The 48,341-nt window shown below is 44.6% G+C and carries 40 protein-coding genes and 9 pseudogenes (1 of these 49 only partly in view); 28 read left to right on the top strand and 21 right to left on the bottom strand.

Going from position 1 to position 48,341, the window contains the following annotated elements:
- Positions 1-72: 72 nt before the first annotated feature.
- The 4 genes and pseudogenes from ACHZCY_RS08795 to ACHZCY_RS08775 form a co-directional block, all read right to left on the bottom strand.
- On the bottom strand, positions 73-1,668 hold the full coding sequence (locus tag ACHZCY_RS08795) for an IS1634 family transposase (RefSeq protein ID WP_319548618.1): 1,596 nt from the start codon (positions 1,666-1,668) through the stop codon (positions 73-75).
- Positions 1,669-1,837: 169 nt separating this feature from the next.
- A pseudogene (locus tag ACHZCY_RS23600) lies at positions 1,838-2,709 on the bottom strand (IS3 family transposase); the annotation flags it as partial.
- A gap of 336 nt (positions 2,710-3,045) precedes the next feature.
- The gene (gene istB, locus ACHZCY_RS08780) at positions 3,046-3,774 is read right to left on the bottom strand and encodes an IS21-like element helper ATPase IstB (protein WP_319548616.1); all 729 of its coding nucleotides are present in this window, start codon (positions 3,772-3,774) and stop codon (positions 3,046-3,048) included.
- Positions 3,767-4,066: a hypothetical protein gene (locus ACHZCY_RS08775; protein WP_319548615.1), complete on the bottom strand. Its 300-nt coding sequence runs from the start codon at positions 4,064-4,066 to the stop codon at positions 3,767-3,769. Before ACHZCY_RS08775 ends, istB (ACHZCY_RS08780) begins: the two co-directional genes overlap by 8 nt.
- Before the next feature lie 422 nt (positions 4,067-4,488).
- On the opposite strand from ACHZCY_RS08775, the gene tnpA (ACHZCY_RS08770) reads away from it, so the two are divergent.
- From tnpA (ACHZCY_RS08770) to ACHZCY_RS08750, 5 genes are read left to right on the top strand one after another with little or no spacing between them, the layout of a single operon-like run.
- Entirely contained in the window at positions 4,489-4,812 is a 324-nt protein-coding gene (gene tnpA / locus ACHZCY_RS08770; RefSeq protein WP_319548614.1) for an IS66 family insertion sequence element accessory protein TnpA, read from the top strand.
- Positions 4,813-4,826: 14 nt separating this feature from the next.
- Positions 4,827-5,162, top strand: a complete 336-nt coding sequence (tnpB, locus tag ACHZCY_RS08765) for an IS66 family insertion sequence element accessory protein TnpB (RefSeq protein WP_319548613.1) — start codon at positions 4,827-4,829, stop codon at positions 5,160-5,162.
- Between the two features lie 58 nt (positions 5,163-5,220).
- A complete protein-coding gene (tnpC, locus tag ACHZCY_RS08760; RefSeq protein ID WP_319548612.1) occupies positions 5,221-6,747 on the top strand; it encodes an IS66 family transposase in 1,527 nt (508 codons plus the stop codon).
- A gap of 48 nt (positions 6,748-6,795) precedes the next feature.
- Positions 6,796-7,110 carry a transposase gene (locus tag ACHZCY_RS08755; protein WP_319548583.1) on the top strand — a complete coding sequence of 105 codons (315 nt, stop codon included), beginning with the start codon at positions 6,796-6,798 and terminating at the stop codon, positions 7,108-7,110.
- On the top strand, positions 7,068-7,928 hold the full coding sequence (locus ACHZCY_RS08750; RefSeq protein ID WP_319548584.1) for an IS3 family transposase: 861 nt from the start codon (positions 7,068-7,070) through the stop codon (positions 7,926-7,928). Before ACHZCY_RS08755 ends, ACHZCY_RS08750 begins: the two co-directional genes overlap by 43 nt.
- Positions 7,929-8,434: 506 nt before the next feature.
- Here the strand turns inward: ACHZCY_RS08750 and ACHZCY_RS08745 are convergent.
- The 3 genes from ACHZCY_RS08745 to ACHZCY_RS08735 form a co-directional block, all read right to left on the bottom strand.
- Positions 8,435-9,478, bottom strand: coding sequence for a FemAB family XrtA/PEP-CTERM system-associated protein (locus ACHZCY_RS08745; protein ID WP_319548611.1), 1,044 nt, complete (start codon positions 9,476-9,478; stop codon positions 8,435-8,437).
- Position 9,479: 1 nt separating this feature from the next.
- The gene (locus tag ACHZCY_RS08740) at positions 9,480-10,580 is read right to left on the bottom strand and encodes a glycosyltransferase (RefSeq protein WP_319548610.1); all 1,101 of its coding nucleotides are present in this window, start codon (positions 10,578-10,580) and stop codon (positions 9,480-9,482) included.
- A 62-nt stretch (positions 10,581-10,642) separates the two neighbouring features.
- A complete protein-coding gene (locus ACHZCY_RS08735; protein ID WP_319548609.1) occupies positions 10,643-11,458 on the bottom strand; it encodes a class I SAM-dependent methyltransferase in 816 nt (271 codons plus the stop codon).
- Between the two features lie 266 nt (positions 11,459-11,724).
- Between ACHZCY_RS08735 and ACHZCY_RS08730 the strand changes: the two genes are divergently transcribed.
- The 10 genes and pseudogenes from ACHZCY_RS08730 (at position 11,725) to ACHZCY_RS08685 (ending at position 21,265) form a co-directional block, all read left to right on the top strand.
- Positions 11,725-12,936: an ISL3 family transposase gene (locus tag ACHZCY_RS08730; RefSeq protein WP_319548608.1), complete on the top strand. Its 1,212-nt coding sequence runs from the start codon at positions 11,725-11,727 to the stop codon at positions 12,934-12,936.
- A 31-nt stretch (positions 12,937-12,967) separates the two neighbouring features.
- Positions 12,968-13,060, top strand: a pseudogene (locus ACHZCY_RS08725) (transposase); the annotation flags it as partial.
- Between the two features lie 71 nt (positions 13,061-13,131).
- Entirely contained in the window at positions 13,132-13,338 is a 207-nt protein-coding gene (tnpA, locus tag ACHZCY_RS08720) for an IS66 family insertion sequence element accessory protein TnpA (RefSeq protein ID WP_394713381.1), read from the top strand.
- An 89-nt stretch (positions 13,339-13,427) separates the two neighbouring features.
- Positions 13,428-14,900, top strand: coding sequence for an ISKra4 family transposase (locus ACHZCY_RS08715; RefSeq protein WP_319548607.1), 1,473 nt, complete (start codon positions 13,428-13,430; stop codon positions 14,898-14,900).
- Entirely contained in the window at positions 14,845-15,390 is a 546-nt protein-coding gene (locus ACHZCY_RS08710) for a transposase (protein WP_319548606.1), read from the top strand. The genes ACHZCY_RS08715 and ACHZCY_RS08710 overlap by 56 nt, the downstream gene beginning before the upstream one ends.
- Before the next feature lie 342 nt (positions 15,391-15,732).
- Positions 15,733-16,023 (top strand): hypothetical protein, encoded by a 291-nt coding sequence (locus ACHZCY_RS08705; protein WP_319548605.1) that lies wholly within the window; start codon positions 15,733-15,735, stop codon positions 16,021-16,023.
- Positions 16,024-16,026: 3 nt separating this feature from the next.
- A complete protein-coding gene (locus ACHZCY_RS08700; protein ID WP_319548604.1) occupies positions 16,027-16,836 on the top strand; it encodes a reverse transcriptase domain-containing protein in 810 nt (269 codons plus the stop codon).
- An 821-nt stretch (positions 16,837-17,657) separates the two neighbouring features.
- Positions 17,658-18,973, top strand: a pseudogene (gene ltrA, locus ACHZCY_RS08695) (group II intron reverse transcriptase/maturase).
- Positions 18,957-19,646: an RNA-dependent RNA polymerase family protein gene (locus tag ACHZCY_RS08690; protein ID WP_319548601.1), complete on the top strand. Its 690-nt coding sequence runs from the start codon at positions 18,957-18,959 to the stop codon at positions 19,644-19,646. Before ltrA ends, ACHZCY_RS08690 begins: the two are co-directional and overlap by 17 nt.
- 80 nt (positions 19,647-19,726) lie before the next feature.
- Positions 19,727-21,265, top strand: a complete 1,539-nt coding sequence (locus ACHZCY_RS08685; protein ID WP_319548600.1) for an oligosaccharide flippase family protein — start codon at positions 19,727-19,729, stop codon at positions 21,263-21,265.
- A 52-nt stretch (positions 21,266-21,317) separates the two neighbouring features.
- Here ACHZCY_RS08685 and ACHZCY_RS08680 read toward each other — a convergent pair whose 3' ends face one another.
- Entirely contained in the window at positions 21,318-21,722 is a 405-nt protein-coding gene (locus tag ACHZCY_RS08680) for a putative transposase (RefSeq protein ID WP_394713393.1), read from the bottom strand.
- Between the two features lie 72 nt (positions 21,723-21,794).
- Between ACHZCY_RS08680 and tnpA (ACHZCY_RS08675) the strand changes: the two genes are divergently transcribed.
- From tnpA (ACHZCY_RS08675) to ACHZCY_RS08655, 5 genes and pseudogenes are all read left to right on the top strand, one after another.
- On the top strand, positions 21,795-21,911 hold the full coding sequence (gene tnpA, locus ACHZCY_RS08675) for an IS66 family insertion sequence element accessory protein TnpA (protein WP_394713380.1): 117 nt from the start codon (positions 21,795-21,797) through the stop codon (positions 21,909-21,911).
- Positions 21,912-22,195: 284 nt separating this feature from the next.
- Positions 22,196-23,770: an IS21 family transposase gene (gene istA / locus ACHZCY_RS08670; protein ID WP_319548599.1), complete on the top strand. Its 1,575-nt coding sequence runs from the start codon at positions 22,196-22,198 to the stop codon at positions 23,768-23,770.
- Positions 23,764-24,471: an IS21-like element helper ATPase IstB gene (istB, locus tag ACHZCY_RS08665; protein ID WP_319548598.1), complete on the top strand. Its 708-nt coding sequence runs from the start codon at positions 23,764-23,766 to the stop codon at positions 24,469-24,471. The genes istA and istB (ACHZCY_RS08665) overlap by 7 nt, the downstream gene beginning before the upstream one ends.
- Before the next feature lie 46 nt (positions 24,472-24,517).
- Positions 24,518-24,790: pseudogene (locus ACHZCY_RS08660) on the top strand (transposase); the annotation flags it as partial.
- A 512-nt stretch (positions 24,791-25,302) separates the two neighbouring features.
- Entirely contained in the window at positions 25,303-25,977 is a 675-nt protein-coding gene (locus ACHZCY_RS08655; RefSeq protein ID WP_319548596.1) for a reverse transcriptase domain-containing protein, read from the top strand.
- Positions 25,978-25,999: 22 nt separating this feature from the next.
- Here ACHZCY_RS08655 and ACHZCY_RS08650 read toward each other — a convergent pair whose 3' ends face one another.
- The 3 genes from ACHZCY_RS08650 to ACHZCY_RS08640 are packed head-to-tail and all read right to left on the bottom strand — an operon-like array spanning position 26,000 to position 29,212.
- The gene (locus ACHZCY_RS08650; protein ID WP_394713392.1) at positions 26,000-27,013 is read right to left on the bottom strand and encodes a site-specific integrase; all 1,014 of its coding nucleotides are present in this window, start codon (positions 27,011-27,013) and stop codon (positions 26,000-26,002) included.
- The gene (locus ACHZCY_RS08645; protein WP_319548594.1) at positions 27,000-27,986 is read right to left on the bottom strand and encodes a tyrosine-type recombinase/integrase; all 987 of its coding nucleotides are present in this window, start codon (positions 27,984-27,986) and stop codon (positions 27,000-27,002) included. Before ACHZCY_RS08645 ends, ACHZCY_RS08650 begins: the two co-directional genes overlap by 14 nt.
- Positions 27,983-29,212: a site-specific integrase gene (locus tag ACHZCY_RS08640; protein WP_319548593.1), complete on the bottom strand. Its 1,230-nt coding sequence runs from the start codon at positions 29,210-29,212 to the stop codon at positions 27,983-27,985. Before ACHZCY_RS08640 ends, ACHZCY_RS08645 begins: the two co-directional genes overlap by 4 nt.
- A gap of 149 nt (positions 29,213-29,361) precedes the next feature.
- Here ACHZCY_RS08640 and ACHZCY_RS08635 point away from each other — a divergent pair, with 149 nt between their 5' ends.
- The 4 genes and pseudogenes from ACHZCY_RS08635 to ACHZCY_RS08620 all read left to right on the top strand — a co-directional run.
- Positions 29,362-30,027: a reverse transcriptase domain-containing protein gene (locus tag ACHZCY_RS08635; RefSeq protein WP_319548625.1), complete on the top strand. Its 666-nt coding sequence runs from the start codon at positions 29,362-29,364 to the stop codon at positions 30,025-30,027.
- 93 nt (positions 30,028-30,120) lie between these two features.
- Positions 30,121-30,792, top strand: a pseudogene (locus ACHZCY_RS08630) (IS3 family transposase); the annotation flags it as partial.
- Between the two features lie 219 nt (positions 30,793-31,011).
- On the top strand, positions 31,012-32,070 hold the full coding sequence (locus tag ACHZCY_RS08625; RefSeq protein ID WP_319548592.1) for an IS110 family RNA-guided transposase: 1,059 nt from the start codon (positions 31,012-31,014) through the stop codon (positions 32,068-32,070).
- Positions 32,071-32,082: 12 nt separating this feature from the next.
- A pseudogene (locus ACHZCY_RS08620) lies at positions 32,083-32,283 on the top strand (IS3 family transposase); the annotation flags it as partial.
- Between the two features lie 178 nt (positions 32,284-32,461).
- On the opposite strand, the gene ACHZCY_RS08615 reads toward ACHZCY_RS08620, so the two are convergent.
- Positions 32,462-34,168 (bottom strand): IS1634 family transposase, encoded by a 1,707-nt coding sequence (locus ACHZCY_RS08615; RefSeq protein ID WP_319548591.1) that lies wholly within the window; start codon positions 34,166-34,168, stop codon positions 32,462-32,464.
- Between the two features lie 424 nt (positions 34,169-34,592).
- Between ACHZCY_RS08615 and tnpB (ACHZCY_RS08610) the strand changes: the two genes are divergently transcribed.
- The 4 genes and pseudogenes from tnpB (ACHZCY_RS08610) to ACHZCY_RS23595 form a co-directional block, all read left to right on the top strand.
- Positions 34,593-34,928: an IS66 family insertion sequence element accessory protein TnpB gene (gene tnpB, locus ACHZCY_RS08610; protein WP_319548590.1), complete on the top strand. Its 336-nt coding sequence runs from the start codon at positions 34,593-34,595 to the stop codon at positions 34,926-34,928.
- A gap of 57 nt (positions 34,929-34,985) precedes the next feature.
- Positions 34,986-36,568 (top strand): annotated as a pseudogene (gene tnpC / locus ACHZCY_RS08605) (IS66 family transposase).
- A gap of 205 nt (positions 36,569-36,773) precedes the next feature.
- Complete coding sequence (gene tnpC / locus ACHZCY_RS08600; protein ID WP_394713379.1) at positions 36,774-37,358, top strand: IS66 family transposase; 585 nt, start codon at positions 36,774-36,776, stop codon at positions 37,356-37,358.
- A 45-nt stretch (positions 37,359-37,403) separates the two neighbouring features.
- A pseudogene (locus ACHZCY_RS23595) lies at positions 37,404-37,703 on the top strand (IS1634 family transposase); the annotation flags it as partial.
- 124 nt (positions 37,704-37,827) lie between these two features.
- Here ACHZCY_RS23595 and ACHZCY_RS08590 read toward each other — a convergent pair.
- The 9 genes and pseudogenes from ACHZCY_RS08590 to ACHZCY_RS08550 all read right to left on the bottom strand — a co-directional run.
- Complete coding sequence (locus ACHZCY_RS08590; RefSeq protein ID WP_319548587.1) at positions 37,828-38,964, bottom strand: glycosyltransferase; 1,137 nt, start codon at positions 38,962-38,964, stop codon at positions 37,828-37,830.
- Positions 38,965-39,352: 388 nt separating this feature from the next.
- Entirely contained in the window at positions 39,353-40,732 is a 1,380-nt protein-coding gene (locus ACHZCY_RS08585; RefSeq protein ID WP_319548586.1) for a transposase, read from the bottom strand.
- 158 nt (positions 40,733-40,890) lie between these two features.
- Entirely contained in the window at positions 40,891-41,085 is a 195-nt protein-coding gene (locus ACHZCY_RS08580; protein WP_319548585.1) for a transposase, read from the bottom strand.
- A 254-nt stretch (positions 41,086-41,339) separates the two neighbouring features.
- Positions 41,340-42,754: pseudogene (locus ACHZCY_RS08575) on the bottom strand (IS1380 family transposase).
- Positions 42,755-43,289: 535 nt separating this feature from the next.
- The gene (locus ACHZCY_RS08570) at positions 43,290-44,201 is read right to left on the bottom strand and encodes an IS110 family RNA-guided transposase (protein ID WP_319548623.1); all 912 of its coding nucleotides are present in this window, start codon (positions 44,199-44,201) and stop codon (positions 43,290-43,292) included.
- Between the two features lie 199 nt (positions 44,202-44,400).
- A complete protein-coding gene (locus tag ACHZCY_RS08565) occupies positions 44,401-45,261 on the bottom strand; it encodes an IS3 family transposase (RefSeq protein WP_319548584.1) in 861 nt (286 codons plus the stop codon).
- Positions 45,219-45,533, bottom strand: coding sequence for a transposase (locus tag ACHZCY_RS08560; protein WP_319548583.1), 315 nt, complete (start codon positions 45,531-45,533; stop codon positions 45,219-45,221). The genes ACHZCY_RS08565 and ACHZCY_RS08560 overlap by 43 nt, the downstream gene beginning before the upstream one ends.
- 232 nt (positions 45,534-45,765) lie before the next feature.
- Positions 45,766-48,027 (bottom strand): hypothetical protein, encoded by a 2,262-nt coding sequence (locus tag ACHZCY_RS08555; RefSeq protein ID WP_319548582.1) that lies wholly within the window; start codon positions 48,025-48,027, stop codon positions 45,766-45,768.
- Positions 48,015-48,341 carry the 3' end of a PKD domain-containing protein gene (locus tag ACHZCY_RS08550; protein ID WP_319548581.1) on the bottom strand. Its footprint extends 606 nt past the window's final position, so only the last 327 of its 933 coding nucleotides appear in the window; the start codon falls outside the window, past its right edge; its stop codon occupies positions 48,015-48,017. The genes ACHZCY_RS08555 and ACHZCY_RS08550 overlap by 13 nt, the downstream gene beginning before the upstream one ends.

The raw sequence follows: 48,341 nt of genomic DNA, 5'->3' as shown, positions 1-48,341 counted from the left end.
TGCCTACATCATTGCAGTATCTTTTTTCACGGCCTGGATGCCAAAAACCTTGCGGGGACAGGCAAATGCAAGCTATTCCATAGTAAACTTCGCTCCAATGGGTAGTTCATTTAATTGGTAAAAATGGTGACCTGGCGTTGCGAACTCTGTCGCTTGTATTTTACTCAGGACCAACCGGATTTTTCGCCAGGGCTTATCACATGTCAACTCCGCTACGCGCTCTATAAGGAGAGCCAGCACACATATTTTTACATGCGACTCGATACGATTCGGTAGCCAGTGATACATTGGCATCATTTTGATCTGGGTCTTTTTCAAGGAACGAAAGCAGCGCTCAATAACCATAAGCCCCCTATACCCGCAGGCGGCATCTTCGACGCTTATGTTTTTATCATTGGTTTCCAAAACCCATTTGCCATCATATTTTGCAGCCTCCTTGATAGCCTTACGATCGATACGGATCGTGTCGTGTCCCGTGATGGTAAGATAACGCTTGAATCGTCGTGAAGCCAACAGCTCTATCGCCCATTTATTATTAATCTTTCGATCTTTATGCTTGGAGATTTCCTCCTCAAGCATGGCTACTAATTCTTCTCGATGCAAGGCCTGCCTTTTCGCTTCCTTGGGATTGTAGCAAAGGATGTAGCGCTTGCCATTTTCGAGTAAGACCTCCTTAGCCTGAAGACTTTCAGATATCTCTCTAAAACGGCCAGGGGTAGAAAGTACTGTTTGCTTTACTTCACTCACACTTGCCATCCTGGTTGCCAGGAGATATGTTCCGCAGGCTTTAGCAAGTTCTGTGCGATTATCTGTTGAGTTCATGCCTGAGTCAGCAACAAACAGTGCACGCCCAAGATTCCAGCCACGGAGATCCTTTTTTATAGTCTCTACCGTGCTGACATCGGCAGTATTTCCTGGAAAGACCCAACTTTTGACTGGTATACCTTCCCTGGTGACGGCCAGGGCAACGATAATTTGGGGTGCCCAGAAACCTTCCTTGGCATGGCCATACTGACGGAGCCCGTCATCCTCGTCTTCATAGTCGATGGAAAAGGATGCAGTGGTGGTGTCATAAAAAATAATATCCACTGATAAGTTCAGAAGATTTGCAACCTGGTGAAAAATCTGCTTTTCAATTTCCTCCGCATTTTCATGCAGAATATCCATGGCCTCATAAAGCTGGCGTAGTTTGAAATGACCACACTCAGGCAGGTAAACCGTATTGAGCCACCTCTCCCACACTACGAGCTTAGATTCCGGACAACAAAGGCGATTGGCAACCATCGCCAGTATGGCTTTATCGTAATCGACGCCCTTGTCATGGGTTGCTTCACGGATAACTTTACCGATCCCAAGCTGCTCCCACAGTTCTGCTATGACGCGGACAGTTCCGTATTCTAATGTCCTGAGTATCTTGACATCGGCAGGTAGGCCTCCCTTTGAACAAGCCGCATCCAAAGGATCAATAACCTCAACCCCACAGACCCTGGCAATGGATCGGCACAAGCGGACAAGTTCATCTCGATCAAGTTCATCAGCCCTGCCGAAGCTATGGATGATCTTGGCTGTAGTCCGTTTGGTCTCTGGGTGTCGTACGTTATGGGCGAGCTGGTAATATTTGGTTACCGAGCCGTCTTTGTTCTTTCGTTGTGTTGTTCGCAAGTACATGATTGCCTGTTAAAATAACACAACATTCTATATTAACAAGTGTAAATCAACATCGCGTGTGCCCACATGCTTCGACCATTTTGAAGGGCTCAAAAACAGCAACTCCCTAAAGTTACTGGAAAATAAAATTTGCATTGATCAAAAATGTGCCTACATTCCGAAAACGCAAGTCTGAATGAAAGATTAGTCCAGACTCAGGACGACGCCGTCCAATTGCCATCTGCAAGGCTTTTGAAATAAGCCCTTGTGTCATCCGGCTACTCATGGACCAACCAACAACCTTCCGGGAATACAAGTCGAGAACGACGGCAAGATACAGCCATCCTTCTCTGGTCCAGATATAGGTGATATCAGAGCAGTAAATGACATCCTTTCTGGTAACGGCAAACTTGCGGTTCAATAAATTGGGAGCAACAGGGAGTTTGTGCCTGCTGTCTGTCGTCACTTTGTATTTCTTTTTCTGCTTTGCTTTTACTGTTGCCAGTTTCATCAACGTTGCAGCTTTGGCGCGACCGCAGGGATCACCCGAGGCGGTGAGTTCTCTAGACATCCTTCTGGCGCCATAGGTTCCACGGACTTTCTGGTGGATCTCTTTTACCTTGGGAATGAGCCGGTCTCGCTCAGCTTCTCTGCTGGATTTATCTCGGGAAGCCCAAGAGTAAAATCCACTGCGACTCACTTCCATAACCTTACATAACAGGGAAACAGGAAATGCCTTCTTCTCGATATCAATGAATTGATACCTTATCCCTGTTCCTTTGCGAAGAAGGCTGCTGCCTTTTTTAGGATTTCACGCTCCATTTTGAGCTGCTTGTTCTCTTTTCTGAGCCGCTTCAGTTCTGCTTGCATGGCAGTCATATTATCAGATCTACTACTTCTTTCAGATGGATTTTCAATTTCCCTTTTCCATCGGCTAAGCTGGTTTGCATTGACTCCAAGATTTCTGGCTGCCTCGGCAATACTGTACCCTTGCTCGGTGATGAGTTTTACCGAGTCTGCTTTAAATTCGTCGCTGAACTTTCGCCTTTTTCTTTTACTCATTGAACACCTCCTTAAGGATTTAAAATCACTCTTAAGAAAGTGTCCATTACTTTCCTACCACATCAAGTTTTGGCTCTGGGGTGAATGTGTTACACTTTTATTCTAACCCACGTTTGCAAGGTTGGCAGGTCAACTTCTGTCAAACATTATGTCTAAGGCTAACGGTATCGAGCCGTACAGTTATTTGCGGCATATTTTTGTAATCACCGGCCAGTAAACCAGCCAAAATCACCGTTTTTTCCCCAGCCACTATTCCCACAAGACGCACCTGTGCATCCGGGAACGATCGATAGGTAACATTTCCCCCTTGATGTAAACTGATTGTGTTTTTTTAGCCTATACTCTCTTTCGATAACTTTTTCCCTCCATAACAAGGACCTCCGAGTTATAAACGAGCCGGTCGGCAATCGCTGTTGCAACAGTTGTGCTGTCAAAGATGTTCCCCCATTGAGCGAAAGGCAGGTTCGTCGTTATGATGGTCGACTTTTGTTCGTGCCTGGCGCTGATTACCTGGAAGAACAAGTGTGATCCCTGTTGACCGAGCGTGAGATAACCGATCTCGTCACACACAAGGACGTCCGGAGTTTGATATGTTTTGAGTTTGGCAAGCAACGTGTGGTTTTCCTGGGCGGATACAAGCTGATTGATCATTTCCATTGTTGAGGTAAACAGCGTTTTTATACCGTTTTGGGTAGCTGCATAAGCAATGGTTTTCGCCAACAGGCTTTTGCCGACACCAGGGTTGCCGATAAGGATGATATCCATTTTGTTGCTGATAAACTCAAGATCCAGTAGCCGTAAAATTGTGGCTTTTTGTTTTTTTCGTGATGGATGGTAGTTGAAGTCGAACTGGTCGATGGTCGGTTGTTCCATAAGCTTCGACTGTTTAAAACAGCGATTGATTCGTGCAATACGCCGTTGTTCGATTTCGAGATCAAGCAAGTTGTTGATGGTTTGCTGAGCAGAAAGATTTTTCTTTGCACTTTGCTCCAATATCGTTTCAACATTTTCGGCGCAATGTTTGAGGCGCAACTCTTTGAACTTCTCTATGATCTCGTCACTCATTGTTTTTTCTCCTTTTGAGGATAATGGCATCGTATTCTTCCAGAGCAGGGGTTGTGAGGGTGATGTCATTGAGTTCCTCCTTCTTGAGCTTGACCGGCTGGTGAGTAGTAGCAGGTGTCATCTCCTGGTACAGAATATTGCAGACATAGTCTGCACCAATCACCTTCTTCTCGAGGGACTTTTTCAAACCGCAGAGGAGTGATTTGTCCCCATATTCATCTCTCAGATTGTTTTGTTGCCACAAGAGCTGAGCTTCCCGCTGATCACTACAATATTCCTGATCTGTACTCATTTTCTCCCGCTGCCATTTGCGTTTTCGCTCCTTCTGGCATTCCGGTTCCCCACAATATCTCTGGTTTTTGACCCTTGGATTTCTCCGCTTAATCCGCCTGCAACAGGCGCATCGAAAAGTGGCCTGTTCCACTTGCACCTCCCAGGTTTGAGGATTTTATTTTTTGAAAAGCAAGAATAATGAGGAAATGAAAAGAAAAAGCGGAAGAAAATCCACTTGATATCCATCAAGAGGGAAGAAAAAAGTGAGAAAATGGAAGAAGAAGCTCAGGTTGCTGGAAATGCGCCGGTTAATTTGGTGGACTTTCGGGCCGGAGATTTTGGCTGGGAAGTATAACGGTAAGCGGGAATTTAACCGCATCTGTATTTTGACTTCGAGCTATGTCATGTTTATCTCCCGATCAACTCATACGGAGGCATCACATGACAAACCGTGCTCATAAATCTCGTTTTTGGAAAGCGCATGTTGAAGCGCAGGCAAAAAGCGGCTTGAATCGCGCCGATTACTGTCGTCAGCATGAACTTTCCTACCACACGCTGACGTATTGGCAGAAAAAACAGAGACGACCAGCTATCTCACATACCCCTCAACTCATACCAGTCCCGGAAAAAACCATCCAGACTGCACTCTCACCTCAGGGCGGGGACATGCGTGTAGTGTTGGCCAACAACATCAGGATCGAGTTAAGCAATAGTTTTAGTAGCGATGCCCTCGCCAGACTTCTCCCACTTCTCGCGAGTCGGTAATGCTGTTTTCTGCCATGCCTGTGCAAGTTTATCTTGCTCCCGGGACCACCGACATGCGGAAATCAATCAATGGCCTTTCTATGCTTGTTGCCGACCAGTTTGAGCTTGATCCCTTTTCCGGACACCTATTCTGTTTCTGCAATCGCAGACGTGATATCGTCAAGATTCTGCTGTGGGATCGAAACGGATTTTGCCTGTACCATAAGCGGCTTGAGAAAGATCGTTTTCAATGGCCGCAAAGCGAGCAGGAGGTGATGAGCATATCAGGACAATCATTATCCTGGCTGCTTGACGGTTTATCCATTGAGCAGGTTGATGCCCATGAACGCCTCATATTTGACACTGTATAACAGTTTATTTTGTTGAGTTAATCGATGATAATTCAGGTAGATGTGTTATAATTTTTTCATGAAATTTGAAGCTGCCACATTACCGGATTCACCAGACTCTCTCAAAGAAATCATACTCGATTTGCAGGACAGGATTGAGGGACTAGAGACGTCTCACCAAAAAGAAACATCCATCCTGTATGAGCAGCTACGTCTTCTTCGGGCCAAACTTTTTGGCCGTACAAGTGAAAAGATCCCACCGGACAGCACTGTTGAGCTTCTACCTCTGTTCGACATGCCTGAACCGGAGGGAGAAGAGGCTGAATCGGAAGAAATCCCAGTTAAAGGGCATCAGCGCAAGAAAGGGGGGCGTAAGCCGTTACCTGCTGATCTTCCCCGTGTGGAAAAAGTGCACGATATTGCAGATAGCGAGAAGATCTGTGGTTGCGGATGCCCGTTGACCAGGATCGGGGAAGAGACCAGCGAACAATTGGATATAGTACCTGCCAGAATGCAGGTAATCCGCCATGTCCGGCCTAAATATGCCTGCAAGTGCTGCGAAGGTGCGCTGGATGAAGGGCCGACCGTCAAAATTGCCCCTGTCCCGCCGCAGCTTATCCCAAAATCCATAGCCACAGCCGGTCTACTTGCCTTCATCATGACCGGGAAGTTCATAGATCATCTGCCTTTTTATCGGCAAGAGAAACAGTTTTCCCGTCTTGGGGTTGAAATATCGCGTTCCTCCATGTCTACTTGGGCCATGCAGGCCGCACAGGCATGCACCCCGCTGCTGAATCTGCTTCACGATGAACTGCTGGCGGCAAATGCCATCAATATTGATGAAACTACTGTACAAGTGCTCAAAGAACCCGGTCGCGACCCGACTTCCAATTCCTATATGTGGGTCTTCCGCCGAGGCGATCCCGACAAACAGGTTCTTTTGTATCAATACCATCAGACCCGTGCCGGAGATGTTGCTGCCGATTTTCTAGGCGAGTATACCGGATACGTGCAGACTGACGGCTATAGCGGCTATGACTTTTTGGATAAAAAAGAAGGCGTGACCCATATCGGCTGCTTTGCCCATGCCAGGCGCTATTTTGCTGATATTATCAAGGCACGGGGCAAGAAAGGGAAAAGCGGCAGTGCGGATGTGGCCGTATCCTATATCAGAAAATTGTACAGGCTGGAGACGCAATTCAGGGAAAACGACTTGCCGCCGGAAGAGATATATAGGCAACGACAGGAATATGCCAAACCGATCTTGGATAGTTTTCATGAATGGCTCGTGAAGCAGTCAACCAGAACTCTTCCCAAGGGATTACTTGGCAAGGCGATTACCTATTCGCTTAATCAATGGAAACGGCTGATTGGATATATAGAGGACGGCAATCTTGCCATCGATAACAACATGGCCGAAAATTCTATCAGGCCGTTTGTCCTGGGCCGGAAAAACTGGCTCTTCGCTGGGACACCAGAAGGGGCTGAGGCAAGCGCTGCACTGTACAGCCTTATCGAAACAGCTAAGGCTAACGGTATTGAACCGTACAGTTATCTGAGGCACATTTTTGAGGAAAGAAGTGGTGCCGCCAATCCAGACCAGTAGCTAAGTTAACATTTCTGTAGTTCCTCAACCATGTTAGAATGAGGAATTATGAAAAAGCAAAGACGGAAACACAGTGCAGAATTCAAGGCCCGAGTGGCATTTGAGGCTATCCAGGGCTTGAAAACCCAGAGTGAAATAGCCAAGCAGTTTGAGATCCATCCGATCATGGTCGGCAAATGGAAAAATGAACTGCTTGAGCGAATGCCGGAGCTGTTTGAAGGCAAAAGAAAGCAAGGACAAGGTGGGACTGACAAGGAGCGACAGCAGCTCGAACGCAAAGTTGGCCAGTTGACGATGGAGGTCGATTTCCTCGAAAAAAAGTGCGAACAGTTGGGAATTCCCGTGAAAAAGCCAAACTCGTAGAGCGGAATTGTCAACTGAGCATTCGGCGTCAATGTGAGTTGCTGGGCATTCCACGTTCGGTTGTTTATTACCAGTTATCTGGTGAATCTCCAGAGAATCTTGCGTTGATGGAAAATATCGACAAATTACACCTCGAAGACCCGGCAGCTGGCAGTCGTAGGATGTTCAAATATTTACGCCGATTAACGGGCAAACAAATTGGTCGTCGAAAAGTCCGTCGGTTGATGCGGGTAATGGGGGTTGAGGCTATATACCCCAGAAAACGAACAACTATTCCTGGTGGACCGGAAGGAATTTTCCCATATCGTTTGCGAGGGCTTACAATTTCTCGCCCCAATCAGGTGTGGTGTGCTGATATCAGCTATATTCCAATGCGTAGAGGCTATGTGTACCTTTTCGCTATAATGGATTGGTATTCGAGGAGAATTATAGACTGGGAGATTTCTACAACCTTGGACACCGCTTTTTGCATCCTGTGCCTAAAACGTGCTTTAAATGATTTTGGAGCACCGGAGATCATGAACACAGATCAAGGCTGCCAGTTTACCTCTGAAAAGTGGATAGACTGTTTGCAGGATGCAGGCGTTACGATCAGTATGGACGGCAAGGGAAGATGGGTTGACAATGTGATGATTGAGCGTTTTTGGAGAAGTATTAAATATGAAGATATATACCTGAAATCATATGAGAACCCTAAACAATTGACGCAGGGGATTGCAGCTTATGTTCTCCGGTACAACACCATTCGTCCCCATGAATCACTCGACGACAAAACCCCGGATGAGATATATCGGGGAGAAGTAAAAAAAGCGGCCTAAAAAAACTCCCTCTTCCCCGCGGGGAAGAGGGAGGACACATGGAACTACGAAAATAACTTAGAACTCCATGGTGTTGGTCTAAAGAACGAGACCACTTCTGAACTGCCTAAAGCTCAATCACTGCAGGATTATGAGGCGCTGTTGCCTTGGAATGCAAAAGAACCTATCAATACCCTCGCTGGGTAAAGAGGGTGTAGTTCTACTGGCGCTTACGTATAACGGTGGTTACATATTTTCGAGGAACTGCCGAAAGCTCAATCACTGCAGGATTATGAGGCGCTGTTGCCTTGGAATGCAAAAGAGCCTATAACTGCCCTCACTCTGCGAAGTTGGGGGTGGTTCTTCTGATGCTTACTAAATACCGGATGCTCCCAGTCAGTTCTATTTAGGAGAAGAGAGAAGACCGCCTGTCGGAATTGGTTTGGCCTGTCGGAATTGGTTTGCAGGGTGCACTTCCTGTAACGCTTGCGGTACTTAAACAGTCAGGGCAACATCGAGTGTCGTGGTTAGTTTATTAAATTTTTTCTCAAATATGGTCCAATAATATTGGTTATCCATACGGGAGTATGCTTCCAGCAAGTTATCATTGGAGCAAACGATTCGCTGTCCTGATTCAAAAAATCAGTTGATTTATTATTTAACGACATTATTTCCCAGCAAAGTTGGAATCTTTTAGCTTTCCATCTTTTTTTAAAATGATATGTACCTGAATTTATAGAAGACCTACCAAAATCGAACAAACGGTACCCTACCTTTCCATGATCTGCCATCAGATGCCAATAAAGTAAGATGTTTGGATATAAGTGGAAAAATTTCTTCCTAGAAGAAACCCAAGGTAAACTAACAGTCTCTTTATATTTAAGATACAGGCCGCTAGCAATAACCGTGTCGTTAACATCTCGAACAAGTATGATCCCAGAGTTTTCTGGCAAATATTCAAGAATAGAATTAAAGAAACGCTTGGAATGTACCGGAGATCCCAAATCTCTCATATTTGCAGACCATATTTTATAAAATACATCGAGGTCACTCTTTTTGCCATAGGAAACTGATAAGCCAAGTTTATTAGCTTTTTTAATCCTGTTTCTTCTTTCAGAGCCAATTCTTTGCCACAAAACTGATTCGGATCTATCTAACTCCATTAAAAATGAAACTTTATTTTCATACGTACTACACTCTGAAATCTTCTTTTGGGAGTGCCTATAAATTAAATCATGTGACCCTGTATCCTTTGCAATATTAGCAGCATACTCATGCAGCTTTTGCGAAACGTTTTTGTCGACACTTAAAATGCCACCGTAATCAAGAAATGGCATAGAAACGAGGTGCCTACCAAATAGAACGCTACTTATTTGAAACAATGGCAATATTCCTTCAATATTACCTTCAATACCAGTTGAATAAATATAGAAACTTTTTAGATTGTAACTGTCCCTCAATATATTTTTCCATTCATACAGATTTTCTATTCTCGCCTCTGATTGATCATTGACAAAACTATTCCATTCATCAAAGAACTCTCCGTTATGTATTTCTATTTTTCCCTTCATGCTATTTGCTTCTTACGTTCCATGTTGAATTGATCTCCTTCTTAAAAGACTTGACAAAACCCACAAACATTGCACAGTTAATTTCTATAAAATTTGACATCATACATATGTAGGGCAACTTTATTTTTAAAAAATTTGAAAATGATCCAATCAAACATATTGTATAGAATATTATTTGCAAAATTAACAATTCTCTATAACTTGAATAAAAGGTAGCCTGAATTAAATTTATTGCAAAAAAAAGAAAGAGCCAGACAATTGTTATCCACCTCATAGCCTTATGTCCAGTATAGCAAATAAGAGCTTTGTAGTTTTTATTAACTATCAAGTTTAAAAATTCTTTCCTGAAAATATATGCTGACTGAGTCGTTATCCTAATCTGCCTGTTAATTTCGTTTGCGAAACTCTCATCACTCTCCTCGTATGCAAGTGCATTTTTTTGAAAAACCACTTTATATCCACGATTCGTGATGTTCATTGGATGGTAAAAATCATTTATGTATGCATTGGGAATCGTTTCAAAAAGCTCTCCCTTGATAGCATAAATAGCACCATCAGCACCAGCTAGAGAACCAATACGGCTTTCGAGTTTTTTTAGATAAAATTCATACTTAGAGTATAGCCCTAATGTATTGAATTCTCCGTTGGTTTTTTTATATAATTGTAGACCACTAACCAAGCCAACCTTGGGGTCGGAAAATGGTCTTGTGAGTTGAAAGATAGCCTCCTTTGTAAAACAGGTATTGCTATCTGTAAAAATTATTATCGAATTATTTACCTCCCCCAGACACATATTGAGTGCACTGGTTTTCCCGAGTCTTTTTTCTTGTCTGACAAGCTTGACCCTGTTTGACTTGATTTGCTGGACTAATAAATCAGTTTTATCTGAAGATGCGTCAGAGATAACAATTATCTTTGATTTATCGGGAGGATAATCAGAGGATAAAAAATTATTAATTCTATTTAAGATGTGTTTTTCCTCATTGTAGGCACTGACTAATGTTACAGTTCTTGGGAAAAAAGAGTAATTGCTATTTTTTTCTTCTCGGGCAAATAAGCATAATATCATCAATATTGCGGGATATAAAATATAACTTGCCATCGCCAATATTAAACAACCAAACATCGTAAAATCAAGCATGTTAAAAAAGTTAGCTATTAGTGTTAATTGACATCTTTATCCTTTTGAGCGGTTACAAGCAAGGCTGATCCTAATTTATGCGATGTTTTTTTGACATCAACCCACCCTAAAAAAAGCAACAGAGGAAAAAAAAGAAGAAATATTATTGGATTCGGCTTGCTGTCACCAATAATAAAGAAAAGATCGAAGGCTCTAGTGCCAGGCCAGCCAAAAGTGTATTTAGCCTTTACATTGACAAACCCTTCATCCCTAAGCATTTTCTCTATTTGTTGAGGACTGTACCCAGGTCTCACATGGCCCGAATCTTCGAGTGTGATTGAATATTTTTTATCTCTTTTGCTAACAGCTTTTAAGTGGGGGTATTGAGGATTTGAAGGAAATGTTAGTACCAGCCTGCCGTCAGGGGCCAGCGCTTGGTAAAAATTCCTTATTACTTGTTGATCTTTTTCTATATGTTCCAATACATCCATGTTAGTTATCAAGTCATAGCTAGCTTTTTTATTTAAGGCCGTCAGATCTCCCTGATAAAATGAAATATTTTTCAAATCTAAAAATTCATTATTTTTTTCACACGCTTCAATATTAACTACTTCATACTCAACACCTTCAACAAGCCAATTAGGATTACGGTTCGCAAGGAAAAAACTCATATCGCCCTTACCAGAACCTGCATCAAGATAGCGGACTCCGTCTTTGTTTAGCACCTCTTCTTCTCTTAAATATTTAAGAACATGATTTGCGCGTATGCGAGCAGGGATATGTATTTCTCCAAAGATTTTATAAGCCAAGCGCTTTATTTTTGTTACTTGTATGTAGTGTTTATGAGATCCATATTTCATGATAATCAGATTCGTGCTAAGGTTACCTTTTGACATAATAGAGATAGTTTCATGTGTGAATTACAAATTTTCCTTAATAAAATATAGCATAACACATATCCTGTGTAAGTCTGCTAATAATATGAGTGAATCGCCCCGGTATTGTCGGAGGCTCCAAAATCTGGGTCTTTGTCATAGTTGCGGGAGATAGAGAGGGGTTGACTGGCTGAAATGTTTGTCATATCAGATAACTGCTTAGATTATTTGATAGACAAAGGTTTTCAGTTATGTCCAGCCACCCCTCGTTACGCCCTTTATATGATTTTTCAGGTTGGGTCGTCCAGCAAATTCAGGTGACGCCAACTATCGCTGTTGTAAAGCTTCATCGAGACAAGAGGCTCAATGTTTACTGCCCCCACTGTATCCGAAAAGCCTCAGTGAATAAAAAAGTTATGCAAAGCGCATATGATCTGCCCATAGGCCCAGTCAACTTGGTTCAGGTACTCTACGAGGCACTGCAAGGGTATTGCAGTGGTTGCAAAAGTTATTTCACCCTACATCCACCGGGGATTGACGGCTACGCCCATGCAACCAAACGCCTCATGCACTATGTGTGCAGATTATGTCGTTTTATGCCAGTGAACAAGATCCAGGTTTTCCTACCCATTTCAACCAGTACTGCCAGAAGATGGGATAAGCGAATACTGGCCAAGTACTTGCCTGATCCGGACCTGGATAAGCTGCGCGTCATTCTGATCGATGAGAAATCCATAGGCGCCGGCCACCAGTACATGACTGTTGTCATCAATGGCGAAACCGGAGAGGTCCTCCATCTGGCAGAGGGAAAGAAAAAAACTTCGCTGGAATCATTTTTCCAGAAACTTACCCCAAAACAGATCAAGAACATCAAAGCCATTGGTATCGACCGTGCCGGAGCATATAAAAGCGTTATCCGGCAATATGCCCCCAAGGCACAAATCGTTTTTGATAAATTCCATATCGTCGGCAACCTCAACACAGCCATTGATGAGGTACGACGATCAGAGTGGCGAAAGGCGAACAAAGAGGATAAGCAGTTCATCAAAGGGCAGCGCTTTAATCTTCTTCGCAATGGCGACAAGCTCAAGGAGCATCAGTGTGATGACCTGGCCCGTCTTTTTGAGGCTAACGAGGCGCTTTTTCAAGCTTACCTCCTCAAAGATGCATTCGCCACTCTCTGGACTTATGTTCGACCAAAATGGGCCTCAAAGTTCCTCGACAACTGGATCGAGTGGGCCAAGGAGACGGGGTTAAGGCCATTGATCAAATTTGCCAAAGGCGTAGACAGGGATAGAAATGAAATCTTGGCCTGGATCAAGCATCGGGTTACCTCGGCTAAACTCGAGGCATTCAATGCCACAATCAGCAGGATCGTAAAACGAGCATGCGGGTACCGTGATCTAGATTACCTTTATCTGAAAATTAGGCAGGAGGCCTCGCCCCCTGTTCCGCAACTATGACAAAGACCCCAAAATCTGAGAATATGGAGCCATGAATACCAAAAAGAGATACAGTCCCGAGGTAAAGGAGCGTGCTGTTCGACTTGTCCTTGAACATCAAGGGGAATACCCTTTTTCTTCTGTCCTGATGTAAGCGTTAGAAGGTAAGCGACTTAGGAACATCATCTTTTCATCTTCTTGCCAACATGTTTCAGTATGCCCCCAATTCAAAGGAGGCATACCATGTTACCAGAGACCAGGGAAAACCAGACCGAATCCAAAGCCGACTTTTGGCGGCGGCACATTGAGAACTGCAACAGCAGTTCCCTCACCCAAGCGCAATACTGTCGCCAGCACTCCCTAGCATGGGTGCATCCGACGTTTATGGAATGCGTAAACCGAGCACTCTTAAGGGTGATTTAGTTAGTAATTTTAGATATTTGAGCTAGCTTTTTAGTTCAAAGGCAAACGCTTTTATGGTGTAATACTCTGCAAAATCAAGAGGTTATGCCATGGCGAGAGCGCAAAAAGCACAGGTTTGGAAAGAGAGCTATAAAGACATGTACGATACAAGTCTTGATCGAAAAATTGATCATATTATCCAGTGTGTTGATGCGCTTAATAATACCCTTTTTGAGATAATCGAAAACATTAGAAATAAGTACCCTGCAATAGACCCAGAACTGGTTCAGATTATTGTTCAAGGCGAACTTGGCAGACACATCACCTCGCCAGCGTGTAATGATTGTGGTTCCAGGGTGCATAAGAAATATGACAATAAAAGAGAATGCGTTACCACAATTGGAACAATAACAATTAACTGCCCGTATTATGTCTGCCCAAAATGCAAGGCTGTTCATACCCCATATGAAGATGCTCTTAATCTCAGGGATGGTAAGTACCAATATGATATGCAGAAAATAGCAGCCCTTTTCGGTGCCAAGGAAACTTTTGAGGAAGCTGCAGAGATGATGAACGAAATATACCGTTTTGATATTTGTGCGGATACAGTGCATAAACTTACCAATCAGGTCGCCTCGGAAATCAGCCTTGCCGAAATTACTCCAACTGCCGAGGAAGTTGCTCAAATTGTGGAGTATATCTCTGAAGACAATTACCGCCGACCTGTACTCGTCTTTTCTGCTGATGGTGCCATGGTACCGATCAGGACAGAAGAAAAAGGGCAGCCCCACTGTTGGCGCGAGGCGAAAGGTATTCGTGGTTACCTGCTCGACAAAGATAAAGTTGTCCACCTTTTAAGCTGGCATCAAATCAGTAACGTCAATGAGTTCCGCGAATTTCTGGCTGGCCTGAGGAGACAGGATATCATTCCACTGGACAAAGTTCGCCTGTGTTTTGTTGGTGATGGAGCGAAGTGGATATGGGACTGCGTCAAAGAGTATTTCCCTGAATGTCGGCAAGTTCTCGATTATTATCACTGCTCAGAACATTTACATGCTTTTGCCAAAATTCACTTTCCTGAAACAGAAAAGGCCCGTTCGTGGATAGAACAAACCAAGGTGCGCTTGTTTCATAATAATGCTTCTCACGTGATCGCTGGGTTGAACCGGATGAAGTGTAAAACTGCAGAAGCAAAGGCAGAGCGGGGCAACTTGGTCAACTATCTCAAAACAAACAAGGTTAGAATTGAGTATGGCCGCTTACGGCGTGGTGGCTATCCGCTTGGCAGTGGCGCGATAGAGAGTGCTAACAAGTTTATCAGCAATATCCGTCTCGAGAGGTCAGGCGCTTGGTGGAAAGTTGACTATGCCAACAACATCTTGAAACTACGCTGCGCCAAGTATAACTCAAAATTTGATTCGTTCTTTGATCAGTATGAGAAAAGTGTGCAGGAAAAAAGGGTCTCACGAGAGCAGAGGATGCGGCGTGTTAAATGGTTCCATAAACGTCGGATGCACCCAAGAAGAAATGGCTTTAGCCAAAGCCTTGCATCAGTGCAGTGGAGAGTCGTCCAGAGTATTTAAAGATTTTTGTTACAGCACCTTGCAAACCTGGCGATGGCAACGACGCGTTATAGGTAAGGCTGAGTATCTTGAGAAAGGTGAAAACCCCCGTTTTATTGTCACTTCCTTTAACAAATACCAATACGAAGCGCAGGATTTGTACGAAAAAATGTATTGCGTGCGTGGTGACATGGAAAACAGGATTAAAGAGCAGCAACTGATGCTTTTTGCAGCCCGAACCAGTACCAGCAAGATGCGCAGCAATCAGATACGCCTCTATTTCTCGTCGATAGACTATACTGTTCTTCAGGCCTTCCGACGGCTTTGCTTGGCAGAAACAGAAATGACCAGAGCGCAATGTGATACAATCAGACTGAAAATGTTAAAAATTGGTACAAGAATCCGGATCACAGTGAGAAAAGTATGGATCATGCAGGCAACGGGTTATCCGTATAAAGATCTTTGGGGTCAGATTCTCGCCCGATTAGCTTGCTTGCCTCTCCGGGTATAAGATAGAGCACCTTGGAAAAACGTGACGGCGGAGCTATGCCATTTTGAGCCCCTTGCCCCTCCTTTAGAGGGCAAAATAGGTGATTCAAGCTAACAATTATCAGGATCTGGCAAAAAAAGGTCACCTTATGGTGGATATCGAGGATTCAAGGCTGGCTGGTCGGTGAAAAGATGGCCAACCCTGAATGTGATGAGAAATCCGGGCGTGCGTCCTGAAAGCTGTGAATTCTCCAAGTTGGTGAAAGGCCAACCCGGTAACCCAATGGCATGGGACCGGTAACCGAGTCTTGCGTGGGCGTCAGTAATGGCGTGTGCGAAGCGTAGATAGGAAGGATAACGAGGTATGAGGGTAAACCCCGAAATTTTCATCGTTGAAGGCGCCGACAGTTTCGCCTGGACTGGCAGGCAATACCGATCGCATAAATGCCTTGTGCGTAAGGGTCTTCCGGGGGCAAAGGCTCATGTCGAGTATCCAGGGAGAACCACGGAACAGGAGAGGCCCATAAACAACCATGTTGTGGTCGACATGGACGTTGGTAAACAAGGGAAGACCGGAGTGAGCCGATGTCAACGGTTTATGGGAGTCGGACTCTCTCATAGTAGTGTTGAAGACCATGAAGGAGGCGTACGCTGACGAATGGGACGAGCGAAGGGGAGAGCCGTGCAGGGAACCTTGTGGAATGAACAGATACGCCATACTCAGAAATGGGAAAGTGTCTACCCGCAACTTCGCAAGGTGCAGGAAAAAGCGAGAGCAAGCAAAAAAGAGCAGTTTACGAGTCTGGCTCATCACCTAAAAGTACCGTTGCTAGAAGGTGCCTATAGGCGTCTTGAGGCACAAGCGAGTCCTGGCATCGATGGTGTTAAAAAGAAGAAGTATGGGCAGAAGTTGAGGGAGAATTTGTGCGCTCTCCATGACCGCCTGAAAAACATGACCTATCGTGCCAGCCCTGTGAAGCGAGTGTGGATAGACAAAGCAGACGGTGGCAAACGTCCTCTGGGACTACCAACAACAGAGGATAAAATCGTGCAGTGGGCGGTAGTTGAAGTCCTGAACTGTATCTACGAGGAGGATTTCCTTGGGTGCAGCTATGGGTTTCGTCCTGGTCGGAATCAACACCAGGCTCTGCGTGCTTTGCAGACAGTACTGCAGAAAGGACGAGTAAACTGGGTGCTGGATGCGGATCTATCGAAGTTCTTTGATACAATTGACCACAAAGAACTGGTGGCCGTTATCGAGCACCGTGTTAAGGACCGCAATATACTTCGGTTAATTGGGAAATGGCTTTCAGCTGGTATCGTAGAAACAAATGGGAGAAGAGTTCGCTCGAAGGTTGGAACTCCGCAAGGGGGTTTATGCAAAGCTTTGCATAAACCGCCTTATGCAAAGTTCACGATTATGCAAAGTAAATTGCTAATGATGCATAATTGCTACAATTCTATTTGATTTACTTTGCATAATACCACAACAACTCCAAGCATGAGAGCCAGAAAAACAACACGAAATCCTTCTCTCAATGCCTTATTTTGTATAAAAAGATGGCTCCATCAGTAATTTTTGAGCATTTTAGCCAGCTATCGTTAACGGAGATTATGCTAAGTAAATTGAAATGGTTCCCTTGAATCATATGGATAATTATGCCTTACTTTGCATAATTACTTACTTTGCATAAGGTGGGGTAATATCTCCGCTTCTTGCCAATATCTTCCTCCATCATGTTCTTCCTTTGTCTATGATTGGCGGCAGAAGGAGGCCATAGGGGAAGTTTATATAGTACGATATGCAGATGACTGTGTGCCACGAAGGCACGCACGGGTGTTCAACACCCAGTGCAGCTATGCTGCATAAAAGATGAGGGAAGGCCCCTCGAAGCCGCCATACAGGTGGAGGCTTCAAACCACCGTAAGCTGCGTCGGTAAAGAGCCGGGGTGGTGAGCGTTACGGAAAAGGCAAGGCTTGACCTTGTCAGGTGAGTATCATGGAGACGAATGTGAATGAACCATTGCTGAAATGTCGAAAGCGTAGGGATGAGAGTCAAAACCAAGGGCTGGTCGTTACCTTGGGATAAGTCTGGCGGATACCTGCTTACTGGCCAGATGACCTCCGGCATGAAGATGGCGTGAACTTGATATAGGCTTTTATGCGGAACGTGGGAACCTGTCGCTCTGCTGCTAAGGGAGAAACACAAGTGGAAGCCCCACAAGTGTGAGAGTACTGATGCAGAGCACAGGGACGGAGCGACCCGTAGTAGTGGTGAAGGTTCTGTAATGGAACTGGAGCGAAGGGGAAGCATCGTCCAGCTTGAAGTAAAGAAGACAACTGGAAACAGGAGGATCGGATTGAACCAGGCAAAGCCGTTTTATATTTCCAAACACGAGGTATGGGAAGCATATAAACGGGTTAAGGCTAATAGAGGAACTGCTGGTGTCGATGGTCAGTCGATAGAAGAGTTTGAGATAGATTTGCAAGATAATCTCTACAGGCTCTGGAATCGTATGTCCTCCGGCAGTTACTTCCCGCCACCGGTCTTACGGGTTGAAATACCCAAAGACGATGGCCGGATGAGGCCGCTTGGAATACCAACCGTGTCAGATAGAATTGCCCAACAGGTTGTAAAGCAGCAATTGGAGCCGGAGTTTGAGAAACACTTCCACCCCGACTCTTACGGCTATCGACCGGGTAAATCGGCTCTGGATGCAGTTGGCCAGGCGCGTAAGAATTGTTGGAAATACGACTGGGTTTTGGATCTTGATATCAAAGGATTTTTCGATAATATCGACCACGATCTTTTGATGAAAGCCGTACGTTGGCATACGGATGAAAAGTGGGTTCTCCTGTATGTAGAGAGGTGGCTGAAGGCCCCGATTCATATGATGGATGAGACTCTTTTGTATCCGGACAAAGGGACTCCGCAGGGGGGTGTTGTCAGTCCTTTGCTGGCCAATCTCTTTTTACATTACGCATTTGACAAATGGATGGAACGGGAGCATTCGTCCATACCATTTGAAAGATATGCGGATGACGCAGTTTGCCACTGCAAGAACCAATCTCAGGCAGAAGGCTTGAAGGAAAAGCTGAATCAACGCATGAGGGAAGTTGGCTTGGAGCTACATCCTGAAAAGACGAAAGTTGTCTATTGTAAGGATGATGACCGGCAAAAAGAATATCCCTGCACCAGCTTTGATTTTCTGGGCTATACGTTTCGTGCCCGGAGATCCAAGAATAAGAGGGGGAAGCACTTTATCAACTTCAGCCCTGCAATCAGCAATAAAGCCGCTAAAGCAATTCGAAAAACCTCACGTCGTTGGCACTGGCCCAAGCGTAGTGACAAGAACCTGGAAGATTTAGCCCGGATGTTCAATCCAATCATTCAGGATGGATCAACTACTATGGTCGTTACTACAAATCTGCTTTGTACCCAACCTTGAAGTGTCTGAATCGCCGATTGGTGACCTGGGCAACAAGGAAATATAAACATCTACGAGGACATCGCCGAAGGGCAGGGCATTGGTTGGATCGTATTGCGCGAAAGCAACCTAACCTATTTGCTCATTGGAGATTACTCTATGCAGCGGCTGGATGATAGGAGCCGGATGAGCGGAGACGCTCATGTCCGGTTCTGTGAGAGCCTGAGGGGGAAGTTCCCTCGGGCTACTCGACTTGTTATTTGTTTTGAAAGAGAAGAAGATGCACATGCCTTACTTAAGGCGCTGACTGAGAGATTTGTGAGGTACAAACTCACTCTCAATCGGGAAAAAACTCACCTCGTCCGTTTTGGGCGGCAAAGTGGGGGGCCTGGAGGAAGAAAGTCAGAAACATTTGATTTTCTGGGGTTTACCCATATTGCCGGAAAGGATCGAAGTGGTCGTTATCTGGCTCAGCGCAAAACCTCTCGCAAAAGCTTTAGAAGGAGTATTAAGGCTATATACGAATGGTGTAAAGTTAATCGTCATCAACCACTTTCTTTGCAATACAAGGAGCTGTCTCTCAAACTGAGTGGTCATTACGAATACTATGGCATTCGAGGAAACTACGATGCTTTGTCTCGTTTTCGGCAGAGAGTCTGGAAACTTTGGCGACTGGCGTTAATGCGCCGTAGCCAGAAAGTAAATCATAAAAGACTCTATACACTCACAGTTGAGACTTTTAAGCTTCCATTACCCAGAATAACACACTCTGAAGGCTGGCTCCGGGTGAATCCGGGTTACCTGCTCGGAAGAGCCGGATGCGGTAACGCCGCACGTCCGGTTCTGTGAGGGTGAAATTCAGTAATGAATGATCTACTCGACTAGGCTTCTTTGAAATGTGATAAGTTTACGAAAGAAATAGGTGTATTATGACGACAACAAACCAGTTAAAAGCGCAGTTCCCTAGAAACCTACTTTTACAGATTATATCATTTTGTACACAGGTATCTGTAGGCTTGTACCTAGTGCCATACCTAGTGCATAATTTGGGCCCTGCTGCTTTCGGGTTAATTCCAATTGCTGGTATGCTTACACAATATGTAAGCCTAATTTCTCAAAGTTTATCAAGCGCTGTAAATAGATATCTAACTATAGCAATCCAAAGAAATGATTTCAAAGACGCATCTGCTATTTTTAGTACCGCTTTTTTCTCTTGTCTTGTTATAGGATTAGTACAAATACCGTTTTTTTCAGCTTGTATTTATTACGCTGATTTGTTCATAGACATACCTGAAGATATTTTGACTGATGCATTTCTGTTATTGATATTTAGTGCAGCAACATTTATCATGAACTTGCTGACAGGTATATTTAGCGTGCCATTATATGCTTTAAACAGAATTGATTTGATAAGAATTGTTGATATACTTAGAAGTATATCACGTTTTATAGGGATACTTATAATATTTTATTTTTTTACACCTTCTTTGAGATACGTTGGGTATGTATATTTTGTTATTAGTGTTTTTCTATGTATACTTACTAGGTATATTTCCTACAAATTGAGTCCTCAGATTTTTATAAAATTGTCATGTTTTCAGAGAAATAAAGTAAAATCGTTGGTGGGAATGAGCTCGTGGCTGTTAATTAATCAAATAGGAACATTGCTATTTTTGCAGATGGATGTATGGGTTTGCAATAGATTTGTAGGTGCTGTGGAGGCTGGTAAGTATGCAGCTGTTTTACAGTGGTCAACGCTAATTAGGCAAGGAGGGGCAATTGTTGGAGCTGTAGCTTCGCCTATGATAATGATATATTTCGCTAAAAAAGATATTTATTCGATTGTTAAGCTCAGTCTATTGTCTTTAAAAGCACTTTCATTGTTTTTAGTTATTCCTATAAGTATAATATGTTATTTCAGTAGTAGTTTATTGGAGTTGTGGCTAGGAGTTAATTATGCAAAATTAAGTATTTTAATGATTGTAATGGTGTCCCATTTAGTTATAAACGTTGGAGTTTTACCACTTTTTAGCATCCAAGTGGCATTGGAGAAGGTAAAGCTACCAGCTATGCTAACTTTGATAATGGGTATAATAAACTTATTGCTTGCAATATTCTTTGCAAAATATTTGGATTTGGGTATTTTTGGAGTGGCGACAGCAACAGCTCTTGTGTTAACAACAAAAAATGCTATTTTTACTCCGATTTACGTAGCTAAAATACTAAATAAACCTTGGTTTATTTTCTTTGAAGCGTTTCTTCCGTCTTTGGTATTAGCGAGCGCTATTTTGCTTCTTTGTTATATAATTAATTTTGTACTACCTGTTCATCTGAGCTGGATGCACCTATTTTTTGTTTCTATACTGATTGGGGCAATTGGTTCTTTGTTAGCCTGGTTTTTATTATCAAAACAAGATCGAAAAACCATTCGTAGTTTACCACAATTGCAAAAAAACAGGGTAAAGTGAACGTTGAATATGTAGTAAAAATCTATTTCAGAACTCCGGGCCTCAATAGAATTTAAGAAGAGACCAACTCGTAGACCAAACGCAATTCTGTGCCCGGAAAAATGGTCCGCGTATCATTGAGTTCTCGGCAGAGGCGCAACACCGACCTCGCGCTTCTCCAATTTGCAAGTTGATCGAGCCTGACTGTCAACGTCTTGGCTTCATAGTCAGGGACGAAGTCCGCTTCCGTATTATATATGCTCCGCACCAAACTCCTGATGTCATCCTTACGCCTCACACCTGGCCGGAGCGTGTTCACCATCGCCGTTTCAGCCCTGTAAGCTATCACCTTGACGGCATCGATCAAATACTTACTTTCCACTGCGAGTTGCTTGAATCTGTCCTCCTCGGGCAAGTCCCCAATATGAACATGCTGTGGTGTGGCTTTGCGTAGTGCCTCTAAATCGTAAGCGGGAATTTAATCGCATCTGTCTTTTGACTTCGAGCTATGTCATGTTGATCTCCCGATCAACTCATACGGAGACATCACATGACAAACCGTGCTCACAAATCTCGTTTTTGGATGGCGCATGTTGAAGCGCAGGCCAAAAGCGGCTTGAATCGCGCCGAGTACTGTCGCCAACATAAACAGGAGTTTATCGGTTAGAAAAGATTAATCTTGCCAACATACCGTTTTGTCGACGCAATTCTCCTGTCATCGCTGTAAGACCCCATCGACTATCTGTGCGCCAAAGGTGCATATTCCAGGTGAAACCGGACACCCATTCCATTCCAATCCGGACAGTGATTCCATTTGATTCCGGACGCCGAATCCATTTTAATCCGGACAGCGATTCCAAAGGAATTCGGACAGTAAAAATCGAGGCGGGCGACGCATAGAACAATTTGGTAGAGACAAGCTTTTTGAACAGAAAATTCAGGGAGGTTGTCATGCCACGCAGGAGATTATCTATGCGCAAGATACGAGAGGTGTTGCGCCTCAAAAACCACTGCAACCGCAGTATACGTGAAATCAGTCAAAGTCTTGCTATTGGCAGGGGGACCGTTGGAGACTATCTACATCGTGCTAAAGCAGCAGGGTTAGAGTGGCCTTTGCCCGATGATTTAGATGACAACACCCTTGAGCAACGGCTTTTCCCCTCTGCAAAGCCACGCACCACGGCTACCAAAACTCACCCCGACTTTCATGAAGTGCATCAGGAATTGCAGTCCCGCAAGCATGTAACTCTGAACCTGTTGTGGCAAGAGTACAAGGAGCGACATCCGGACGGATATCAATACAGTTGGTTCTGCCACAGTTATCGTGACTGGACTGCGCAACTGGACGTAGTCATGCGCCAGGAGCATCGTGCCGGTGAAAAACTGTTTGTAGATTATGCTGGTCAGGGGATGGATATAGTAGACCCGCAAACCGGTGAACTGCGCACAGCACAGATCTTTGTGGCCGTGATGGGAGCGAGCAATTTCACCTATGCAGAAGCAACATGGAGCCAGAAACTGGAAGACTGGATCGGTTCCCATGTTCGCACCTTTTCCTATTTGGGCGGGGTTCCTGCACTTATTGTCCCGGATAACCTCAAAAGCGGAGTCAGTAGGCCCTGCCTCTATGAACCTGACATCAACCCCACCTACAACGATTTGGCCCGGCACTATGAAACAGTGGTTATGCCCGCCAGAGCAAGAAAACCGCGCGATAAAGCAAAAGCTGGAGCCGGTGTTCTGTTGGTTGAGCGCTGGATATTAGCCAGGTTGCGCAAGCATACTTTTTTCAGTTTAGCTGAGTTGAACCGTGAGATCAGTAAGCTGCTGCAGGTACTCAACAGCAAGGGGTTCAAAAAACTGTCAGGGTGCCGACAGAGTAGATTCAAAGAACTTGATAAACCTGCCCTGAAGCCTCTGCCTACCGCGCCTTATGAACTCGCCTACTGGAAAAAAGCCACTGTGCACCTTGATTACCATATAGAGGTGGAAAAATTTTACTACTCCGTGCCCTATAGCCTGGCCAAAAAGAAGATAGATATACGTTATACCCAAACCACGGTTGAATGTTTTTACAAGCATACAAGAGTTGCCAGCCATCCACGAAAAACCACCGGAACTCGTTATTCCACCATTAAAGAACATATGCCGCTGAAGCATCAAAAAATCCTTGAATGGTCTCCTGAACGGTTTAAACGTTGGGCAGCTGCCATAGGACCGCAAACCACTACAGTGGCAGAACTGCTGCTTCTGCGAAAAAGACATCCGCAACAGGCATATCGAACCCTACTAGGCATCTTCAGGCTGGGAAAATCATATGGAAATCAACGACTGGAAGCAGCCTGTAACCGCGCCCTCTATATTAATGCGCTTTCCTACCAGAGCATTGAGTCAATCCTGAAAAACGGACTGGATCAGAAAACTTTGCCGTATTCGCAAACAACTACTGAGCCGGTCAGGCACAAAAATATTCGTGGTGCTGACTATTACAAACGAGGAACAAATCAAAGGAAGGAAAAATGCTGATTAATCCAACACTTGAAAAACTCACAACAATGCGTTTGCAAGGAATGGCGACTGCTCTTCAAGAGCAAATGAATATCCACGGCATCACTGACATGAGCTTTGAAGATCGGCTTGGTCTATTGCTCGATCACGAACAGGCTGTCAGGGAAACCCGCAGGTTGCAGACCAGATTGCGCAAGGCAAAACTACGACAAGATGCCGCTATCGAGGATATTGACTTCAGGCATCCGAGAGGGCTCGATAAATCTCTGGTTCTGCGCCTGGCTGACTGCCAGTGGGTTAAGGAGCATCATAACCTGATTATTACAGGACCAACTGGTGTGGGTAAATCCTTTCTTGCCTGTGCCTTTGGCCAGAAAGCATGTAGAGAAGAGTTTAACGTGCTTTACCTACGGATGACAAAACTCTTCGAAGACCTGAGTCTTGCCAAGGGAGATGGTCGGTACCTGAAATTGCTCACCAGCTATGCCAAGACCGACCTACTGGTCCTGGATGATTATGGGTTGATGGCCTTAAACCAAGAGCAACGCCATGATTTTCTCGAGATCCTGGAAGACCGACATAATCTCAAATCAACCCTGATCACGAGTCAACTACCGATTGATCACTGGCATGATCAGATAGGTGATCCAACAATGGCTGATGCCATTCTCGACCGCCTTATTCACTGTGCACATAAGATTGATGTGGTAGGAAAGTAATGGACACTTTCTTAAGAGTGATTTTAAATCCTTAAGGAGGTGTTCAATGAGTAAAAGAAAAAGGCGAAAGTTCAGCGACGAATTTAAAGCAGACTCGGTAAAACTCATCACCGAGCAAGGGTACAGTATTGCCGAGGCAGCCAGAAATCTTGGAGTCAATGCAAACCAGCTTAGCCGATGGAAAAGGGAAATTGAAAATCCATCTGAAAAAAGTAGTAGATCTGATAATATGACTGCCATGCAAGCAGAACTGAAGCGGCTCAGAAAAGAGAACAAGCAGCTCAAAATGGAGCGTGAAATCCTAAAAAAGGCAGCAGCCTGTGTGCTATGAAAGCTATATAATCGATGAAGGTAGGTCCTTCGACATCGCCTTGTAGGGGGAGGTGTCAAACTGCCTCAAGCTGCTGTGGTTAAGAGTCATGGTAGTGAGCGTTGAGGAAAAGGCATGCAAGACATGTCAGGTGTGGTGTGAGGAGACGAGTGTAAACGAACCATTGATGAGGTGTCGATAGCCTTTACCAGATGTCGTCAAAACCGGCCCCCAGGCTGCGGACCGGGACAAATCAAGTGGAAACCTACTTACTGACTTGATGGCGACCGGCATTAAAGTGGCGTGAACTCACAGCTAGGCGATTATATGGAACATAGGAACCTGTCGTTCTGATGTTAAGGGAGAAATCGAACTGGTAGTCCCAGGAAGGTGAGAGTACCGATGCAGAGCACAGGGGCGGAACGTTTCGTAGTAGTGATGAAGCTTCTGTAATGGACGTGGAGCGAAGGAAACGTGTCGTTCAGCAAAACACGTTGGTCAACCAGATTTGGGAGGAACCAATGAGTCGAGCAAAACCGTTTGAAATATCCAAGCGAGCTGTCTTTGATGCTTGGTGCCAAGTAAGGGCAAACCGGGGAGCTCACGGTATTGATGAACAGACTATCCAGGAATTTGAGGGAAGACTCAAAGACAACCTCTATAAACTTTGGAACAGGCTTTCATCAGGGAGCTATTTCCCGCCAGCGATCCGTGCAGTGGAAATACCCAAGCGTGATGGGAAGATGCGTCAGCTTGGCATACCAACTGTCTCAGATCGGGTTGCGCAAACAGTTGTGCGTAATCACTTTGAAAAACAAGTAGAACCTCACTTTCATCCGGACTCGTATGCGTATAGGCGAGGGCGATCAACGCTTGATGCTATACGTGTTACGAGAAAACGGTGCTGGCAGTATGATTGGGTACTGGAGTTTGATATAAAGGGAGCTTTCGACAATATCGATCATAGTTTGATGTTGAAAGCAGTGCGGCATCACACCGATTGTCGATGGACCGTTCTGTATGTTGAACGGTGGCTCAAAGCGCCTTTGAAAAAGGCTGATGGAGAAATAGTTGAGAGGACGCAAGGGACACCACAAGGAGGTTTATGCAAAGCTTTGCATAAACCGCCTTATGCAAAGTTCACGATTATGCAAAGTAAATCGCTAATGGTTCAAAATATCAGTACTTCTACTTGATTTACTTTGCATAATATCATGACTATCTCAGACTTGAAAGCCAATCAAGCAATGCGGCATCCTTGCTCCAATCAGGAAGATTATTATCTACCAGATCTGGATATGCATTCTCAATAGCCTGACGTTTCATTTCGGAATCACACTTTGCGTAAATTTCGGTGGTTTTGATATCCTCGTGGCCAAGAAAATCCCTGATGTAGATGAGGGCAACCCCAGCCTGTAGCAGGTGCATGGCCTTGCTGTGACGAAACATATGTGGCGTCACTTTCTCAGGCACGCTCGCAGAACTCCTTTTTGCTGAACCAACATACCGAGAAATTATATAGGCAATGCCCTCCTTAGTGAGTTTATTGCGCTGCTTATTAGTAAAGAGTGGATAATCCTTCTTCCAATCTTTTCCCAGAGAATGCTCCTCAAAGTAATGTTGAAGCAAGGCCAAAGTGTTTTTCATCAATGGAATCCTGCGCACTTTATTGCCTTTGCCTGTGAGGACAAGCACTGCAGGATTATCCAGTATAACATCCTGTATTTTTAGATCGATTAACTCCTGCACTCTGCATCCGGAATCGTAAAGGACACTTAAAAGCGTCAGGTCTCTCCTGCCTTTTACTGTCATCTTATCCGGCTGTGACAATAAAAGTTTCATTACTTCCGGTGTCAGATACGGGATCGACGGCTTGGATGCCTTCTTGACGGGCAGGGAAATCACCTTCTGGTAATGAAGGATTCCTGCTGGTTCCTCGTACTGGGCATACTTGAAAAAGGAATGTATGGCTGCAAGCCTTTGATTTCTGGTTGCAATACAGCATTTACGCTCCTCTTCAATCCATTCGAGAAAATCAGCAATTATTATATGAGACAGCATGTTCATGCTAAGATTTTCGACAGGTATGTTCTTCTGTTCAAAACAGAAACGGAGCAGTAGTTTAAAGGTATCACGGTAGGATGCTATTGTGTTTTTGCTGGCATTTTTCTGTCGAGGCAGATACACAGAGAGGAATTCAGTAAGGAGAGTAGCAAAATCAGTAGGTTGCATCGCCATTACCCTCCAGTCGGGGAATAATATCAGGATAACATCCTTCGAGTCTGATGGATATATCCGGAAATATATCTGCAGTAAGCCTGAGGTAATAGGCTGTTTCCTCAAAGGAGTTGTGTCCCATATATGCTTTCAGGACAGGAAGATATGCACTAATGTTTTTTCCTTCCATCACCCATTTTCTCAGGCAGTGGCAGGCATATGTGTGCCGAAAATCGTGTACTCTCGGGCCCTTTCCCCTGCCGCCATGAGAGATGCCGGCTCTCCATAGGAATCTCCTGAAATTGTGGTAGATGTTTCCTACAGTCATTGGCTTTCCGTTCAGTCCTGGGAAAAACCAATCAGACCCCTTTGAGAGTCTATGCATATTTTCAGAATAGTTCCTGCATCGACCCGTAAGGTCGTCTGACATCGCAACCAAACGACTATTGTCTTTCTTTGAATGATAAATACTCAGTATGCCGGCCTCCACATCCACATCTTCTACTTTCAGAAGCCTTGCTTCCGAAGAACGAAGACCGCAGGCATAAACCATCCGGAAAAATACCGGCATGGTGAGATGGCGATAAGGACATTCACTGACAAAGCAACATTGATCTGTCTGATGAAAAAAACGTTGCAGTTCACCTTCCGTATAGATGTGGGGGCCATACTGCTGTGCTGCCGGATAATATCCTTTTGGGATGATATATGCGCCAATCTCAATACGTTCCATATACATGGCAAGTTGCCGCAGGATAGAGGATCTAGCACACTGATTTGCCTGTGCCTCATAGTTCCTTTTTGAGCACCATTCCAGCACTATTTCTTTTGAAAGAATCGATGCTTCTGGATATTTTTCAGCAGTAAAGGTGGAAAACCTTACCAGATGTTTTGCTTCTGCCTCATATTTGTACCCAACCGCTTGCTTCAACTGAATATGGTCTTTGATGTGCTTCGCAAATGGGCCACTGAACAAATAGTTTTTCATGGCCGCACCTCCGGAGTATCCAGGCAGCATTCCTTAAGCTTTTTGACGTCCACCTTCAAATAAACTGCTGTTGAGTCCGTGTCCGTATGACCCAGGATATCCGAGATAACAGCGAGCGGAATGTCATGCTCAAGCATTCTTGAAGCCGCCGTATGCCGAAGAGAGTGCATGCCACGGTGTTTTTTCAAAGTCGGCAAGTGTGCAATCCGCATATAAGAACGAATTATTTGGTGCAGATGATCCCCCTCTGAAAAAGGCAGAAATGGCGCTAAATGCCTTATAAAGAGAATAGGATAATCGACTTTGGGCCTACCGTATTTCAGATAGTCAATAACAGCCCAGCCAACTTCTGCAGGAATTGGTAGGGTTACTATCTCCCTTGTTTTTGACTGAGTAAATATCAGTTCCTTTGTCTCCCAGTGGAAACAATCAAAGGTCAGATTTTTGATGTCAGTAACTCTAAGACCCAACACGCAGGCAAGGAGGATAATGGCATAATCCCGTTTTCCCTTTGGATTTCCTCGATCAATGGCGCCTATCAGTGCTTCCAACTCTTCTTTCGTCCAGACGGAGGGGATGCGTGTCTGTTTACGAACCTGAATCATTGGTGTCTTAGACGCCAAATTCTCTTTCAGGATGTCCTGTTCTTTCAGATACTTTAAAAAAGCACGGATGGAGCAAATATTTTGCTCCACAGTCTTATATGTGTATCCGGCCAGAGTGCGTATGTACCTGTTGATTATAGGAAGCTCAATATCATGGCAGTCCCGGATTTTTTGGGAAACAAGATAGTCCATGAACCGCTCCGATTGCTTCACATAATGATCTACGGTTACTTTGGAATACCCCTTGTGCTCACAGTATCTTTTAAAACCTTTACTGATATCTAGGTAATAAGAATCTGTAAGTAGTTCCTTGTGTTTATAGTACCGTCTGAGAACAGCATGGTGGAGTTGGAAATCTCCAACCATACGAATAATACGGAGTTCTTGCGTGTCTTTCTGAGATAGTGTTTTGTCAAAATCCTTTTCAAGGATCTGGTAGTGGTGTTCGACGTAGTTGATTCCAAGTTGTTCGGAATAGAAGATCTCATCTCGCTCTTCAGCAAACTCAATGAGTTTCTTCCAACGGTTGCGGTAAAACTTCATGGAGCCGTCGCTGTAACCGAGTCTCAGTAACTCTTGCTCCAACTCTTGTAGCAGTTCTTTCAATGGTCTCTTTTGCATAAAAATATCTCCTTTATGATGATTAATTGAGCTTTTGCTCAGTCATCAATAGCGGAGATTATGCTGAGTAAATCAATACGAAGCCGTTGAACTATTGTTTATTTTACGGTTTACTTTGCATAATTACTTTCTTGGCATAAGGTGGAGTAATAAGCCCCTTACTTTTCAATCTATATCTCCATTATACCTTTGACGACTGGATGAGACGGCATTTCCCAAGTGTCCCTTTCGTTCGCTATGCCGATGACGGTCTTTTACACTGTACAAGTGAGATGGAAGCGGTTTTCCTGCAAGAATCGATTGGTAAACGACTTCGGGAATGTAATCTCGATTTGCACCCTAAGAAAACCAAAATAGTATACTGCCGCGATGCCAACCGGCGAGGGCATTCCCATACTACGCAATTTGATTTTCTTGGATTCTGTTTTCGAGGTAGGCTGGCGAAAAGCAAAGTTGGGAAGTATTTCAACAGTTTCAGCCCAGCCATAAACAAGTCCGCAGTTATTGATATCCAGCAACAAATGCGGGAATGGAATCTTGCTAGGTGGACCAACGCCGAATTAGAAGATATCGGGGAAAAGGTAAATGCCTCACTTCGAGGGTGGTGGAATTACTATGGTGCATTTTATCCGAGTGCGCTGAAGCGTGTATTTTCACATCTGAATGAAATATTAGTGAAGTGGGTAGTGAGGAAATATAAGCGTTTCAAAGGTAGTAAATGCAAGGCGAGGAAATGGCTACGTGGCCTCTCGGAACGCGAGACAAGCGCCCTTTACCATTGGCAGTTAGGTGTATTACCTGCGGTTGAACGATAGGAGCCGTATGACATGAGAATGTCACGTACGGTTCTGGGAGAGCATTGAGGGGCGGTTCCTCTTTGCTACTTAACTCTTCGCAAAGGAACAGGGATAAGGTATCAATTCATTGATATCGAGAAGAAGGCATTTCCTGTTTCCCTGTTATGTAAGGTTATGGAAGTGAGTCGCAGTGGATTTTACTCTTGGGCTTCCCGAGATAAATCCAGCAGAGAAGCTGAGCGAGACCGGCTCATTCCCAAGGTAAAAGAGATCCACCAGAAAGTCCGTGGAACCTATGGCGCCAGAAGGATGTCTAGAGAACTCACCGCCTCGGGTGATCCCTGCGGTCGCGCCAAAGCTGCAACGTTGATGAAACTGGCAACAGTAAAAGCAAAGCAGAAAAAGAAATACAAAGTGACGACAGACAGCAGGCACAAACTCCCTGTTGCTCCCAATTTATTGAACCGCAAGTTTGCCGTTACCAGAAAGGATGTCATTTACTGCTCTGATATCACCTATATCTGGACCAGAGAAGGATGGCTGTATCTTGCCGTCGTTCTCGACTTGTATTCCCGGAAGGTTGTTGGTTGGTCCATGAGTAGCCGGATGACACAAGGGCTTATTTCAAAAGCCTTGCAGATGGCAATTGGACGGCGTCGTCCTGAGTCTGGACTAATCTTTCATTCAGATCGTGGCAGTCAATATTGCAGTAATAGTTTTCAGAAGTTACTCCGTAAAAATCATATGAAAAGCAGTATGGGTCGAAAAGGTGATTGCTGGGATACTCAGTTTATAATACCTATGAACGTCGGGCTAATCTGACCCGTGCTGGGATTGGCGAATCTGCCTTTGCGTTGACCTGTCGATTGGCCTCTGACGTTCCCCGAGCATCACCGGGCCGACTGCTTGTGACCTAATAGGAGCTTTGTCTTGCATCTTGAGTGTCCTGTCCAGTAACTCGGACTGGTGATACCTGCCGAAACTTTTAGGGGGTATATTATTATGAGCAAGCAATCATTACCTGAGGTCATTCTTGGAGTTGACACCCATCTGGATAAACACGTTGGCGTACTTCTTGATCATGTTGGAAAACTTTTAGGCCACTTGTCAATTGAAGCTAATCTGGCGGGATATAAACAATTATTGAAATGGTCCCAATCTTTGGGTGATCTGCAAAGAGCTGGGGTTGAGGGTACGGGGACATACGGTGCCGGTCTGGCTAGGTTTCTTTCGCAAGAGGGGGTTCTGGTTTTAGAAATTAATCGACCAGATCGCTCAATGCGTCGTTTTCGTGGCAAATCAGACCCAACAGATGCTGAAAGCGCTGCGCGAACTGTTTTGTCTGGGAAAGAGTGTGCCGTTCCAAAATCCCAATCTGGCGCTGCAGAAGCAATGCGCATCGTTTCGGTTGCCCGACGTAGCGCTGTTAAGGCTCGAACCCAGACAATCAATCAATTACGAGGGCTATTAGTGTCCGCTCCCGATCAGATTCGAGCAAGATTGTGGCGATCAAAAACAATAGAATGCGTCAAATGCTGTGTCCATTTGCGTACGCTGGGAGAATCAAATTGGTTAAAGACCCTGGCAACAACTCTTCGTCTTCTTGCTAAGCGTTGGTTGTATCTGACGGAAGAATTGAAGAAGTTAGATAAAGATTTAGAGCAATTAACAGCACAAGCAGCTAAGCGGATGCGTCAGCAGTTCGGCGTTGGGCCGCAAACAGCAGCGACGTTGCTATCTGTTGCCGGTGATAACCCTGAACGTTTACGAAGTGAATCTGCCTTAGCCTCTTTGTGCGGTGTCAATCCGCTGGAAGCTTCTTCAGGCAAGAGGGTTCGCCACCGTCTTAATCGGGGGGGTAACCGTGCTGCGAACAATGCTCTGTGGACGATCGCTATGGTGCGAATGAGGAGTGATCCTCGCACGCAAATTTACGTTGCTCGCCGAACAGCGGAAGGAAAGTCCGTTAAAGAGATACATCGTTGTTTAAAACGTTATATAATCAGAGAATTGTATCCACTAATTTTAGCAGACTTGGAAGATTCCGCTTTGCTCACTTGACATAGGAGCGTCAATAGTGTTGCAGAAAGCTTCTTTGGCAGTCTGAAAACAGAGTGGATCTTCGACAAGGTTTATTTGACCAGGGAGCAGGCCCGACGAGATATAGTCGACTATATAGAGATGTTTTACAATAGCAATAGGCGTCACTCCTACCTTGGGTATCTCAGCCCTTGTGAGTTCGAGAAAGTGATGGCTCTACAGAAAGCTGCTTAAGAAAAGTGTCCATTATTTGTTGACCACCTCAGATACAACTTAAGGGAGAATCTATGAGAAAAAAACAGGCTAACTTGACATAACTTACGAGTAAAAGGTAAAGACAAAAACAAAGCGTCGCTTCGCTCCGATCGCACCGTCCGGATTCACTGGAATCGGTGTCCGGATTCCTCTGGAATCAATGTCCAGTTTCACTGGAATACACACCAAAGGTTCGAATAATTTGACCCTGCAGGTCATCCGGATCCTCCAGCATTCTGACGGTTTCTTTCTTTTTGGGCATAAACAAGAGACATGAGTGCAGTTGCCGCATGCTCTGCATGGCCGTTTTTGCCGTAATGTTCAGGCCAGCCCTGCGTAATCGTAGTTCAATGAGTCTGAGAAGAGTCAGAGCAGCTATGCATGTGAAGATATGGCAACGTATTTTGCTGTCTGTCCAATGACGAATAGGCCGCATGGCTATCTGCTCTTCATCTTTAGTAAGACGAAAACCTTCTTCTACTGCCCACCGGTCGAGACTGGCTTGCACGATCTCCTCGGTTTCCCAATCCTCAATATCGATGATCAGAATATTTTTGCCAAGCCTTTCGATATATCGTTCGATTTTATAATAATTTTTCTTAAAATTGAACGCGAGGGCTCCATCGATAACTGAAATCTCCACCTTGTAGATATCCGAGGGCAAATGGAGTTCTGCGCACCGCTCCTTATAACGTTTTTCTATGGTTGCCTTGTTGCGCCAATGGGAAGTCCCGCGGCTCACTTTACTTTGCATTTCAAACAGAAAGTCCTGCAACTTCAGCAACCTTTTTTCAAATCCATAACGCTGCTTTGCGGCTGTTAGTGGATTGTAGGTCACTATTACGGTGCGTTGTTTCCCCCAATATTCTCCAGTGGTCCGATAGGCCTGTAAGAGATCGTCATGTTTATCATTTTCGATCAACTTTTTATTCTTTTCCGTATCAAGGGGAGTAAACAAATCCAATTTGGTGGAGGCTAACTTTTCACCGAAATACGTCGAGTACGTTGTAATAAAATGCACATTTTCTTTGGCATCTATTGCAGCTATATTTTCTTCGCTGTTCATCCCTTTATCAAAAACAATGGTCAGGGATGTGTCGTCAGCAGTCTCTTTTCTCATCACCGAAAAAAGATCGCCTGCAACATCCAAGAACACCTTGGAATCATGGCAATTTCCCTTGTATTCTTTGTAATAAAAAGGAATACGCTTATCTCTGTCCACAAGGAGCGCAAGGCCTATCTGGCGTAACCAGTTGCGTCCCTCTTTGCTTTTCCCTCTTTGAGCAAGTTTAGAATCTGTTTGACTGGCCATAAAGGTGTAGTAATTGGTTGTGTCGAACATGAAGCAATCAGAAGCGGGTGGTTCGATTTCGTTGACACGTCGAAAAAACTCTTCGGTTATGGAAGTTAGATGCTCTTCGCTTACCTGATCCCATTTCAGCCAAAATTTTTGAGAATTCAACTCCGAAATCTGAACAGGTCGAATGTGTTGAATCGCTGTGTGCTTATACCATTCGGGCATGGCGCGTTTTGAACATGCGGCAACCATACGATTATAAATGGCATAAAGGAAATAATCACCAATGGAGGGCTTACCGGCGCCCTTGGCTTGAGGGGTAATTCCATCAATTATCCCGGCAATACCAATCTCCTGCTCAACAAGATTCGCCAGCCATAGGGAACCAAATTCTTGCGTTTGTAACTTGCTGGGGAGGTCGCTCTTTCCTTGGGCCATCTCGAGAATCCGGGCGGGCGACCCCAAGTATACTTGATTGATAACCTTTGGCTTGCCGTCAACCCTGGCCATCTCTCTGACGTAGTAATAGGGTCTACCGTTTTTCATTTTTTTGTGTATGTGCGCCATGTCATGATTGTAATAATTAGGTCTTACGCATGCAAGATAAAAATGAAAAAAAGTTTGTTTTTCCGTATTTTTTAAAGGGTGGATATCGGACAGCGGAGGGGTCTTACGGGTTAATGTCTGGCAACATACTGATATTACATGGAAAATGTCTTGGCGGAATTTAAAAATATTAAACTCCTGATAAACTTTCTTACCACGCGCTGACGTATTGGCAGAGAAAGCGGCGGCGACCTGATATCTCGCATACCCCTCAACTCATACCAGTGCCGGAAAAAGCAACACTGACTGCCCTGTCAGCTCATCGCGGAGACATACGTGTAGTATTGGCCAACAACATCAGCACCGAGATAAGCAATACCTTCAGCAGTGATGCCCTCGGCAGGCTTCTCCCTCTTCTCGCTAGTCGGTAATGCTATTTTCTTCCATGCCTGTGCAAGTTTATCTTGCGCCCGGCGCCACCGACATGCGGAAATCAATCAATGGCCTTTCCATGCTGGTTGCTGAACAGTTTGAGCTTGATCCTTTTTCCGGGCATCTGTTCTGTTTCTGTAATCGCAGGCGTGATATCGTCAAGATTCTGCTGTGGGATCGAAACGGATTTTGCCTCCGGCATAAGCGGCTTGAGAAAGACCGCTTTCTGTGGCCGCAAAGCGAGCAGGAGGTGATGAGTATATCCGGGCAATCGTTTTCCTGGTTGCTTGACGGTTTATCCATAGAACAGGTTGAAGCCCATGAACGCCTTGTATTTGATACGGTATAACGGGTTGTTTTTTGGCTTAATCGGTGAAAAATCAGTCAGATATGGTAAAGTGTTTTTATGAAATTTGAAGCTGCCACATTGCCGGATTCACCAGATTCTCTCAAAGAAATCGTCCTCGATTTGCAGGACAGGATTGAAGATTTACAGGCGTCTCACCACAAAGAAACATCCATCCTGTATGAGCAGCTTCGTCTCCTCCGAACTAAGCTCTTTGGCCGTAAAAGTGAAAAAATCCCAGCGGACAGTACGGTTGAGATTCTGCCCTTGTTTGATATGCCGGAGCCGGAAGTAGAAGAGGATGATCCAGAAGAAATACCTGTCAAAGGACACCAGCGCAAAAAGGGAGGACGCAAGCCGTTGCCTGCTGATCTGCCCCGCGTGGAAAGGGTGCATGATATAGATGACAGTGAAAAGGTCTGTGGTTGTGGCAGTCCTTTGACCAGAATCGGGGCAGAAGTCAGCGAGCAGCTAGATATCGTGCCTGCCCAAATGCAGGTTATCCGTCACATTCGACCCAAGTACGCCTGCAAAAGCTGCGAGGGCGCGTTGGATAACGGGCCGACCGTGAAAATTGCCCCTGTTCAGCCACAAATTATCCCCAAGTCCATCGCCACAGCAGGCCTGCTGGCCTTTATCCTGACCGGGAAGTTCGTTGGTCACCTGCCTTTTTATCGTCAGGAAAAGCAGTTTTCTCGCCTGGGAGTTGAAATATCCCGGTCCTCCATGTGCAGCTGGGCTATGCAGTCGGCACAGGCGTGTACTCCATTGCTGAAACTGCTGCACGATGAGTTGCTGGCGGTAAAGGTCGTCAACATTGATGAATCCACCGTACAGGTGCTCAAAGAGCCCGGTCGTGACCCAACGACCAAGTCCTATATGTGGATCTTCCGCCGTGGGGATCCCGACAGACAGGTGCTGTTGTATCAATACCATCCGACCCGTGCCGGAGATGTTGCTGCTGATTTTCTTGGTGAGTATGCCGGATACGTGCAGACTGACGGCTACAGTGGGTATGACTTTCTGGATCAAAAAGAAGGCGTGACTCATATCGGCTGCTTTGCCCATGCCAGGCGCTATTTTGCTGATATTATCAAGGCACGGGGCAAGAAAGGGAAAAGCGGCAGTGCGGATGTGGCCGTATCCTATATCAGAAAACTGTACAGGCTGGAGAAGCAATTCAGGGAAAACGACTTACCGCCGGAAGAGATTTATCGACAACGCCAGGAATATGCCAAACCGATTTTGGATAGCTTTCATGAATGGCTCTTGAAGCAGTCAACCAGAACGCTTCCCAAGGGGTTGCTTGGTAAGGCGATTACCTATTCGCTCAATCAATGGAAACGACTGGTTGGATATATAGAGGACGGCAATCTTGCCATCGATAACAACATGGCCGAAAATTCTATCAGGCCGTTTGTCGTGGGTAGGAAAAATTGGCTCTTCGCTGGAACCCCGGAAGGGGCTGAAGCAAGCGCTGCACTGTACAGCCTTATCGAAACAGCTAAGGCTAACGGTATCGAGCCGTACAGTTATTTGCGGCATATTTTTTCGAGGAACTGCCGAAAGCTCAATCACTGCAGGATTATGAGGCGATGTTGCCTTGGAATGCAAAAGAGCCTATAGCTGCCCTCACTCTGTGAAGCTGGGGGTGGTTCTTCTGACGCTTACTTTAAATCATCCACCGATTTCTGCAGGGCATCGACCTCCTCCTATAAGTCCACCTTTTTGGATTAATACCATCCGACCCGTGCCGGAGATGTTGCTGCTGATTTTCTTGGTGAGTATGCCGGATACGTGTAGACTGACGGCTACAGTGGGTATGACTTTCTGGATCAAAAAGAAGGCGTGTCTCATATCGGCTGCTTTGCCCATGCCAGGCGCTATTTTGCTGATATTATCAAGGCACGGGGCAGGAAAGGGAAAAGCGGCAGTGCGGATGTGGCCGTATCCTATATCAGAAAACTGTACAGGCTGGAGAAGCAATTCAGGGAAAACGACTTACCGCCGGAAGAGATTTATCGACAACGCCAGGAATATGCCAAACCGATTTTGGATAGCTTTCATGAATGGCTCTTGAAGCAGTCAACCAGAACGCTTCCCAAGGGGTTGCTTGGTAAGGCGATTACCTATTCGCTCAATCAATGGAAACGACTGGTTGGATATATAGAGGACGGCAATCTTGCCATCGATAACAACATGGCCGAAAATTCTATCAGGCCGTTTGTCGTGGGTAGGAAAAATTGGCTCTTCGCTGGAACCCCGGAAGGGGCTGAAGCAAGCGCTGCACTGTACAGCCTTATCGAAACAGCTAAGGCTAACGGTATCGAGCCGTACAGTTATTTGCGGCATATTTTTTCGAGGAACTGCCGAAAGCTCAATCACTGCAGGATTATGAGGCGATGTTGCCTTGGAATGCAGAAGAGCCTATAACTGCCCTCACTCTGTGAAGCTGGGGGTGGTTCTTCTGGCGCTTACGAAGAACAGATAGCTATGCGGCCAATCCGTCATTCGACAGACAGTAAAATACGATGTCATATATTCACATGCATTGTTGCTCTGACTTTACTTCGGCTCATTGAGTTGCGTTTACGAAGGGCAGGCTTGAATATCACAGCAAAAACGGCAATGCAAAGCATGCGTCAACTGCATTCTTGCCTGCTGTATATGCCCAAGAAGAAAAAAGCGGTCCGGATGACGGAAGAGCCGGATGAATTGCAGAACCAGGTAATTCAAATTTTTGGTGGGGAAATGGAGAATGGGGTCTTGTATGGATGACAGGGTATTGTGCCCAAACAACAGCTGATTCCCCGGATAAGCAGTTTCTAGTCCATAAACTCCTGTCAGAGACATGGAGTTTTTCAAGCTAAAAATAATGGCCCTTCATGAAACAAAGTGAGCTTTAGTCGGATGAACCGAATAAAAGATCCATTGCCTGCGTAGCTCTACAATTCCATGAATTTCTAGAAACAACTGCATTTACCTCTTCTTTGTCTATTGTCAATACTTTGTCTGTCATTATTTCCAGCTTTTTTACAAAATCGTTTCTGTTTTTTGCAACTTTAACCAGACCGTTGTAAGTGTCAATTCCTTGGTAATACGTTGACAGGACGGGCTTTCCCATGCTTATATATTGAAGAGCCTTTAGTGTGTTGCTTGATTTGAGACTGTCAGTTTGTGTAAATGGAATGATACATATATCAGAATAATAAATATAATTAGGGATGCTTTTAAACTTTTTCTGCCCTAAGACGTACACATTGCTAAGTGAATAAATTTGTAGTGTATTATCTTTTACGGGTCCTACCAATATAAAAGAATGATCAGGTAGTCTTTTTGCGCATAATATTAATAGCTCCATATCCACCCAGCATTCCATCGAGCCTACATATAGAATTTTTTTTCCTGTCAAATTGCTGTATTCTAAAGGTTCTGATGTATTAGTTTGTGTTGAAAAAAGTTTTTCGTTGACACCGTTAGGAACAACGTTAATTTTATTGTGAAATCCACCTTTAACCTCTCTTAAATTTTCAGAAACTGCAAAAACTTGATCGCACAATTTTGTAAGTTGGGATTCAAGCTGCAGCACTGTTTTTCCTTGTGCCACCCCCTCATTTTGGCAAGCCATTGCGACCCTATCATCAGCACAATCATATATGACTCGGACGGGGTCAAATCTTTGGATCAACATCTTGGCGATTGAGGGCTGGTAAGGACTGTATATCCAAAGAACATCAATTTGTTTAAAATTTTGCTTGATTGAATGTAGAACCTGATAACCAACGATTTTTTTATTTATCCATTCCAATAATTTAGAAAGCGTATATGGCAAGCCGAATTTTGGTAAAAAAGTAAAAGGTTTTATCTTTTTTTTATTGGAAAATAAAAAGAAAATTGTATCGATACACGGCATTGGCAAATCAACATGCAGCACTTCATGCCCAAGTTCATTCAAGGCTAAACTCATCTGATAAGATCTTCCCCATTCAAGGGAAGAGTCAGCACCAAATAAAATTACAATATTTTTTTTATCGATCATTAATCATCCTTCAAGTAGTAAAGGCTATAAGAAGAAAATAATTACCAACGAACTTCAGCCAGTTTTAGGAGTCGTTGGGGCATCGCCGGCGTTCTCATCGCTATGTTTGCCAGCCGATCAATTATGGTATGCAACTCAAGCGCTTGTTGAAAGCGGTTGTAAAACTCCAGCTATTCCCGTTTTACCCTGTGCTGGGGCTGCAAATTGCTTAAATGCCCAAAAAATGGGCAACGCCCTCGCTTTTCCCACGACAGCTTGTATTTCTAGCGTGGTCATAATCTACCATCAGACAATTGGCTGTTTTTTAAACGCACATATCCCACGCACCTTGCCATGAGGCTGGCCCTGCAGGAACTGGTCTTTGAAAAATGAAGAAATCGCTTGCCGCTTATTCCCATTGAATCTCCACTTTGCGCTTGGGGATACCATTGACAATGCAATGAAGAATCACCGCCATTGAAGGCGCAACATAACAATGGAAAAAGTTACGGATATTCTCCCAGAGATACTTGTTGGCCTGACACTTGGCGCGTGCCACCTGAAATAGCGGGCAGCACATCTGCTGAACCTGATCGATTAGAAAAGCCAGCATCATCAGGTGGGCGAATACCGCACTGAGGTGTTCTTTGCCGAGGCCATAATTATGGCCCAAGTTGTACCCCTGTTTTTTCAGCGTATTGAAGGGCTCGTTTTCGATGCGCCACCTGACGCGCCCGGCCTGCATGATATCATAGACATTTTTCTTGGTGAGCGTAATGTCTGTTACCCAGGCAAACCGCCGCTCGATATTTCCCATATCATCGGCCTGCCAGTACTCCAAAAGGTTGACGCAGAGTGACTCCTTACTGGTTTTATTGATCGGTATATCAATGAGATGGCGATAGTAGTGGCGCGCTCCTGCCTTCTCTGGGTCAGCCTGATGGAATTCGTTGATTCGTCCGATCTCTATGGCCTCATCGACTAACTGGTACAGGTATTCGTGATCAGTTGGCTTGGCGCCAAGAATGTAGCGAAGATCATGCTTAAGCAGCTCCTGGATATGTGGCGCATTAGAGGCGAGCGCATCCTCTACGACAATGACCTTGAGGTGAGGGTGCTTTGGACGAAAATCATCCAGATAGCGTTTGGTTGCATTGCGCTCACAGTCATTCTTGGTGCTGCCATCCTGTTTGACAATCATTTCGGGGCAGGTTGGGATGAACTCTGAGTGATCAAGGTGGACAGTGGCTCCGGCCACCATCTGTTGATAGTGTTCGATATTGCCGTTACGTTTTCGTTTACTTTGGCAATAAGGAGAACTGATTTTTTCAGAGGTATAAACGCCTGTGCCGTCTAGCGCCAGAAGATAAAAACCATCGAAAAAGGTCATCTTTTCAAAGACCTTATCTCGTTGAAGTTGAGTAAAAACAGTCCTGAAGGGACGCCGAATGTCTCTGACGGAAACCGGATCCAGAATGGTACGCATCTGGCTGTCGCTTGGAATATTTTTTATGCTGAATACTTCGTGTAGACTATCGGGTTCATCTTGACGGCGTCGCTCGAAGGCGAGGAGTGATGCATCCTTAAGGCAAAACATGGCCATCTCCGACATCAACGCATCACAAAGAGATATTTGCGTATTGGCGGCCCGATGATCAAGCACCTTATCAAAATCCTCCCGTATCCTAGAGTAGAGGGTGTCTGCGTTGAGATGGTTGCGCATTTTAATTCGACGAAAGGTTGTGTTGCTACTGCGTTGCCTATTGATCAGTCTTTCGAGTGAGGCCATGGAGCTCTCCCCTGTAATTATTTGTTCTTACAGAAAAAAACCGTCCGTCCCTCTCGAGTTGGTCAAGTAAAAAAATAGCTTGCGTGACAAATATTTATTATATAAATTCGGATAGATATCGAGTAAAAGTTTGCGAAAGTGCTGCTCATTATACTGCGCTATTTAAGGCTTTGTGGCCATAACGGAAACTGCTGGTAAAACTCAGCAAGGTACCATGGCAGGTAGCGGGAGTTCACATGATGGTAATTTCCGTGTAAAAACATTTTTATGTTACCGAACATGACATTGATCCACTTGAAAGTACCATACTCGTCAGGCCCCTCATCTTTATACGCTATGATTGGTTCATCCACACAGTCCACTTCCTCATCATCGAGAAAGTTAAATTATAAATGAAGGATCTAGTCTGCATTTCTCATCACATTCAAGGCTGGCCCTATTTTCAAAGACCAGTCAGCCTTGAACCCCCAATATCCACTATAAGGTGAACATTTTTTACTACATCCTAATAATTGATAGCTTGAGTCACTTATTTTACCCTCCAAAAGAGGGCAAGGGGCACAAAATGGCATAGCTCCGCCATCACGTTTTTCCGAGGTACTTTATTTTATACCCGGAGAGGCAAGCAGGCCAATCGAGTGAGAATCTGGTTCCAAAAATCTTTATACGGATAACCTTTTGCCAGTATGATATATACTTTTCTTACCGTGATCCGGATTCTTGCACCAATTTTTAATATTTTCAGCCTGATTGTATCACATTGCGCTCTGGCCATTTCTGTCCCAGCCAGGCAAAGTCGTCGTAACGCCTGAAGAACAGTATAGGCTATCGACGAAAAATAGAGTCGTATCTGATTGCTACGCATTTTGCTGGTGCTGGTTCGGTCCGCAAAAAGCATCAGTTGCTGCTCTTTAATCCTGTTTTCCATGTTACCACGCGCGCAATACATTTTTTCATACAACTCCTGCGCTTCGTATTGCTCTTTGTTAAAGGAAGTGACAATAAAACGGGGATTTTCACCTTTCCCAAGATACTCCGCTTTACCTATAACTCGTCGTTGCCGTCGCCAGGTTTTCAACGTGCTGTAACAAAATTTTTAAAGACCCTGGATGCTTTTCCGCTGCAATGATGCAAGGCTTTGGCTAAAGCGATTTCCTCTTAGATCTTAAGTTTGAGGCGATTGTTTTTGGCTACACCGAGAACATAATCAAACTCGTGATCCTCACACCATCGCATCAACTCTTCACGACAGAAGCCGCTATCCCCGCGGACGACTATTTGGGTGTCCGGCCATTTGCTGCGTATACGTTCAACGGTGAAAACCAACTCTTATACGGTACCTGCTGCTGCATCGTTATTGGCTGTTCGTAATCGGGCACAAAGCAAATGCTCGTCACAGAAAATATAGAGAGGCAAATAGCAGTAGGCTTTGTAGTGACCATGCAAGAAACGTCCCTCCTGCTTTCCATGTAGTGGATCATCGGTGGCGTCGACATCGAGAATGATTTGCTTTGGTGGCGCGATCTCCGATTCAAGAAATATATCGACAAGCAGCTTGTCTACTTCCTTCTCATCCAGTACGATTTTCTTGTAAGCGTTTCGTTTGAGATTTCCCTGTGGGGATAATTCCAATCGATTGAGCGTGCTTTTACCTGCAAGCGGTCGCCCTTTATCCCTTTCGGATTTCTGATCCTTTCAGGTAGGATCTGTTTTACCTACAGCCACGGCCAGCATTTGATCTTTGGACAGTTCATCATGATCACAAAGATCCTCGTACCCAAGTGCAAGACCAAGCACCCTTTGAGAGGCCAACGATAAGACATCATGTTCTAGTCGCTTGGGATCGCGGTAGTCAGTAAAACACCCAGCAAATCGTTCGAGAATTGCAGTACGATTTTCAAGCTCACGTAACAAAAGGGCGTCTCCATCGGAGGTGATAGAACCACCGTTAAAGTCTGCTACGATTTCCCGTTTTCCAAGTGCTTGAAATACATCTTTAACTTGAGTACACTCTGTTTTCATAGGCCATTTTTGTTGTTGGGGTTATCGTCCTGAGAACACGATAATTTTACAACATTTATGGCCTTTTTTCTTTAGTTTTATGAGAAATGCGGGCTGATATGTTTGACAGTGTCAGGGAAAAACGCAGATTTTTTGTCCGTTTTTTATCGGCGTTATAGCCTTAAGTTCCCAGGACATTATCAGAGGCGGAATCAGTATAACGACGGTTGTTCATGCTGATATTCGCGGGTTGGGTACCGCCTGACTTGGCTACGTCGTGGGGCTGCCTTTCTCTAACTGCAGGAGTTCGGTTAAACCTTATCCTAAAACCCGGACCGAGGATTCCCCATACCGTGATTGCGCCCCTGACAATGTTCAGGGCTGGACTGTTCTTTTGTTTTCCTTGCCTACCTCCTTCCTTTAATAGTTGGTACCGTGTCCTTTCAGCTCTCTACTTCGGTAGTACCGTCAAGGCCCGATTCCGAGAATGGGTCCCATATTGCTCGTCGGAGGATTTGGGCCTTGGTGGGACGGATTCAATGACTACTCAACAAATTTATAATGCTTCCTCTGTCAAATGACCTATAGGTTCAACCTCTTGACTGATAGCCCAAATAAAACCTATTAACTCCCTGGCTATTGCCGTAGTCACCACTTGGGTTGGTTTCCCTTTTGCGCTAAGCCTTCTGAATTTCTCGCATAACCTCACTTGAGCTTTCCAGGCTATTTGCCGTATTAGCATCGGCAAATGATCACTGCGTTTACGGATATGGCGGGTAACCCGTGCGGGAAAACGATACGTCCAGGCTGATTCAACCAGTGCTCTTCTGGCATAGCCATTCCCTGTCTTGGTAATCCTTCCACGTTTGATGGTTGGACCAGAGGAATGTTCCGAAGGAACCAAGCCAAGGTATGCCATGAGTTCCGTTGGTTTAGCAAAGCGAGTCAGTGGGCCGAGCTCTGCCACGATGACAACAGCTGTCAAGAGCGAAACACCACGCAAGGCTTGTATTGCCGTGACAACAGGTTCAAGCCGCCACTCTTTAACATACGTGGTTATTGTCTTGGTGATTCGGGCAACACGTTCATTGGTTTCCTCTATCGCTCCAATGTACTCCTGCAAAGTGATTTGCTGAGCAAAATGATCCATCTTGACATCGGACAACCAATTGTAATGCGCCTTTGTCCAGTTCTTTTTGCCTGGATAGCGTCTACCGTGCCTGAGCAAAAAGCTCAAAAGCCGCTGTTTTGCTTTCCTTGCCGCATGCCTGGCATCATCACGACACCGAACAAGATCTCGCATTGCTTCATCTTCAGGATCAGGGACATAAATAGCGGTCAAGTCACCTGCCCTATGCAATCTCGCAAGATTTTGTGAATCACGACGATCATTTTTAATCTTTACCCCACTCTTTTTAGGAATCATTGATGGGGCAGCGACGATACAATCAATACCGTTATTACGCAGGTAGTGCTACAAACCAAATCCTGTGGGGCTAGCCTCGTAAACACACCGTAATTTAACCCCTTTTGACACTTGTTTGCGGATAAATTTATCCACCGCTTCTAGAAGTGGTCTCGTTCTTTAGACCAACACCATGGAGTTCTAAGTTATTTTCGTAGTTCCATGTGTCCTCCCTCTTCCCCGCGGGGAAGAGGGAGTTTTTTTAGGCCGCTTTTTTTACTTCTCCCCGATATATCTCATCCGGGGTTTTGTCGTCGAGTGATTCATGGGGACGAATGGTGTTGTACCGGAGAACATAAGCTGCAATCCCCTGCGTCAATTGTTTAGGGTTCTCATATGATTTCAGGTATATATCTTCATATTTAATACTTCTCCAAAAACGCTCAATCATCACATTGTCAACCCATCTTCCCTTGCCGTCCATACTGATCGTAACGCCTGCATCCTGCAAACAGTCTATCCACTTTTCAGAGGTAAACTGGCAGCCTTGATCTGTGTTCATGATCTCCGGTGCTCCAAAATCATTTAAAGCACGTTTTAGGCACAGGATGCAAAAAGCGGTGTCCAAGGTTGTAGAAATCTCCCAGTCTATAATTCTCCTCGAATACCAATCCATTATAGCGAAAAGGTACACATAGCCTCTACGCATTGGAATATAGCTGATATCAGCACACCACACCTGATTGGGGCGAGAAATTGTAAGCCCTCGCAAACGATATGGGAAAATTCCTTCCGGTCCACCAGGAATAGTTGTTCGTTTTCTGGGGTATATAGCCTCAACCCCCATTACCCGCATCAACCGACGGACTTTTCGACGACCAATTTGTTTGCCCGTTAATCGGCGTAAATATTTGAACATCCTACGACTGCCAGCTGCCGGGTCTTCGAGGTGTAATTTGTCGATATTTTCCATCAACGCAAGATTCTCTGGAGATTCACCAGATAACTGGTAATAAACAACCGAACGTGGAATGCCCAGCAACTCACATTGACGCCGAATGCTCAGTTGACAATTCCGCTCTACGAGTTTGGCTTTTTCACGGGAATTCCCAACTGTTCGCACTTTTTTTCGAGGAAATCGACCTCCATCGTCAACTGGCCAACTTTGCGTTCGAGCTGCTGTCGCTCCTTGTCAGTCCCACCTTGTCCTTGCTTTCTTTTGCCTTCAAACAGCTCCGGCATTCGCTCAAGCAGTTCATTTTTCCATTTGCCGACCATGATCGGATGGATCTCAAACTGCTTGGCTATTTCACTCTGGGTTTTCAAGCCCTGGATAGCCTCAAATGCCACTCGGGCCTTGAATTCTGCACTGTGTTTCCGTCTTTGCTTTTTCATAATTCCTCATTCTAACATGGTTGAGGAACTACAGAAATGTTAACTTAGCTACTGGTCTGGATTGGCGGCACCACTTCTCGTTTGCAAGGTTGGCAGGTCAACTTCTGTCAAACATTATGTCTAGCAGCTTTTCTTCCCCAGGAAAGAGGACGGAGTATCTTGAATCAACTAAAATCTATTTTTGCTTGCATTGTTTCTGTTAATGGCGGGCTTCACCTTTTTCAAAAGATTGTTATGGATTTTTTTTCACCATGTTAATTATGGGAATAGTAGCATTGCTTATTTTGTATATATGAATGTCATATGGTTTAAAAGTATCAAAAAAAGCATTGTCTGAGGAGATTATTAATTTATTTTCTGAATAAATTAATATATTTTGGTTGAATTCCACATTATTATTTATGCTAAATTTAATATCGTTTAACGTTGAGTCATGGTTGCTAGACGCAAATATATAGATGTCATTTCCAAATACCTTTGTGATAAAGTCTATCTTTTCGTTACCGCATGCAACTAGATTAGCGCGAATTGGTTGGAGTAGAATTTCCTCGATGGTCATTATTTCATCTGAGATTCTCTTTAAATCAGGGTAAGCATTTGAGTCACACGGAGGTGTTGCGCAATTATCTTTATAAAAATACCTGTATTCAAGTCCTGTTGAACTTACAAAACCCCACCATAAGATACCATCAGCACCGGATATAATTGCTTTCCATGCCATTTTTTTTAATTCGTCATATGAAGGGTAAACTCCGCGATATTGCCATAGCTGCAACACAGCCCAGTTGGGCCTTGAGTTATGCGTGACTTTGTCTATGTATTTCGTCCACTGGTTAACTTGGAAGTAATATGGTGAGGTTGTGTCTCCATACAAAAAATCTCCTGGCCGCAAGCCTCTGCCAAGCGGGTATGGGTCTGCTGCAATTACATCCAACAAATCTCTCCATTTTGTCGCTGTACCCACGTTGTACATTACTCCGACTGTCGGGTGGTATTTGTCATGTTCAATAAACACCTCCCTTTGGTCCCATGCCATGCCTTCAGACAGCCATCCTGAACCGTTGTAAAGGTCCGGCTCATCCGCAACATACCACCCAAGAAAACCGTCGCTCTTTGGGTAGCTAGCGTAGACTTGCCACATTTGCGCATCGGTTAGAGAAGAAAACACTGATGGCCTATCACTTTTGCCAGTATAGAGATGATTGGTTATATGGAGATGACTTGCACCGTGATCGTCAAGTTGTTCAGCCCAAGGGTTAATACTGTCAAGAGTGGAGTCATAAGTGCTTGTGTCGTCATAGCTTGAGGTGGACGAGTTATATCCTGGATTAGCACCAGACATTGGAGAATAATAAATAGTGGCGTTAGCAGATATATCCTGATAGTTCTCAACGGTTTGCATTCCATTGAAACCATCGATATCATCAAGATATCTACTTTTATCGGTAAACACACCTCCCTGTGTTCGAATACCGCTGATCCGATCATACACGCCATAGACAAATCTACGTTCTCCGTCTCTAACTAGCTTGTTGTCACTGTCAAAATAGTAATTAAGCCCATCTCTGACTGTTTTGTTTTTGAGAACAATGCGCCAGTCGGAGAAAGTTGATGCGACAGAAGAATCTGACTTCAGTTGTAGTTCAGTTTTAAACAGCAACTCGTCGTCATTTGAGTAGCTGGACGCGTCAAAAGAAAAGTCAGCTACACCATCAGCAAAAGTTGAAAGAGTAATTGTATCCTCAAGCGTATCAGTGCCGCCAGCAACCACTTTGTAGACGGTAACAACAGCTTTGTAGTTTGTAAGGGCAGCCCCTTCTGGTGCCTTTGCCTCCACTACACCTGTAACTGTTTGCGACCAGTCAGACCAGAGGTAGCCCCTAAAGTTAGGGTGTTTTATGAATGTCCTGACGGTAGGAACCACTGGCAACAGTTCGGCATCGTCAAAGTACCACGTTCCCGTTGCAGTCCCCCTGTAAATCCGATACTGCAAAGTGTCGCCCGCCATACCTTCCATTGTGTACGAGGGGTCAAGAAGATCAACGGTGTTCCACTGCTCAAGGGTCAAGTTTCGCTGATCTTTCCACTCTGTCGCGCCTGTTGCTGCATAGGCAATGATGCTGCCAAACGAGGTCGTTCCTCTTGTTAAATTGTATATACCTACAATAACGTTGCCTGTGGCGTCAGAGTCAGGGTATATTTTTATTTGGTATTTTTTTGCACTAGCGTTTATTTTTAAGTTATTTTGGTATGTTATGCCAAATTGACCTTTGCATCTTAAACTGCTCCGCCCAGTTGCCGCTTTTTCGTTTGACAGCTGACAATCGCTTCCAATTATCCAATCGGAATTAGTCTCAAAGCTTGAGTTTTTAACTACGTTTTCAAAAATTTCCCATTTTGTAGGTTCGCTATCTAGCCCCCCAACACCTTTCAGGGCTGCGAAAGATGGCTTAACAAAAACTAAAAAAATAACTAGAAGGGTTATTGTTCGCATGAAATCACCCTGAATGTTAAGTCAAGTGTTGCGGCAGGGTTAGGAGTGAAATCCCAGTTGCCGTCATAGTTAGAGTCGATACCAGCAGAGCCGTTACTGTAATCAGCAGAATCTCTGTCTCTATTACTTATAACCGCTCTGTAGTTGTAAATATTATTTGATGATTTTATCAAGAAATAATATTGTGAATCTTCTTCAATAAATATTGGTGAGCTGAGATCAAAGGCGATGGGGCCAATGGATCCTTTAGGTAAGTTGTAAATAGATTGAGCAATAGGGTCAGACTGGGCTCCTTCTGTAATTAACCGTAAGTC

It is taken from the genome of Desulfogranum marinum (assembly GCF_963675105.2).
GTDB classification, from domain to species: domain Bacteria; phylum Desulfobacterota; class Desulfobulbia; order Desulfobulbales; family Desulfobulbaceae; genus Desulfogranum; species Desulfogranum marinum.
The sequence above is the reverse complement of the archived record's forward strand: the minus strand, read 5'-3'. Positions and strand labels throughout refer to the sequence as shown.

Excerpts from the sequence above, each read along its gene's own strand:
- ACHZCY_RS08795 (WP_319548618.1), bottom strand. The coding sequence starts at position 1,668 with ATGTACTTGCGAACAACACAACGAAAGAACAAAGACGGCTCGGTAACC.
- istB (WP_319548616.1), bottom strand. The coding sequence starts at position 3,774 with ATGAGTGACGAGATCATAGAGAAGTTCAAAGAGTTGCGCCTCAAACAT.
- ACHZCY_RS08775 (WP_319548615.1), bottom strand. The coding sequence starts at position 4,066 with ATGAGTACAGATCAGGAATATTGTAGTGATCAGCGGGAAGCTCAGCTC.
- tnpA (WP_319548614.1), top strand. The coding sequence starts at position 4,489 with ATGACAAACCGTGCTCATAAATCTCGTTTTTGGAAAGCGCATGTTGAA.
- tnpB (WP_319548613.1), top strand. The coding sequence starts at position 4,827 with ATGCCTGTGCAAGTTTATCTTGCTCCCGGGACCACCGACATGCGGAAA.
- tnpC (WP_319548612.1), top strand. The coding sequence starts at position 5,221 with ATGAAATTTGAAGCTGCCACATTACCGGATTCACCAGACTCTCTCAAA.
- ACHZCY_RS08755 (WP_319548583.1), top strand. The coding sequence starts at position 6,796 with ATGAAAAAGCAAAGACGGAAACACAGTGCAGAATTCAAGGCCCGAGTG.
- ACHZCY_RS08745 (WP_319548611.1), bottom strand. The coding sequence starts at position 9,478 with ATGAAGGGAAAAATAGAAATACATAACGGAGAGTTCTTTGATGAATGG.
- ACHZCY_RS08740 (WP_319548610.1), bottom strand. The coding sequence starts at position 10,580 with ATGGCAAGTTATATTTTATATCCCGCAATATTGATGATATTATGCTTA.
- ACHZCY_RS08735 (WP_319548609.1), bottom strand. The coding sequence starts at position 11,458 with ATGAAATATGGATCTCATAAACACTACATACAAGTAACAAAAATAAAG.
- ACHZCY_RS08730 (WP_319548608.1), top strand. The coding sequence starts at position 11,725 with ATGTCCAGCCACCCCTCGTTACGCCCTTTATATGATTTTTCAGGTTGG.
- tnpA (WP_394713381.1), top strand. The coding sequence starts at position 13,132 with ATGCCCCCAATTCAAAGGAGGCATACCATGTTACCAGAGACCAGGGAA.
- ACHZCY_RS08715 (WP_319548607.1), top strand. The coding sequence starts at position 13,428 with ATGGCGAGAGCGCAAAAAGCACAGGTTTGGAAAGAGAGCTATAAAGAC.
- ACHZCY_RS08710 (WP_319548606.1), top strand. The coding sequence starts at position 14,845 with ATGGCTTTAGCCAAAGCCTTGCATCAGTGCAGTGGAGAGTCGTCCAGA.
- ACHZCY_RS08705 (WP_319548605.1), top strand. The coding sequence starts at position 15,733 with ATGAGGGTAAACCCCGAAATTTTCATCGTTGAAGGCGCCGACAGTTTC.
- ACHZCY_RS08700 (WP_319548604.1), top strand. The coding sequence starts at position 16,027 with ATGGGACGAGCGAAGGGGAGAGCCGTGCAGGGAACCTTGTGGAATGAA.
- ACHZCY_RS08690 (WP_319548601.1), top strand. The coding sequence starts at position 18,957 with ATGCAGCGGCTGGATGATAGGAGCCGGATGAGCGGAGACGCTCATGTC.
- ACHZCY_RS08685 (WP_319548600.1), top strand. The coding sequence starts at position 19,727 with ATGACGACAACAAACCAGTTAAAAGCGCAGTTCCCTAGAAACCTACTT.
- tnpA (WP_394713380.1), top strand. The coding sequence starts at position 21,795 with ATGACAAACCGTGCTCACAAATCTCGTTTTTGGATGGCGCATGTTGAA.
- istA (WP_319548599.1), top strand. The coding sequence starts at position 22,196 with ATGCCACGCAGGAGATTATCTATGCGCAAGATACGAGAGGTGTTGCGC.
- istB (WP_319548598.1), top strand. The coding sequence starts at position 23,764 with ATGCTGATTAATCCAACACTTGAAAAACTCACAACAATGCGTTTGCAA.
- ACHZCY_RS08655 (WP_319548596.1), top strand. The coding sequence starts at position 25,303 with ATGAGTCGAGCAAAACCGTTTGAAATATCCAAGCGAGCTGTCTTTGAT.
- ACHZCY_RS08650 (WP_394713392.1), bottom strand. The coding sequence starts at position 27,013 with ATGCAACCTACTGATTTTGCTACTCTCCTTACTGAATTCCTCTCTGTG.
- ACHZCY_RS08645 (WP_319548594.1), bottom strand. The coding sequence starts at position 27,986 with ATGAAAAACTATTTGTTCAGTGGCCCATTTGCGAAGCACATCAAAGAC.
- ACHZCY_RS08640 (WP_319548593.1), bottom strand. The coding sequence starts at position 29,212 with ATGCAAAAGAGACCATTGAAAGAACTGCTACAAGAGTTGGAGCAAGAG.
- ACHZCY_RS08625 (WP_319548592.1), top strand. The coding sequence starts at position 31,012 with ATGAGCAAGCAATCATTACCTGAGGTCATTCTTGGAGTTGACACCCAT.
- ACHZCY_RS08615 (WP_319548591.1), bottom strand. The coding sequence starts at position 34,168 with ATGGCGCACATACACAAAAAAATGAAAAACGGTAGACCCTATTACTAC.
- tnpB (WP_319548590.1), top strand. The coding sequence starts at position 34,593 with ATGCCTGTGCAAGTTTATCTTGCGCCCGGCGCCACCGACATGCGGAAA.
- ACHZCY_RS08590 (WP_319548587.1), bottom strand. The coding sequence starts at position 38,964 with ATGATCGATAAAAAAAATATTGTAATTTTATTTGGTGCTGACTCTTCC.
- ACHZCY_RS08585 (WP_319548586.1), bottom strand. The coding sequence starts at position 40,732 with ATGGCCTCACTCGAAAGACTGATCAATAGGCAACGCAGTAGCAACACA.
- ACHZCY_RS08560 (WP_319548583.1), bottom strand. The coding sequence starts at position 45,533 with ATGAAAAAGCAAAGACGGAAACACAGTGCAGAATTCAAGGCCCGAGTG.
- ACHZCY_RS08555 (WP_319548582.1), bottom strand. The coding sequence starts at position 48,027 with ATGCGAACAATAACCCTTCTAGTTATTTTTTTAGTTTTTGTTAAGCCA.